The 55,499-nt window shown below is 66.9% G+C and carries 48 protein-coding genes and 1 pseudogene (1 of these 49 only partly in view); 24 read left to right on the top strand and 25 right to left on the bottom strand.

Annotation, left to right across the window (positions count from 1 at the left end; all coding sequences use genetic code 11):
• Positions 1-47, bottom strand: partial view of a hypothetical protein gene (locus KF707C_RS28480; protein WP_003457960.1) — the beginning only. The gene continues 307 nt to the left of window position 1, outside the view; the window shows 47 of its 354 coding nt (coding positions 1-47); its start codon is at positions 45-47; its stop codon lies beyond the left edge, outside the window.
• A gap of 79 nt (positions 48-126) precedes the next feature.
• Between KF707C_RS28480 and KF707C_RS28475 the strand changes: the two genes are divergently transcribed.
• Complete coding sequence (locus tag KF707C_RS28475; RefSeq protein ID WP_003457958.1) at positions 127-1,101, top strand: CobW family GTP-binding protein; 975 nt, start codon at positions 127-129, stop codon at positions 1,099-1,101.
• A 204-nt stretch (positions 1,102-1,305) separates the two neighbouring features.
• On the opposite strand, the gene KF707C_RS28470 is transcribed toward KF707C_RS28475, so the two are convergent.
• The 3 genes from KF707C_RS28470 to KF707C_RS28460 all read right to left on the bottom strand — a co-directional run bounded on the left by KF707C_RS28470 (position 1,306) and on the right by KF707C_RS28460 (position 5,932).
• A complete protein-coding gene (locus tag KF707C_RS28470; RefSeq protein ID WP_003457957.1) occupies positions 1,306-2,613 on the bottom strand; it encodes an MFS transporter in 1,308 nt (435 codons plus the stop codon).
• Between the two features lie 287 nt (positions 2,614-2,900).
• Positions 2,901-4,241, bottom strand: a complete 1,341-nt coding sequence (locus KF707C_RS28465; protein ID WP_003457955.1) for a sigma-54-dependent transcriptional regulator — start codon at positions 4,239-4,241, stop codon at positions 2,901-2,903.
• The gene (locus KF707C_RS28460) at positions 4,238-5,932 is read right to left on the bottom strand and encodes a sensor histidine kinase (RefSeq protein ID WP_231992365.1); all 1,695 of its coding nucleotides are present in this window, start codon (positions 5,930-5,932) and stop codon (positions 4,238-4,240) included. Before KF707C_RS28460 ends, KF707C_RS28465 begins: the two co-directional genes overlap by 4 nt.
• Positions 5,933-6,110: 178 nt before the next feature.
• On the opposite strand from KF707C_RS28460, the gene KF707C_RS28455 reads away from it, so the two are divergent.
• Complete coding sequence (locus KF707C_RS28455) at positions 6,111-6,989, top strand: alpha/beta fold hydrolase (protein WP_003457953.1); 879 nt, start codon at positions 6,111-6,113, stop codon at positions 6,987-6,989.
• A gap of 99 nt (positions 6,990-7,088) precedes the next feature.
• Here the strand turns inward: KF707C_RS28455 and KF707C_RS28450 are convergent, their stop codons facing one another.
• The gene (locus tag KF707C_RS28450; protein WP_003457952.1) at positions 7,089-7,493 is read right to left on the bottom strand and encodes a DUF3301 domain-containing protein; all 405 of its coding nucleotides are present in this window, start codon (positions 7,491-7,493) and stop codon (positions 7,089-7,091) included.
• 301 nt (positions 7,494-7,794) lie between these two features.
• Between KF707C_RS28450 and KF707C_RS28445 the strand changes: the two genes are divergently transcribed.
• The 3 genes from KF707C_RS28445 to KF707C_RS28435 all read left to right on the top strand — a co-directional run bounded on the left by KF707C_RS28445 (position 7,795) and on the right by KF707C_RS28435 (position 10,191).
• Positions 7,795-8,181, top strand: a complete 387-nt coding sequence (locus KF707C_RS28445; protein ID WP_003457951.1) for a DUF2946 domain-containing protein — start codon at positions 7,795-7,797, stop codon at positions 8,179-8,181.
• A gap of 95 nt (positions 8,182-8,276) precedes the next feature.
• A complete protein-coding gene (locus tag KF707C_RS28440) occupies positions 8,277-9,650 on the top strand; it encodes a PepSY-associated TM helix domain-containing protein (protein ID WP_003457950.1) in 1,374 nt (457 codons plus the stop codon).
• A gap of 61 nt (positions 9,651-9,711) precedes the next feature.
• Positions 9,712-10,191: a copper chaperone PCu(A)C gene (locus KF707C_RS28435; protein ID WP_003457949.1), complete on the top strand. Its 480-nt coding sequence runs from the start codon at positions 9,712-9,714 to the stop codon at positions 10,189-10,191.
• Between the two features lie 1,250 nt (positions 10,192-11,441).
• Here the strand turns inward: KF707C_RS28435 and KF707C_RS28430 are convergent.
• The 4 genes from KF707C_RS28430 to KF707C_RS28415 form a co-directional block, all read right to left on the bottom strand.
• A complete protein-coding gene (locus tag KF707C_RS28430) occupies positions 11,442-11,924 on the bottom strand; it encodes an acyl-CoA thioesterase (protein ID WP_003457948.1) in 483 nt (160 codons plus the stop codon).
• A 111-nt stretch (positions 11,925-12,035) separates the two neighbouring features.
• Entirely contained in the window at positions 12,036-12,830 is a 795-nt protein-coding gene (locus KF707C_RS28425) for a substrate-binding periplasmic protein (protein WP_003457944.1), read from the bottom strand.
• A 90-nt stretch (positions 12,831-12,920) separates the two neighbouring features.
• A complete protein-coding gene (locus tag KF707C_RS28420) occupies positions 12,921-14,288 on the bottom strand; it encodes a glutamine synthetase family protein (protein ID WP_003457942.1) in 1,368 nt (455 codons plus the stop codon).
• A gap of 74 nt (positions 14,289-14,362) precedes the next feature.
• Positions 14,363-15,754 carry an aspartate aminotransferase family protein gene (locus tag KF707C_RS28415; protein WP_036994613.1) on the bottom strand — a complete coding sequence of 464 codons (1,392 nt, stop codon included), beginning with the start codon at positions 15,752-15,754 and terminating at the stop codon, positions 14,363-14,365.
• A 319-nt stretch (positions 15,755-16,073) separates the two neighbouring features.
• On the opposite strand from KF707C_RS28415, the gene KF707C_RS28410 reads away from it, so the two are divergent.
• The gene (locus KF707C_RS28410; protein WP_003457939.1) at positions 16,074-16,736 is read left to right on the top strand and encodes a GntR family transcriptional regulator; all 663 of its coding nucleotides are present in this window, start codon (positions 16,074-16,076) and stop codon (positions 16,734-16,736) included.
• A gap of 220 nt (positions 16,737-16,956) precedes the next feature.
• Entirely contained in the window at positions 16,957-18,717 is a 1,761-nt protein-coding gene (locus KF707C_RS28405) for a cation:proton antiporter (protein ID WP_003457937.1), read from the top strand.
• 27 nt (positions 18,718-18,744) lie between these two features.
• Here KF707C_RS28405 and KF707C_RS28400 read toward each other — a convergent pair whose 3' ends face one another.
• Positions 18,745-19,155: an SMI1/KNR4 family protein gene (locus tag KF707C_RS28400; protein WP_003457935.1), complete on the bottom strand. Its 411-nt coding sequence runs from the start codon at positions 19,153-19,155 to the stop codon at positions 18,745-18,747.
• Positions 19,156-19,371: 216 nt separating this feature from the next.
• Here KF707C_RS28400 and KF707C_RS28395 point away from each other — a divergent pair, with 216 nt between their 5' ends.
• Positions 19,372-19,836, top strand: coding sequence for an aminoacyl-tRNA deacylase (locus tag KF707C_RS28395; RefSeq protein WP_003457934.1), 465 nt, complete (start codon positions 19,372-19,374; stop codon positions 19,834-19,836).
• A gap of 77 nt (positions 19,837-19,913) precedes the next feature.
• On the opposite strand, the gene KF707C_RS28390 is transcribed toward KF707C_RS28395, so the two are convergent.
• The 4 genes and pseudogenes from KF707C_RS28390 to uvrD all read right to left on the bottom strand — a co-directional run bounded on the left by KF707C_RS28390 (position 19,914) and on the right by uvrD (position 25,348).
• On the bottom strand, positions 19,914-20,774 hold the full coding sequence (locus KF707C_RS28390; protein WP_003457932.1) for a Tim44 domain-containing protein: 861 nt from the start codon (positions 20,772-20,774) through the stop codon (positions 19,914-19,916).
• A gap of 124 nt (positions 20,775-20,898) precedes the next feature.
• Positions 20,899-21,474, bottom strand: a complete 576-nt coding sequence (locus KF707C_RS28385) for a TetR/AcrR family transcriptional regulator (protein WP_003457930.1) — start codon at positions 21,472-21,474, stop codon at positions 20,899-20,901.
• Positions 21,475-21,572: 98 nt separating this feature from the next.
• Positions 21,573-22,498, bottom strand: a pseudogene (locus tag KF707C_RS28380) (universal stress protein).
• A 669-nt stretch (positions 22,499-23,167) separates the two neighbouring features.
• Entirely contained in the window at positions 23,168-25,348 is a 2,181-nt protein-coding gene (gene uvrD / locus KF707C_RS28375) for a DNA helicase II (RefSeq protein WP_003457923.1), read from the bottom strand.
• A 216-nt stretch (positions 25,349-25,564) separates the two neighbouring features.
• Between uvrD and KF707C_RS28370 the strand changes: the two genes are divergently transcribed.
• Positions 25,565-28,435, top strand: a complete 2,871-nt coding sequence (locus tag KF707C_RS28370) for an EAL domain-containing protein (RefSeq protein WP_100244232.1) — start codon at positions 25,565-25,567, stop codon at positions 28,433-28,435.
• A gap of 130 nt (positions 28,436-28,565) precedes the next feature.
• Here KF707C_RS28370 and trhP read toward each other — a convergent pair whose 3' ends face one another.
• Together trhP and zwf are read right to left on the bottom strand one after the other, a co-directional pair.
• Positions 28,566-29,909 carry a prephenate-dependent tRNA uridine(34) hydroxylase TrhP gene (gene trhP / locus KF707C_RS28365; RefSeq protein WP_003457919.1) on the bottom strand — a complete coding sequence of 448 codons (1,344 nt, stop codon included), beginning with the start codon at positions 29,907-29,909 and terminating at the stop codon, positions 28,566-28,568.
• A gap of 218 nt (positions 29,910-30,127) precedes the next feature.
• The gene (gene zwf / locus KF707C_RS28360; protein ID WP_218192201.1) at positions 30,128-31,552 is read right to left on the bottom strand and encodes a glucose-6-phosphate dehydrogenase; all 1,425 of its coding nucleotides are present in this window, start codon (positions 31,550-31,552) and stop codon (positions 30,128-30,130) included.
• 197 nt (positions 31,553-31,749) lie between these two features.
• Here zwf and hexR point away from each other — a divergent pair, with 197 nt between their 5' ends.
• Positions 31,750-32,616, top strand: a complete 867-nt coding sequence (gene hexR, locus KF707C_RS28355) for a transcriptional regulator HexR (protein ID WP_003457915.1) — start codon at positions 31,750-31,752, stop codon at positions 32,614-32,616.
• 283 nt (positions 32,617-32,899) lie between these two features.
• Here the strand turns inward: hexR and KF707C_RS28350 are convergent, their stop codons facing one another.
• The gene (locus KF707C_RS28350) at positions 32,900-33,676 is read right to left on the bottom strand and encodes an IclR family transcriptional regulator (RefSeq protein WP_003457911.1); all 777 of its coding nucleotides are present in this window, start codon (positions 33,674-33,676) and stop codon (positions 32,900-32,902) included.
• A 168-nt stretch (positions 33,677-33,844) separates the two neighbouring features.
• On the opposite strand from KF707C_RS28350, the gene KF707C_RS28345 reads away from it, so the two are divergent.
• Genes KF707C_RS28345 through KF707C_RS28330 form a run of 4 tightly spaced genes read left to right on the top strand, consistent with a single transcriptional unit; the run spans position 33,845 to position 37,340 of the window.
• Positions 33,845-34,603, top strand: coding sequence for an ABC transporter substrate-binding protein (locus tag KF707C_RS28345; protein WP_003457910.1), 759 nt, complete (start codon positions 33,845-33,847; stop codon positions 34,601-34,603).
• Between the two features lie 57 nt (positions 34,604-34,660).
• Complete coding sequence (locus KF707C_RS28340; RefSeq protein WP_003457909.1) at positions 34,661-35,317, top strand: amino acid ABC transporter permease; 657 nt, start codon at positions 34,661-34,663, stop codon at positions 35,315-35,317.
• Positions 35,314-36,057 (top strand): amino acid ABC transporter ATP-binding protein, encoded by a 744-nt coding sequence (locus KF707C_RS28335; RefSeq protein WP_003457907.1) that lies wholly within the window; start codon positions 35,314-35,316, stop codon positions 36,055-36,057. Before KF707C_RS28340 ends, KF707C_RS28335 begins: the two co-directional genes overlap by 4 nt.
• Positions 36,054-37,340 carry an NAD(P)/FAD-dependent oxidoreductase gene (locus KF707C_RS28330; protein ID WP_036994609.1) on the top strand — a complete coding sequence of 429 codons (1,287 nt, stop codon included), beginning with the start codon at positions 36,054-36,056 and terminating at the stop codon, positions 37,338-37,340. Before KF707C_RS28335 ends, KF707C_RS28330 begins: the two co-directional genes overlap by 4 nt.
• Before the next feature lie 7 nt (positions 37,341-37,347).
• Here the strand turns inward: KF707C_RS28330 and KF707C_RS28325 are convergent, their stop codons facing one another.
• Positions 37,348-37,722: a thioredoxin family protein gene (locus KF707C_RS28325; protein WP_003457901.1), complete on the bottom strand. Its 375-nt coding sequence runs from the start codon at positions 37,720-37,722 to the stop codon at positions 37,348-37,350.
• A gap of 179 nt (positions 37,723-37,901) precedes the next feature.
• On the opposite strand from KF707C_RS28325, the gene KF707C_RS28320 reads away from it, so the two are divergent.
• The gene (locus KF707C_RS28320; protein ID WP_003457899.1) at positions 37,902-38,108 is read left to right on the top strand and encodes a PA3496 family putative envelope integrity protein; all 207 of its coding nucleotides are present in this window, start codon (positions 37,902-37,904) and stop codon (positions 38,106-38,108) included.
• Here the strand turns inward: KF707C_RS28320 and KF707C_RS28315 are convergent.
• Positions 38,059-39,021: a LysR family transcriptional regulator gene (locus KF707C_RS28315; protein ID WP_003457894.1), complete on the bottom strand. Its 963-nt coding sequence runs from the start codon at positions 39,019-39,021 to the stop codon at positions 38,059-38,061. The two genes, KF707C_RS28320 and KF707C_RS28315, sit on opposite strands and share 50 nt — an antisense overlap.
• Before the next feature lie 187 nt (positions 39,022-39,208).
• Here KF707C_RS28315 and KF707C_RS28310 point away from each other — a divergent pair, with 187 nt between their 5' ends.
• The 3 genes from KF707C_RS28310 (at position 39,209) to KF707C_RS28300 (ending at position 43,055) form a co-directional block, all read left to right on the top strand.
• Positions 39,209-40,624 (top strand): acetyl-CoA carboxylase biotin carboxylase subunit, encoded by a 1,416-nt coding sequence (locus KF707C_RS28310; RefSeq protein WP_003457892.1) that lies wholly within the window; start codon positions 39,209-39,211, stop codon positions 40,622-40,624.
• A gap of 16 nt (positions 40,625-40,640) precedes the next feature.
• Entirely contained in the window at positions 40,641-42,449 is a 1,809-nt protein-coding gene (gene oadA, locus KF707C_RS28305) for a sodium-extruding oxaloacetate decarboxylase subunit alpha (RefSeq protein WP_003457890.1), read from the top strand.
• A 165-nt stretch (positions 42,450-42,614) separates the two neighbouring features.
• Positions 42,615-43,055 carry a CBS domain-containing protein gene (locus tag KF707C_RS28300; RefSeq protein WP_003457888.1) on the top strand — a complete coding sequence of 147 codons (441 nt, stop codon included), beginning with the start codon at positions 42,615-42,617 and terminating at the stop codon, positions 43,053-43,055.
• Positions 43,056-43,172: 117 nt separating this feature from the next.
• Here KF707C_RS28300 and KF707C_RS28295 read toward each other — a convergent pair whose 3' ends face one another.
• A complete protein-coding gene (locus KF707C_RS28295; protein ID WP_036994607.1) occupies positions 43,173-44,156 on the bottom strand; it encodes an asparaginase in 984 nt (327 codons plus the stop codon).
• A 95-nt stretch (positions 44,157-44,251) separates the two neighbouring features.
• Positions 44,252-45,697: an alanine/glycine:cation symporter family protein gene (locus KF707C_RS28290; RefSeq protein ID WP_003457884.1), complete on the bottom strand. Its 1,446-nt coding sequence runs from the start codon at positions 45,695-45,697 to the stop codon at positions 44,252-44,254.
• 188 nt (positions 45,698-45,885) lie between these two features.
• Between KF707C_RS28290 and KF707C_RS28285 the strand changes: the two genes are divergently transcribed.
• A complete protein-coding gene (locus KF707C_RS28285; RefSeq protein ID WP_003457881.1) occupies positions 45,886-46,704 on the top strand; it encodes a helix-turn-helix domain-containing protein in 819 nt (272 codons plus the stop codon).
• Positions 46,705-46,730: 26 nt separating this feature from the next.
• On the opposite strand, the gene KF707C_RS28280 is transcribed toward KF707C_RS28285, so the two are convergent.
• Genes KF707C_RS28280 through KF707C_RS28270 form a run of 3 tightly spaced genes read right to left on the bottom strand, consistent with a single transcriptional unit; the run spans position 46,731 to position 48,508 of the window.
• A complete protein-coding gene (locus KF707C_RS28280) occupies positions 46,731-47,405 on the bottom strand; it encodes a GNAT family N-acetyltransferase (RefSeq protein ID WP_003457879.1) in 675 nt (224 codons plus the stop codon).
• Positions 47,406-47,415: 10 nt separating this feature from the next.
• Entirely contained in the window at positions 47,416-47,859 is a 444-nt protein-coding gene (locus KF707C_RS28275) for a GNAT family N-acetyltransferase (protein ID WP_003457878.1), read from the bottom strand.
• 16 nt (positions 47,860-47,875) lie between these two features.
• Positions 47,876-48,508, bottom strand: coding sequence for an FMN-binding negative transcriptional regulator (locus KF707C_RS28270; protein WP_003457875.1), 633 nt, complete (start codon positions 48,506-48,508; stop codon positions 47,876-47,878).
• Positions 48,509-48,606: 98 nt separating this feature from the next.
• On the opposite strand from KF707C_RS28270, the gene pdxR reads away from it, so the two are divergent.
• A complete protein-coding gene (pdxR, locus tag KF707C_RS28265; protein ID WP_003457873.1) occupies positions 48,607-50,073 on the top strand; it encodes a MocR-like pyridoxine biosynthesis transcription factor PdxR in 1,467 nt (488 codons plus the stop codon).
• Between the two features lie 447 nt (positions 50,074-50,520).
• Positions 50,521-50,976 carry a BRO-N domain-containing protein gene (locus tag KF707C_RS28260; protein WP_003457871.1) on the top strand — a complete coding sequence of 152 codons (456 nt, stop codon included), beginning with the start codon at positions 50,521-50,523 and terminating at the stop codon, positions 50,974-50,976.
• A 137-nt stretch (positions 50,977-51,113) separates the two neighbouring features.
• Here KF707C_RS28260 and KF707C_RS28255 read toward each other — a convergent pair whose 3' ends face one another.
• Entirely contained in the window at positions 51,114-52,538 is a 1,425-nt protein-coding gene (locus tag KF707C_RS28255; RefSeq protein WP_003457869.1) for an aspartate ammonia-lyase, read from the bottom strand.
• 182 nt (positions 52,539-52,720) lie between these two features.
• On the opposite strand from KF707C_RS28255, the gene KF707C_RS28250 reads away from it, so the two are divergent.
• From KF707C_RS28250 to KF707C_RS28240, 3 genes are all read left to right on the top strand, one after another.
• On the top strand, positions 52,721-53,629 hold the full coding sequence (locus KF707C_RS28250) for a LysR substrate-binding domain-containing protein (RefSeq protein WP_003457868.1): 909 nt from the start codon (positions 52,721-52,723) through the stop codon (positions 53,627-53,629).
• A 266-nt stretch (positions 53,630-53,895) separates the two neighbouring features.
• Positions 53,896-54,387 (top strand): 5-(carboxyamino)imidazole ribonucleotide mutase, encoded by a 492-nt coding sequence (gene purE / locus KF707C_RS28245; RefSeq protein ID WP_003457865.1) that lies wholly within the window; start codon positions 53,896-53,898, stop codon positions 54,385-54,387.
• Positions 54,388-54,390: 3 nt separating this feature from the next.
• Positions 54,391-55,476, top strand: a complete 1,086-nt coding sequence (locus KF707C_RS28240; protein ID WP_036994605.1) for a 5-(carboxyamino)imidazole ribonucleotide synthase — start codon at positions 54,391-54,393, stop codon at positions 55,474-55,476.
• Positions 55,477-55,499 lie beyond the last annotated feature (23 nt).

Below are 55,499 nucleotides of genomic sequence, written 5' to 3'. Positions count from 1 at the left end.
ACATCCAGCGACAGCAGCATCAGCAGGGGCAGCAACCAGGAACGCATGGGAGGGTTTCCGAATCATGACGCGAGCGACTCTAGCACGGGACTTTGCAGGTCGGCTGCGAAGCCGCACCCTATTCCGATGCTGACTCATATACCGACCCATCTCATCGCCGGCCCGCTGGGTGCCGGCAAGACCAGCCTGATCCGCCATCTGCTGGCGCAGCGGCCCGCCCACGAGCGCTGGGCCGTGCTGATCAACGAATTCGGCCAGATCGGCCTGGACGCGGCACTGCTCACAGGCTCGGACGACGGCATCGCCCTCGCCGAGGTGGCGGGTGGTTGCGTCTGCTGTGTCAATGGCACGCCCTTCCAGGTCGGACTGGCCCGGTTGCTGCGCAAGGCGAGGCCGGACCGGCTACTGATCGAACCGTCCGGACTTGGACACCCTGCCGAACTGCTTCGCCAGCTACGGGAACCCCCTTGGGCGGACGTCCTGGCGTTACAGCCGAGCGTCATGGTGCTCGACGGGGCGGCCCTGGCGGCGGGCCAGCTACTGCCAGACAGCCAGCGGCAGGCCCTGGACAATGCTGGCCTGGTGCTACTAAACAAGGCCGAACAGCTCGATTCCGCCGACTGTGAACAACTTGTCGCCAAACTGCCCACTGTTCCGGTGCTGTGGACCAGCTACGGAAAGCTCGATATCACGCAACTCCCCGGCATTCATGCACAGCGTGGAAAAGCTGTTGGTAACGGAGGGTTACCAACAGGTGTGGATAAACCTCCCGTCCTGTGGAGGAATCCCACTGAACCTATCTGCCAGATCCAGTCCGCAGCCGAGGGTTGGAGCCTGGGCTGGCGCTGGCATCCAAGCCAGGAGTTCGAGTTGGAGCGTGTCCAGGCGTGGCTGGCGGGATTGCCCTGGCGGCGCGCCAAGCTGGTGTTGCGGACCGATGCCGGCTGGCTCGCGGGCAATGCGCTGGACGGCGCGCCCATCCATTGGCTGGCCAGCGAATGGCGCAAGGATTCGCGTCTGGAACTGATCTTCGCCGGGCCCCAGGACGAGGCGGCATTGAAGGCGGGATTGGCGGCGTGCCGCGTGGCGCGCGGGCGTTGATCAGGCGCGTTGTCGCTCGCAATCGGGAAGCCCGGATGCAATCCGGGGCGGGGTTGCGCCTTGCCCCCGTATTTCATTGGAGTTGCGGGCGCGGGAGTGATGACCACCAACCCGTTACCCATGCCTCCCGGCTGAATGTTCGCCTGAAACGAAAACGGGCCCCGAAGGGCCCGTCAGTGGAAGCGCGGGGCGGTGTGCCGGCGCTCAGTCCTCGTTCATGCGGGAATGGGTGCGGGTGTCCTTCATGAAGACATACACCAGCAGCGAGCAGGCGATGCAGGCGGTGACGTACCAGTAGAAGCCGCTTTCCATGCCGATGCTCTTGAACCACAACGCCACGTATTCGGCGGTGCCGCCGAAGATGGACACGGTCAGCGCGTAGGGCAGGCCCACGCCCAGGGCGCGGATCTCGGTCGGGAACAGCTCGGCCTTCACCACCGCGTTGATCGAGGTGTAGCCGCTGACGATGATCAGTGCCGCCATGATCAGGAAGAAGGCACCCCACCAGGTCTGGATGCTGTGCAGGGTGCTGAGGATCGGGTAGGTGAACAGGGTGCCGAGGACGCCGAAGGCGATCAGGATCGGGCGACGGCCGATCCTGTCGGAGAGCCCGCCGATGATGGGCTGCAGCAGCATGAAGAGGAACAGGGTGGCCGCCGAGATCATGGTCGAGTCGTTCTTGCTCATGCCCACGGTGTTCACCAGGTACTTCTGCATGTAGGTGGTGTAGGTGTAGAAGGCCAGGGTGCCGCCCATGGTCAGGCCGACCACGGTGAGCACTTCCTTGGGGTGGCGCAGGAGGGTGCGCAGCAGGCTTTCCTTCGGCTTGTCCTTCTTCTGGGTGAAGGATTCGGTCTCCTCCATGCCGCGACGCAGGAACATCGCTACTACCGCGCACAGGGCGCCGATGAAGAAGGGCACGCGCCAGCCCCAGCTTTCCAGCTGTTCGATGGTCAGGGTCTGCTGGAGGACGATCAGCACCGCCAGGGCGATGAGCTGGCCGGAGATCAGCGTCACGTACTGGAAGCTGGAGAAGAAGCCGCGTTGCTCCTTGGTCGCCATCTCCGACAGGTAGGTGGCCGAGGTGCCGTATTCGCCACCCACCGAGAGGCCCTGCAGCAGGCGTGCGACCACCAGCAGGATCGGCGCGGCGATGCCGATGGTCTCGTAGCTGGGGGTCAGGGCGATGATCAGCGATCCGAAGCACATCAGCAGGACCGAAGCCAGCAACGCGGCCTTGCGGCCCTTGCGGTCGGCGTAGATGCCCATCAGCCAGCCGCCGATGGGGCGCATGAGGAAGCCCACGGCGAAGATCGCGGCGGTGTTCAGGAGCTGGGCGGTCAGGTCGCCCTGGGGGAAGAAGGCCTTGGCGAAGTACAGCGAGAAGGCGGCATAGACGTACCAGTCGTACCACTCCACCAGGTTGCCGACCGAGCCGCTGAAAATGGATTTGATGCGTTGGGACGTTGTACGGGGTACTGCGGAGGCAGCCAGGGTGCTGGAGTTATCCATCATCTTTCCTCGACACGTAGTTGTTGTTGTGGGCGCTGGCCGGAGCCGCGCGGGATGCGAGGACCCCATAGCAGGAGCTGTGCCAGTGCGGGAAAGGCCCGGAATAGAGGGGTGACGGCGGATTCACGAGCGGGTTATGAGCGGAATCCTGCTCATGCATGGAGATCGATCAGCAGGATTCCGCCGATCGCAAAGGGTCCTCGCCTGGATGAGATCCGGGAGCGGCGGTGGGGACTTCAGCGGATTTCGTCCAGGCGACTGACCGCCCCTGGCGAATGAGTTCGCCCCTAGGGTTCTTCGCCCGGCAGGAACTCGCTGCGCGCCAGGCCGTGGCGGAGCATCTTCTCGTTGAGGGTGCGGCGGGGCAGTCGCAGCAGCTCCATCACCGCCTTGATATCGCCCTGGCATCGGGCCAGGGCCTGGCGCAGGCACTGGGCTTCATAGGCTTCCATCAGGTCGGCGAGGGAGGGTTCCTCATCGCTGTCGTCCGCCCGGCTTGTGGATAACCCCAGTACATGTCGCTCGGCGGCGTTGGCCAGTTCGCGAACGTTGCCGGGCCAGCGGTGGGCCAGCAGCTGCGCGAGCTCCGCCGGCGTCAGGGCCGGTTGCGGGCGGCCCAGGCGCTCACTGGCCTGACGGGCGAAATGCTCGAACAAGAGGGGAATGTCTTCACGTCGCTCCCGCAGCGGCGGCAGTTGCAGTTCGGCGACATTCAGGCGGTAGAGCAGGTCCTCGCGGAAACGGCCCGCCTGCACCTCGTCCCGCAGGTCCGGCTTGGTGGCGGCGACCACACGGATATCCACAGCGATGCCCTGATTCGAACCCAGTCGCTCCAGGCGCTGTTCCTGCAATACCCGCAGAAGCTTGACCTGCTGGGCCAGGGGCATGCTTTCGATCTCGTCGAGGAACAGGGTGCCGCCATGGGCGTGCTCGATCTTGCCGATACGCTTGCCCTGGGCGCCAGTGAAGGCGCCGCTTTCATGGCCGAAGAGCTCGCTCTCGAACAGCTGCTCCGGGATGGCCGCGCAGTTCAGGGCCACGAAGGGCTTGCTGGCGCGGGGCCCGAAGTCGTGCAGGCAGCGGGCGACCAGTTCCTTGCCGGCGCCGGTCTCGCCCCGCAGTAGGACGTTCACCGGGGTGGCGGCCAGATCCAGCACCTGGCGGCGCAGTTGCAGCAGGGGGCGGGACACGCCCAGCAGGCGGCCCTCGAGCTGGTCCTTGAAGGCTGCCTGCACACGCAGGCGACGGTTCTCCTGGACCAGCCGGCGCTTTTCCAGGGCACGGCGCAGGCTGTCCAGCAGGCGCTCGGCGGTGAAGGGCTTCTCGATGAAGTCGTAGGCGCCCAGGCGCATGGCTTCCACCGCCTGGGCCACGTCGCCGTGGCCGGTGACCATCAGCAGGGGCAGCTCCCGGTCCAGGGCCTGCACCGCCGCCAGCAGCCCCATGCCGTCCAGGCCGGGCATGCGCAGGTCGCTGATGACCACGCCGGGGAAGTCGGCATCGAGGTGCTTCAGGCAGTCCTCGGCGCTGGCCTCCACCCGCACTGCGTAGCCGGACAGCTCCAGCCACTCGCGGACGGCCTCGCGGATCGCCTCTTCATCGTCGACGAAGATCACCTGGACGTTCATGGGGTTTCCTCTCTGGTCTTATCCACAGGCAGGCAAAGGCTGAACACCGCGCCAGCCCCACGGTTGGCGGCTTTCAGGGTCCCGCCGAGTTCATGGACGATGGCGTAGGACACCGCCAGTCCGATGCCCAGGCCGGCACCGGCCGGTTTGGTGGTGAAGAAGGGGTCGAAGACCTGGGGAAGGTCGGCCTCGGCGATGCCGCCACCGTTATCGGCCACGTCCAGGTGCCAGGCGTCACCTTCGCGCCGCAGATTTATCCACAGCTGCGGGTCGGGCTGGTCGGCGAGGGCATCCAGGGCGTTGCGCAACAGGTTCACCAGCACCTGTTCCAGGCGTATGGCGTCGCCCGAGACCCAGGCCGGCACGCTGAGTGCCTGGCTGATGCGCACCCGGGCATCGCGCAGGTTCGGCGCCAGCAGTTGCAGCGACTTGTCCACAACCCCGCCAAGTTCGACGCATTCCCTCAGTCCGCCGGGGGTCTTGCGGGCATAGGTCTTGAGGTGCCCGGTCAGGGCGGCCATGCGCCGCAACAATTCGTCGTGGCGGCCCAGGGCCTTTCGGGCCTGCTCCAGTTGGCCGTTGTCGAGCATCAGGCGCAGGCTTGCCAGGTGCATCTGCAGGGCGGTCAGGGGTTGGTTGATCTCGTGGGCCAGGGCTGCGGACATCTGCCCCAGGGCCGCCAGCTTGGCGGCCTGGATCAGCCCGTCCTGGGCGGCGCGCAGGTCGGCGGTGCGCTGTTCCACCAAACGCTCCAGCTCCTCGCGGCTGCGTTGGCGGATACGCGCCAGGCGCCAGCGTTGATGCAGGAACAGCCCCAGGAAGAACAGCGCCAGCCAGGCGCCCCCGGCGGCGAGGCTGGCGGCCCGGGCGCTGCTGGCGGCGCCCTGGGGCGTGCGCAGCAGGTGCAGGGTCCAGCCCTCGCTGGGCAGCGGAAGGCTTTCCCACAGGTAGTCGGCCGTGCCGCCCGGGCCATCCACCCGCGCCAGCCGGCTGCCGTCGCCCAGCGTCGTCAGCGTTCTGTGGATAAGTGGTGCCAGGGGCTGCTTGTCGTACTGCCGCGTGGCGGCCATCTCGGCGCGGTGCTCGGCGCTGATGGGCTGCAGCTCCCGGTAGCGCCAGCCCGGCTGGTTGGCGATGAACACCACGCCCCGTGCATCGCTGACCAGGATCAGGTCCGAGCGCTGGGCCCACTCCTGTTCCAGTTCGGGGAACTCCAGCTTCACCACCATGGCGCCCAGGAATTCGCCGGCGTCCCCCTGCACCGCACTGGCGAGGAAATAACCAGGAATGCCGCTGACCACGCCGACGCCATAGAAGCGCCCGCTGCCCTTGGCGCGGGTTTCGCTGAAGTAGGGGCGGAAACCGTAATTGTGCCCGACGTAGCTGGTGGGCAGGCGCCAGTTGCTGGCGGCCACCGCCAGGCCGGTGCGGTCCAGCAGCTCCAGCGTGGTGGAGCCGGCGGCCCGGTTCATGCGCTCCAGCTTGAGGTTGAGCAGGTGCTGCTGCTGGTTATCCACAGCTGACCGGAGCAGGCTGCGGATTTCCGGGTCAAGCGCCAGCACGGCCGGCAGGGCACGGAAGCGGTCGATCAGCGCACGCAGGTTGCCGCTGTAGAGGCTGAGCTGTTCCCGGGCGTGGTCGCTTTCGTCCCGCAGGGCCTGGCGCTCGGCCCTCTGCCCGGCCAGGTGCATCGCCAGGAACAGGCCGGCGAGCAGCAGCAGGGTCAGCAGGGCGATGCGCAGGGAGCGTGTGATCAAGGCGGTCGGTCCGGGGAAGCGAGGTGGCGACGATAGCACGGCTGCCACCGGCCACTGCGCCAGGGCATCGGCAGCGGATACACTGCCGCGCAGTCAAATCGAGGCCCGTTCGATGCAATTGATCCCCTGGACCCATTCAACCTCTGCCGGTTTCACCCTGCGCGGCTGGCACAGTTCGCCCAGCGGCAAGCCGCTGCTGCACTTTCTCCACGGAAACGGCTTCTGCGGCCGGACCTACGCACCGTTGCTGGAGGCCCTGGCAGTGGATTTCGATCTCTGGCTCTGCGATATCCAGGGCCACGGGGACAGCGACCATGGCGGGCGTTTCCTGGGCTGGAACCGCAATGCCGAACTGGCGATCGAGGCGTTCGAGGCGGGACGGGGGATCTTCGGCGAGGTGCCGCGCGTGGCCGTGGGACACAGCTTCGGCGGTGTGCTCACCAGCCTGATCCTGGCCCATCATCCGCGGCTCTTCGCGCGTGCCGTGCTGTTGGACCCGGTGATCTTCACCCCCGCCATGATCGGCGTCATGGCCTTCTCCGAGGTGCTGGGCCTGCACCGCCGCACCACCATGGCCAGCCGCGCCAGGGCCCGCCGCAGTCACTGGCCCGATCGCGAGGCGGCCTGGAGGGGATTGCACGGACGGGGCATCTTCAAGGGCTGGACCGACGAGGCCCTGCGCGGCTATGTCGACCACGCCATCAGGGTTGTGGATAACGGTGCGGAGCTCAAATGCCGGCCCAGCCGGGAAGCGGAGATCTTCAGCTCCTTTCCCAAGCGCCTGTGGCCTTCGCTGCAACGTATCGCCACACCCACCCTGATTCTCCACGGTCAGGGCAGCTATCCCTTCGTGGCCAAATCGGTGGCGCGGCTCACGGCCCTCAATGGGCACGTCAGCGCCCAGGTGGTGGACGGGGGGCACTGTTTCATGCAGGAGTTCCCGGAGGCGAGCGCCGCGCGGTGCGCGGATTTCCTCCTGCGCCAGCCATGAGGGGGACGCCGGGAAGCGCACGGCGGGCGGCCATCGGCTGTGGCTTTATCGAGACGTGGAGGCGGGTTATCCACAGCTTGGCGGTGATGAGGATATGGATCAATCCACCCGGCGCTGCTCGTCGGGCTTGGGATGGCTGCGGCGCCATTCGTTCATGTGGATAACCTTGTCGTCGCGAGTCGACGGCGCCGCGAAGGGGTGGGCTTCCAGCTCGATACCGCCCAGGTGGTTGCCGAACATGCGGAGGGTCCCGGTGAGACGTTGTTCGCCGGTCACGGTGAACTCGAAGCCGTAGATTCGCGCCAGGCGACGGTGGCCCTTGGCGTCGCGGACGATGGCCAGGCGGCGGAAGGCCACATTGCCGTCCAGCAGTTCCACATCGAGCCGGGCGCAGTGCTGCTTGGCCAGGGCCAGCGCACGTTCGCGCACGCCATGGCCGCGCCACAGCCAGGCTGCACCGGCGGCGAACAACATCAGCAGGAAAACGTCAGCCAGGCTCAGCATGATGACTCCAGGAATACCGCTTGAAGCTTAACCCATTCGGGGTGGTTTTCAGCTGGCCAGTTCCGCGCGGTTGAGGCCGAGCGGCATGGGAGGAGGAAGACAGGGTTCCCATCGATGGGCCTCCCGGGCCCGTTTCAAGATGGCTGGATTCCGGCAGCGCCGCGCGTGGCGGTCGCGCCGAGCGGTCGGAAATACCCGGCGTGCGGGCTGCGGCCTCCTGTCCCAGGCTCTAGGCTTCTATCCAGGTGGGCGCTTGGCTAGCATAGGCGCCCCTTCGATCCCCGCGGCAGGGATTCCCCCGATGATCCATGGCAGAACACGGCAGCGCGGCGCCTGGCTTGGCCTTCTGGCCATGCTGCTGGTGTTCGTCGGGCCGTTGTTGTCCCAGGCGCGGGAAATGGGTGGTGCGACGGTGCCGGCCTGGGTGGGCGAGCTCGCCTGCGCCAGCGGGCACGACGCCGGTTCCCATGAGCCGGGCCCTTCCAGCCATCACGAGCTGTCCTGGGCCAAGTGCGGTTACTGCACCCTGCTGTTCAACTCGCCGGCCCTCAATCCATCGAGCTCGCCGGGCTTCCTGCCGGCTGACGCCGGCGCCGTCCGCCCCGGCGAAACACCCCTGGCCGGTTTCGCCTCGCGCTCGGTGTTCCCGGGCGCCCTGACCCGCGCGCCCCCCGTCGTTCCCGCCTGATCCACCCGAACACGATCTCCGCTCTTTCGCACGGTCCGGCCGCTGGCGCCGAAGGACCGTGCATGCGGCCACGGGCTTTATCCGGGAGCACGACAATGTCTGAAAACAGGGCCTCCTTCTACAACCTGGCGTGGCGCTGGCACTTCTATGCCGGGCTCTTCGTCATCCCCTTCATGATCATGCTGTCCGTCACCGGCAGCATCTACCTGTTCAAACCCCAGCTGGACGACCTGCTCTACAGCGACCTGATGCGGGTCGCACCCGAAGGGCGGATGCTCAGTGCCGACCAGCAGCTGGCCGGGCTGATGGCGGCTTATCCACAGGCCAGGGTGAGCCAGTACCTGCCGCCGGCGGACGCCAGCCGCAGCGCCCAGTTCGTCGCGAACCTGGACGGTCGCAAGCAGAACCTCTTCGTCGACCCCTACCGTGGCCGGGTGCTGGGTGTCCAGGACGCCGAATACAACCTGCAGGCGGTCGCCCGCTCGCTTCACGGCAGCCTGATGCTGGGCACCCTGGGGGATCGGCTGATCGAACTGGCCGCTGGTTGGGGCATCGTCCTGGTGGTCTCCGGCCTCTACCTCTGGTGGCCCCGTGGCCAAGCCATGCGCGGCGTGTTCTGGCCCCGGCTGGGCAATCGCGGGCGCCTGTTCTGGCGCGACCTGCACGCGGTCACCGGTTTCTGGGGCGCCTCGCTGCTGCTGTTCATGCTGCTCACCGGCATGACCTGGACCGGCTTCTGGGGCGAGCGCTTCGCCGATGTCTGGAACCGCTTCCCGGCGGCCATGTGGAACGAGGTGCCCACCTCGGACGTCCAGGCCCGCAGCCTCAACACCGCCACCGGCCAGACCCTGGCCTGGGCGGTGGAGAACACCCCCATGCCGGTGTCCGATCCCCATGCCGCCCACCGGGGACACGCCGCCGTCGAAATGGCCGGGAGCGCAGGGCGACTGAGCCTGCAGCAGGTGGTGGACACCGCCCGGGCACGGGGCGTGGTACCCGGCTACAGCATCACCCTGCCGGCGGAGGCCACGGGGGTCTTCACCATCGCCGTGTTCGCCGACGACCCGCGCAACGACGCCACCCTGCACCTCGACCAGTACAGCGGCAAGGTCCTGGCGGACGTGCGTTGGAAGGATTACGGCCTGGTGGCCAGGAGCGTCGAGACCGGCGTGATGCTGCACGAAGGCCGGATGTTCGGCCTGCCCAACCAGTTGCTGATGTTCGGCGTCTGCCTGCTGATTCTCCTCAGCGCCGTCAGCGGACTGGTGATGTGGTGGAAGCGCCGTCCCCAGGGGCGCCTCGGTGTTCCACCCCTGCCCCATGCACTGCCCTTGTGGAAAACCGCGGTGGGCATCATGGTGGCGCTGGGCGTGGCGTTCCCCCTGGTGGGGGCTTCGCTGCTGCTGATCTGGGCGCTGGACTGGCTGGTACTGTCGCGCCTGGGTGGCAGCCGTGCCGTAACGGGTTGATCCCCGATTCCCGCCCGCCGGGAGGCGGGCGCACCTTTTTTCGAAGAATGGAGTTCACACCATGCGCAAGACCCTGCTGACCCTCGGAGCCCTGCTGAGCTTTTCCGCTGGCCTGGCAGCCCACGAATACGACACGGGCAACCTGCACATCGAGCATCCCTGGGCCCTGGCCGTGCCCACCGTGTCCCCCAACGGCGCCGCCTACCTGGTTATCCACAACAAGGGCCAGGAAGAGGACCGCCTGGAAAGCGTGGATACCCCCCGCGCCGGCAAGACCGAGATTCACGAGCACGTCCATAAGGACGGCCTGATGAAGATGCAGGAAGTGCAGGGCGGCCTGGCGATTCCCGCAGGAGGAGAGGTTCGCCTGGAGCAGGGCGGCTACCACCTGATGATGTTCGACCTGAAGCAGCCGCTGAACGACGGCGACAAGTTTCCCATGACCCTGCATTTCCAGAAGGCGGGAGACCTGAACGTGGAGATCCATGTGCAGAAGAATCCCCCCGCCGACGCTGATGGCGGCCACTCCCACGCGCACTGAACCTGCCTGTCGGCGTCACCTGGTCGTTATTTGATCAGGTGACGCCGGGCCCCGCCTGACGGGGATTCCAGAGCCTTATCCACACGCTGTCCCCCGTTGTCCCCACAGAATATGTGCGTCTCTCCAGGCTAAGTTACTGATTCCGCTCGAAATTTGTACGAATGCCGGGAGGCCCCGTCCTGCCTGGCCCCTGGCGTTCCATGGACACCTTATCCACAAGAGCATCCACGGTAACTGGGCATAATCCACGCAACCTCCCGTCGAGCCTCCACCCGAAGCATCCGCCGGGCCTGTTCGAGGCGGGCGGCGAAGGCGACCGGATCGCGGGGACGCTGCGGCTGAGCGAATACTGATCAATGCCCTGGATGCCACGTCCAGCAAGGGGCAGAGCCAAGGACGCACAGATTATCCACAGTCGGCTGCACAGATAATGTGGGCAGCTAGCTCCCTGGACCATCCCTGGCGTGCAAAAAATGTACGCTTGGCTGAAAGCCCCGTGCAGAAAGGGGTCCATCCATTCGACTACAGCTTATGCACAGGTGAATCCACTGCTTTTGGGTAAAACCATGCCGCTGCGCCGCAGCGCCTGTGGATCAACCGATGGCGCAGGGTAATCCTGGCTGTTCGGCCGGGTGAAATTCTCCTTTCCGCCGGGTGTCCGGCGTCGGTGGCGAACCTTTATTCACAGCGACCCATAGGTGTGGCGAGAATTGATCAAACTTTGATCGAAGTGCGCAAAGCCACGTCACTCAAGGCCTGGAGCCTTTCCCGCACAGACTATCCACAGAGGGTTGCACAGAATCTGTGTGCAAGGATGAGGTTATCCCCTTGATTTAGCTCAAAAAATGCACGAACAGTGGAAAGCCGCGCACGGGTGGCCTTGCCGCCATCGATGGACAGCTTGTCCACAGCTTCATCCACCTGATCTGGGGGAAACCGCGCTTTCCGGGTGCGCCAGGCCCGATGAAGCGTACAGCGCCGACCCTGCGGGCACCGGACGGCCGACGCTTGCGCAGATTCTGATCGATTGTCTGGAAACCACGGCTGACGGGGGTTTCAGAGAAGATCGAACAGCTTGTCCACAGGCTGCTGCACAGCAATTGTGCATTGTGTACAAGCTGCTCGCAGTTGATTGTGCGGAAATTGATCAAGGTCCCCAAAGCAGCGCAGCTCGTGGGTCCCAGGCCGTGCTCTACACCTTATCCACAGAGCCTTCCACTGAAACTGGGGAATGCCGGGATAACTCGCACTCAGTGTTCCTCGCGCATCTCCTGATAGCGCTTCTCCAGCTCCTGGCGGATCTGGCGGCGCTGCTTGGCCTGGGCGAAGCGGCGCTTCTCGTCGGGGGTGGTCGGTTCCAGGGGCGGTACCTGGGCCGGCCGACGTTCGTCGTCCAGGGCCACCATGGTGAAGAAGCAGCTGTTGGTATGACGCACCGAGCGTTCGCGGATGTTCTCGGTCACCACCTTGATCCCCACTTCCATGGACGTGTTGCCGGTGTAGTTCACCGAGGCGAGGAAGGTCACCAGCTCACCGACGTGGATGGGCTCGCGGAAGATCACCTGGTCCACCGAGAGGGTGACCACGTAGCGCCCGGCATAGCGGCTGGCGCAGGCGTAGGCCACTTCGTCGAGGTACTTGAGCAGGGTGCCGCCGTGGACATTGCCGGAGAAGTTGGCCATGTCCGGGGTCATGAGGACGGTCATCGACAGCTGTGCGGTTCCGGGTTCCATGCTGGCCTCGTCGTGGTTGGTTGGGGCTGTCTGCTGTAGACGCGGGCGGACGCCGGGGCGCCACAGCGGCGCGGACCTGCCAGCAGGTGGCCGGCTTGTGGATAAGTCCCCTCAGGGAATGGCCTGGGGTTGTGCACAGGCGGGCCACTGTTCCTCGAGGTCGCTGGGACCGCAGGCCAGGCCATGCTGGCGCCGCAACTCCACCAGTTCGGCCCGCTGCTCCTCGAGGAAGCGGTCCAGGGCCTCCAGCAGCTCGGGATGCGCCAGGCTGCTGGCGTGGAAGGCGGTGCGGACCATGGGCAGCGACGGGTCGAGCTGCAGGCGATCGCCTCCCAGTTCGGTGCGGGTGGCCAGGTAGTAGTGCAGCACTTCCGGGTTGGCGTAGACCGCGTCGATCCGCAGGCGCAGCAGCATGCGCACCAGGCTGCCGATGTCGCTGGCTTCCACCAGCTGCACCGCCCCGGTGCCCAGGCGCTCCTCCCAGGCCTCGGGGGTGAAGCCGCGCACCGTGCCGAGGCGCCGAACCCCGTCGATCCCCCGGCCCAGGTGTTCACGGAGCACCAGGCTGCCGTCGATCACGCGGATCACCGGGCGGCTGTAGTGCAGTTGCACGTCATGCTTGAGTCGGCGCGACCAGGCGGGGTTGTCCGGGAACACCAGCATCAGCCGGTCGGTGGTCTGCAGGGTGCGGTGGAGCCGGTTGATGGGCAGGGTGTCGATTTCCAGGGTGAGGCCCTGGTGGACGGCGAAGCGCTGCAGCAGTGCGATGGCGTAGCCCTCTGCGGGCTTGCCGGGCAAGGCGCGGTAGTAGGGGAGGTAGTCCTGGCTTTCCAGGCCGACACGAAGCGGTTCGGCATGGCAGACGCCGGAGGCCAGGATCAGCAGCGCAAGGATCGCTCCCTTCATCGGCGACGGACCCGGAACGTGGGGGGACTTGCCAATGATCCTAGCAGGCCGTTGGCGGCGAGGTGGAGGGCCTCGCCGCCAACGCGGGGGTCAGGCGTGGGTGAGGTACCAACGCCAGTCCTGCTCGCCCACTTCGCTGACGAACTGGCGGAATTCCTCCCACTTGATGGCGAGGAAGATCTTCAGGAAGTCCTCGCCCAGGGCGTCCTTCGCCCAGGCGGACTGCTCCAGGTTGCGCAGGGCGGTGAGCCAGTCGGTGGGCAGGGTCTCGCGGGCCTGTTCATAGCCATTGCCGACGATGGCTTCGCCCGGGTCGATCTGCTCGCGGATGCCGGTGTGGATGCCGGCGAGGATGGCGGCGGCGGCCAGGTAGGGATTGGCGTCGGCACCACAGATGCGGTGCTCCACATGGCGGCTCCTGGCCGGCCCGCCGGGGACGCGGAAGGACACGGTGCGGTTGTTCACCCCCCAGCTCTTGGCCAGGGGCGCGTAGCTGTTGGCCTGGAAGCGCCGGTAGGAGTTGGCGTTGGGGCAGAAGATCGCCAGGGCGTCGTTGAGGGTGGCCATCATGCCGCCGATGGCGTGGCGCAGCAGCGGGGTGCCGTGGGGGTCTTCCGAGGCCATCAGGTTGTTGCCCTCGGCGTCGGCGAGGCTGACGTGCAGGTGCAGGCCGCTGCCGGCGAGGTCGCCGAAAGGCTTGGCCATGAAGCAGGCGATCAGCCCGTGCTTGTTGGCCACGCCCTTGACCAGACGCTTGTAGCGGATGCCCTCGTCCACCGCCTGCAGCGCGTCGAAGCGGTGCTCCAGGGTCAGCTCCAGCTGGCCGGGGGCGTATTCGGAGATGGCGGTGCGCACCGGCAGGCCCTGGGCCTCGCAGGCGGCGTAGAGGTCGTCGAGGAAGGGCTGCAGCTGTTCCAGCTCGTACACGCCGTAAACCTGGGGCGCTTGCGGGCGCACGCCGTTGGCCTGCAGGGCGGGCTGCGGACGGCCGTTGGCGTCGCGCTGCTTGTCCAGCAGGTAGAACTCCAGTTCCACCGCCATCACCGGGTGGTAGCCGTCGGCCTTGAGCCGGTCGATGGTCCGCGCCAGCACGTGGCGCGGATCGCCGGCGGCGGCCGGTTGGCCCTGGATCGGGTGCATGCTCACCTGCACCTGGCCGGTGGGCGTGGCGCGCCAGGGTTGCAGGGTGAGGGAGCCGGGTATCGGGTAGGTCCAGCAGTCGGCGTCGGCGACTTCCCAGACCAGGCCGCTGGCCTCCACGTCCTCGCCCTGGAGGGTGAGGGAGAGGATGGAACTGGGCAGGGGGCGGCCATGCTCGAAGATCGGCAGGAGTTCGTCGCGGTGCAGCAGCTTGCCGCGAGGGATGCCGTTGGCGTCGATCAGCATCAGCTCGATGCTGCGGACCTCGGGGTGGCGTTCGAGGAAGTCGCGGGCTTCCTGGGGGTTGGCGAATTGCATGATGGTGGACCTGTATGTGTCGGGCATCGATGGGTAGCGCTTCGCTCCACCCATCCTACGGAGAAAGCGGGGCCTCAGAGACGGGCGCCGGGAATGGCCAGAAGCTCGGCGATGGCCTGGTCCAGGGTGTCGATCAGCCTGTCCACGTCCGCCTCGGAGGTGTCCGGGCAGCACAGGGTCATGTTGTGGAACGGCGTGATGAGGATGCCGCGGTTGATCAGGTAGAGGTGCAGGGCCATCTGCAGCTCGTCGTGGAAGGCGGCCTCGGCCTCGGCGCCGGTGCGTGGCGACACGGGGCAGAACTGGAACTCGCTGCGGGCGCCCAGTTCGGTCACCGACCACTTCAGGCCGTGCCGGGCGATCAGCCGGCGGAAGCCGTCGGCCAGGCGCCTGGCCAGGGGCAGCATGTGGTCGTAGGCGGCCTGGGTCATCACCTCTTCGAGGTTGGCGCGCATGCAGTGCATGGCCAGGGCGTTGGCCGAGAGGGTGGTGCCCATGCCGCTGTGGCCGTGGCCATGGCTGTCTTCCTGGGCCTGCTTGCGCGAGGCGGCCATGCGCTCGGCCATCTCCGCACTGCAGCCGAAGATGCCGCAGGGCACGCCGCCGGCGATGGGCTTGCCGACCACGAAGAAGTCCGGGTCGAGGTTCCACAGGCGGGTGCAGCCGCCGATGTCGGTGGAAATGGTGTGGGTCTCGTCGATGATCAGCAGGCTGCCGTACTGGCGGGTCAGCTCGCGGCACTTCTGCATGAAGCCAGGGTCCGGCAGGACCATGCCGATATTGGTCATGGCCGGCTCGCAGAGCAGGGCACAGACGTCGCCCTGGGCCAGCGCGGCTTCCAGTGCCTCGACGTCGTTGAAGGGGATGGCGCGGCTGTACTGGGTCAGGTCGTAGGCCTGGCCCACCAGCCCGGAGCGATGCACCGTCTCGCCGTCGCGGCAGCGCACCATCACATCGTCCACGGTGCCGTGGTAGCAGCCGTCGAACACCAGCAGGGTCTTGCGCCCGGTGACGGCACGGGCCCAGCGCAGCACGTAGCGGTTGGAGTCGGTGGCGGTGGCGGTGACCTGCCAAAAGGGCAGGCCGAAGCGCGCGGCCAGCAGCTCGCCGCAGACCACGGCGTCCTCGCCGGGGAGCATGGTGGTCAGGCCGTTGCCGGCCTGCTCGGCGATGGCGCGGGCCACCGGGTCCGGCGAGTGGCCGAACATGGTGCCGGTGTCGCCCAGGCAGAAGTCGATGTACTCGTGGCCGTCGACGTCATAGAAGCGGGCGCCCTTGGCGCGTTCGACGAACAGCGGGCAGGGGGTGGACCAGTCGGCCATCCAGTGCATCGGCACGCCGGCATAGAGGGAATGGCGCGCGCGCTCGGCCAGGGCGACGGACTTCGGGTTGCGTTCGAGGAACCGGGTGCGCTCGCGGGCGGCAAAGGTTTCCACGGCGGCTTGGCTGATACCACTGGCAGTCATGTTGAACACCTCGTTCGAATTTCTGCACATCCTCTTTTGTGATCACAAATATGTCAATACTTGCGCGCATGGCCTGTAAAATTTACCGTTAAGCGGTATTTGTGATCACAGCTAGCGGTGAGATTGTCCGTCAGGCTTGCCCGACAATCCTGGCCTGCGAGGCTGTGAAGCCCACCTGGGTGTCGCGGTACACTCCTCCGCCACCGGCCAGACCGCCGGTGGCATTCCTCCCCTGAAGAAGGTGTTCCACACATGCGCAATTGCAGCCTGACCCTGAACCAACTGCCGGCGCCGCCGGCCCGCGCCTGGTAAGACGATCATGACCGAGAACCTGCAGGAACAGCTGTACCAACGATTACGCGAGGGCCTCCTGGAAGGCCGGTTCAAGCCCGGCGACCGCCTGAAGATCCGCGATCTCGCCGCCGCCTGGGGCACCAGTCCGATGCCGGTGCGCGCCGCCTTGCAGCGGCTGGTGGCCGAGGGTGCCCTGGAGGGCGAGCCCCAGCGCTCGGTGCGCGTGCCGCCCATGACCCGTGAACGCTTCAAGCAGATCTACCAGGTGCGCATGGCCCTGGAAGGCATGGCCGTGGAGGCCGCCGTGGGGAACCTCGACAGCGACGCGCTGGAGGTCCTCGAGGGCTGCATGGAGCGGATGGACCTGGCCATCGAGCGCCGCGACGTGCAGGCCTACCTGACGGAGAACAGCCAGTTCCATCGCGTCCTTTATGGCGCCTGCGGGAATCCGGTGCTGTTGCGTACCATCGAGACCCTGTGGCTGCAGGTCGGCCCCTTCTTCAATCGCCTGTTCACCGAGGCGGACCTGTCATTGCGCCTGAACGACTTCCACGAGGACGCGTTCAAGGCCCTTCGCGAGGGTGACGGCAAGGCCGCGCGGCAGGCCATCGAACAGGACCTGACCTACTTCGGCCAGGTGCTCCTCAACCTGCTGGACCTGGACTACGCCCAGGCCCGCAGCGGCTGATCGCAGCCTCCACGGGGGCGAGCCGGCCTCGCTCCCGTAGGACTTTTCAGGCAAGTGTTTCTGCATATTACTCCGTCATGGCGAGACAAGTCGCGGTGATAACCTGCGAACGTTCCTTGCGTGAATTTCCCTATTTCCTACATGGCTCCACAGGAGTCGAGCGAGATGCCCGCGCGCGGGCCCGCTGTGCCGCGCATTGCAGAAGAAGGAGTCCGTCGCCATGCATGCCATTGCTTTCATCCAGGATCTGGCCGTGATCATGCTGGTCGCGGGCATGGTGACCATCCTTTTCCACCGCTTCAAACAGCCGGTGGTGCTGGGCTACATAGTCGCCGGCTTCATCATCGGCCCCCACACCCCGCCCTTCGGGCTGATCCATGACGAGGAGACCATCAAGACCCTCGCCGAGCTCGGGGTGATCTTCCTGATGTTCTGCCTGGGCCTGGAGTTCAGTCTGGCCAAGCTGTTCCGGGTCGGGGCCACGGCCTTCATCGCCGCCTTCCTGGAAATCGTGCTGATGATCTGGATCGGCTACGAGATCGGCAGCTACTTCGGCTGGAAGACCATGGACTCGCTGTTCCTCGGCGCGATCCTGGCGATCTCGTCCACCACCATCATCGTCAAGGCCCTCGGCGACCTGAAGATGAAGAACGAGCGCTTCGCGCAGCTGATCTTCGGCGTGCTGATAGTCGAAGACATCCTCGGCATCGGCATCATTGCGCTGCTGTCGGGCATCGCGGTGAGCGGCTCGGTGGAGACAGGCGAGGTCTTCGCCACGGTGGGCAAGCTCAGCCTGTTCATGATCGTCGCCCTGGTCATCGGCATCCTGCTGGTGCCGCGCCTGCTGGCCTACGTGGCCAAGTTCGAGAGCAACGAGATGCTGCTGGTGACGGTGCTGGGCCTGTGCTTCGGTTTCTGCCTGCTGGTGGTGAAGCTGGAATACAGCATGGTGCTGGGCGCCTTCCTGATCGGCGCGATCATGGCAGAATCCCGCCAACTGGTGCAGATAGAGCGCCTGATCGAGCCTGTTCGCGACATGTTCAGCGCAATCTTTTTCGTCGCCATCGGCCTGTTGATCGACCCTGGCGTGCTGGTGGAGTACGCCTGGCCCATCGTGGTCATCACCATCGCCGTGGTGCTGGGCAAGATGGTGTCCTGTGGCCTCGGTGCCTTCATCGCCGGCAATGACGGGCGCACCTCGCTACGGGTCGGCATGGGCCTGTCGCAGATCGGCGAATTCTCTTTCATCATCGCCGCGCTGGGCATCACCCTGCAGGTCACCAGCGACTTCCTCTACCCGGTGGCGGTGGCCGTGTCGGCCATCACCACCCTGCTGACGCCTTACCTGATCCGCGCCGCCGACCCGCTGTCGATCCGGCTGGCGCGACTGATGCCACGACCGCTGGCGCGCGTGTTCGGTTATTACGGCGAGTGGCTGCGCAGCATCCAGCCCCAGGGCCAGGGCGCTGTGCTGGCGAAGATGATCCGCAAGATCCTGCTGCAGGTGATGGTGAACCTGGCGCTGGTGGTGGCGATCTTCCTCGGCAGTGCCTGGTTCGCCGGCACCCTGGCCGAGTACCTGAGCGACTGGGTGAGCTCGCCCAACCAGCAGAAGGCGCTGATCTGGGGCGGCGCGCTGCTGCTCTCGCTGCCCTTCCTGATCGCCGCCTACCGCAAGCTCAAGGCGCTCTCGATGCTGCTGGCGGAGATGGGCGTGAGCCCGGACAAGGCCGGGCGCCATACCGAGCGGGTGCGCAAGGTGATCGCCGAGCTGATCCCGCTGCTCTCGCTGCTGGGCATCATGCTGCTGCTGATGGCGCTATCGGCGAGCATCCTGCCGACGCTGGAGCTGCTGGTGCTGATCGCCCTGCTGGCGGCGGGGGTCAGCGCGCTGCTCTGGCGCTGGCTGATCCGTGTGCATTCACGGATGCAGATCGCGCTGATGGAGACGCTGGAACAGAGCCAGGATCACCATCGCTGAGCGCCGGCGGGTGGGTGGCGGTCGATTTCAGTCAGCCGCCAGCCACACGTCTCGCGCCCAGTGCCACACCGAGTCCCAGCTCTCGTCGGTGAGCTCGCCCTCGTCGCCATCCCAGAGCAGCACTTCGCCCTCGCCATCCACCACGTAGTAGTTGCGGCCGTCCTGGCAGAGCGGTACGAGATCGCGGGGCACGCCCAGGTCCCAGGCCACGGCGGCCACTTCCGGCAGGTAGGTGTGGGATTGCGGGTCGGTGGCGGTCACCGGCTCCAGGCGGCCGTAGACCACATCGCTCACCTTGAGGAGGAACTCCCGCAACTCGAAGGGCAGGTTGATCAGGAGCTGCTCCTCGATTTCCACCAGCAGCTCCTCGTCCGGCAGCTCCAGGGGCACAGGCACCGGTTCGTTGAGTTCTCGCAGCTGTTCGATGACTTCTTCCATGGCGGGGACCCTCATGCATTGGGATGCGCTTTATACAGTAGACGGGGCGGCTTGTGATTCCAGGCGATGATCGAGCCGGGCGCGGTGGGCCGGCTTAGAACGGCGGCTGCTATCCATGGGCGCGTTCAGTACCAAGCGCTCCTGTACCGCTGGGCTGGCTGGCTAGACTTGGAGCACCGATGTCGTCCAACCCTGGAAATCGACAGGAGGTGCAACATGCGAATGGCCGCTACCCTGCAGCACAGCCTGGAGCGTGCCCATGCCCGGTTCGACCTGGTGCCGCATCCGCACTCGTCCAGCAGCCTGGAAACCGCCCGGGTCGCCCATGTACCCGCCGAACGCCTGGCCAAACCGGTGATCCTCGACGATCGCCACGGGCATTTCCTCATGGCGGTGCTGCCCGCCAGCCGTCACCTGGACATGGGCAAGGTGCGCAAGGACGCACGGATCTGGCAACTCACCCATGAAGCCGACCTGGCCCGGTTGTTCCGCGACTGCGAGCCGGGCGCCCTGCCGGCCCTGGGCGAGGCCTACGGCATGACCATGCTGGTGGACCCGCAACTGACCCGGCAACGGGACATCTACCTGGAAGCCGGTGACCACGAGAGCCTGGTGCACATGCCCATGGATGAGTACCTGCGCCTGGTGCCCAATGCCGAGGTGTGCGAGATCAGCCATTAGCGGGTGTCGGGCGCTCGCCTGGCCCCGCCCATGAAAAACCCCGGGACAGGCCCGGGGTTCGTTCATCGCGCTGGCGATCAGTTCTGGCGGATGCCCGCCACCAGCCAGGGCTGGTCCTCGCCGTTGGCGCGCTCCATGCGCCAGCTTTCGCTGAAGGCCTCGCCCTGGTCGAAGCGGGAGGTCTTGGAGACGCCGGTGAAGGTGAGGGTGGCGACGGTCTTGTCGGCCAGCTCGTCGATGCCGTCCAGCTGCACCTGGAGGTTGTCGATGTAGGTGGACTGGTAGGCGTCACCCAGGCTGGCGCGCTCTTCCTTGAGGAAGTTGACCATCTGCGGGGTGAAGAACTCGGCGATCTTGTCCATCTCGCCTGCGTCCCAGTGCTGCTGCAGGGCCAGGAAGTGCTCGCGGCCGGCGTCCAGGAAGCGCTGCTCGTTGAACCAGCTGGGGGCGTTGAAGGCCGGCTGGGTCGCGGCGGCGGAGGCGCCACCGAAGATGGACGGCTGCTGCGGCATCTGCGGCATTTCGCGCTGGAAGGGCGCGTGACCGGCCACGGCCGGCTGGCCCTGCTGCTGGGCCCGCTTGCGGGCGGCCAGGAAGCGGAAGATCAGGAAGGCGATCAGGCCGATGATCAGGAAGTCGAAGATCTGCATCCCATCGAAGCCGTCACCCATGAACATGGAAGCGAGCAGGCCACCGGCGGCGATGCCGGCCAGCGGGCCGAGCCAGCGGGAGGCACCGCTGGCGGCAGCGGCCTTGCCGGCAGCCGGAGCGGCGGCAGTGGCGTTGGGGGCTTGTTGGGCAGGCTGTGCCTGGCGGGTCTGGTGGGTCGGTGCGTTGCCAAAGGACTTGCCGCCGCCCAGTCGCTTGGCGGCGTTGACATCCAGGCTCAGCGACAGGCCGACGCAAAGGGCCAGGGCAATACTGAGAAATCGGCGCATCAGGGGCTTCTCTTGGTTATGAATCCACGCGCGCCATGCTGCACAGTCCCCGGCGCGCTGGCTAGGGGCAGAGTGTTTCGGGATTTTGTCGGACAGCGACAAAGGACCTTTCCACCCTTGCTAGTCACTTGCGCAGTAGGACCGTCAGTGGCCCGCAGCGCAATTGCCGGCGCAGCAGCGCGCGCAGGTCGGCGTCATCGTCCAGGGGGTGGCGCAGCCAGTGGACGAAGGTGCGCAGGTAGGCGCCGGTGAGCAGGCTCTCCTCGACGATGCGGCAGAGGTGCAGGGTTTCCCGTTGCGCCGCCTCGCGCCACCACTGCACGGTGCGGCTGACCCGCAGCAGGCCCTGCACCTGCAGGTGGACATGGCCGGGCTCGAGTTTGTAGAGGAGCATCTGCCCGGTCACCGAGCGATGGTGGGCAAGGGCGCCGAGCCAGGCCATCAGGAGTTCCTCCAGGCGCTTCTCCGGGGTGAGGGCGGGCAGGTCGGCGGCCTTGCCACGGACGAGCATGGCCTGGTCGGCGCGGTCGAACCAGGCTTCCACCAGGTCGTCCTTCTGCCGGTAGTGCCGGGCGATGGCGTCCAGGCCCACGTCCAGTTCCCGGGCCACGTCGAACAGGTGCAGGCGCTCCCAGCCGCTGGTGTCGGCGAGGGTCAGGGCGCAATCGAGAATCTGCTGGGCACTGGGTGAACGGGCCATGGGCGTACCTCCGCCAGTCATTATGGCCAAGGCGATCGCCGTGGACGGGGCTTCGGACGGGCGGAGGATGTGGGGGCGGCTCCGCCCGCCGCCCGGCGCTAGAACCGATGGTGATGGTGGTTGTAGGGCCAGGTGGTCAGCGTGGCCTGCTCCTCGGGGCCTTGCGACGGGGCGGCCAGTTCCTCCAGGTGGGTGATGATGTCGTCCGGCTTGAGCACCAGGACGTCGCTTTCCAGGGCGTCGAGCACCATCTCGGCGGTGTTGCCGACCAGGGCGCCGGTCAGCCCGGTACGGGCCACGCTGCCGATCACCGTCAGCGCGGCATTGAGCTTGTGGGCCGTCTGCGGAATCAGGATATCGGCGCACCTTCTTCGATATGCAGGTGGTCGTCGTCGATGCCGAACTCCTTTTGCAGGTTCCGGCATTGCTCGCTGTAGAAACCCTGGATGCTCTCCTTGCGCTGGAACACCGGGTCCGGCGCCGAGTACATGGGGTAGGGATGGGCGCTCATCATATGCAGCGTGCCGCCGGTCAGCTTGGCGATGTCGTAGCCGTGGCTGACGATGCCGGCCTGCAGGACGCGGTGTTCGATATCACTGTTGCCCACGTCCACGGCGGCGAGAATGGTGCCACTGCTCCATGGCGCGGCGGTTTTCACCATCAGCACCGGGCTCGGGCAGTAGCGCAGCAGTTTCCAATCCTCCGGGGTGAGGATCGACTTCATGATGGGGTTATCGGGCCGGTGCTGCTTGATCACCAGGCCGCAGTCCTTCGCCTGCTGCACCGCGATGATGGTCTGGTGTGGGCTGTGGTGCCAGGCCTGTTGGGCGCTGACACTGAAGCCCTCCTTTTCCAGGGCACCTCCCAGTTCCTCGAGGTGGGAGTGAAGGTCGGGGCGCTTGTCGCAAACCAGCAGGTGCAGGTGCGACTGGGTCGCGTTGGCGATCATTCGGGCCCGGTTCAGGACCAGGGTTTCAGGCTGTCGAGGATCCACTACCACCAGGATGCTGCGGATGGTATGCATGGCTGTCTTCCTGAGCGCGTGTTCGGTTGTCATGTGGACGGAGGCACAATTCTTCTTGGGTGTGTCCCTGCGAGGGCAGGGAGGGCGGCGGTTGCCTGACCTTGCCGCTCTGTCCGTCGGATGGGAGCCGATTCACCGATACCCTGAACGCGACAGCCGAAATCAAGCTTCGTCGAGTCACTCCGATGTCAAATGCCTGCATCGAACCGGCGTGGATGATCACGGAACGTCTTCTGCTCGTTCATGCAACTGCGGAAATGGCTTCCACAGCGCAAGCGCTGCTACTGCACTGCATCTACATCGAGAAGCCGGTGCCTTACCCGGTACATCAGGCCCGGCAAGGATGAAGCGACTGCGCCCTCGGATCGCCCGTCCCCATGGGCTGATGGCTGTACGACAGGCACACCAGATCGTTCCCGCCAGCACCGGCTGACGGGTTGTTTCATGGGGAGCATTACTGCCAGGGAAGACCGGGAGCGCAGGCCCTGCTCGCTCAGCGCGAAGTATGGTCGCTGGGCAATATCACAGCGAGGCAACTGGTCGCCCGGATTAGGCGGTTTGGTGAGCACCGGGCGCAGGCTTATTTCCTTGGGAAATTTGCGCGCCCGCAGGACCGCCCGCCCGGATCACGTCAGGCCTGCGAGCCGGATCGCGCGCGCGGAAACCCGTTCAGAGCGGCTGCAGCTTGGCGTAGGCCAGCATCAGCCACTTGCTGCCTTCGCTCTCGAACTTCACCTGCACCCGGGCCTGGGCGCCGGCGCCTTCGAAGTTGAGGATGGTGCCTTCGCCGAACAGCGCATGCTGCACCCGCTGGCCGAGGCTGAAGGGAGTTTCCGGCACGCCGGCGCCGTCGAAGATGGAGCCGTGGCGGCTACCGGCGCCCATGGGGCGGCTGATGCTGTTGTTCAGCCTGACTTCGCGGATCAGTTGCGGCGGCACTTCGCGAACGAAGCGCGAGACCTTGTTGTAGGTCTCGCTGCCATAGAGGCGACGGGTTTCCGCGTAGGTCAGCACCAGGCGCTGCATGGCGCGGGTCACGCCCACGTAGGCCAGCCGGCGCTCTTCCTCCAGGCGTCCGGGCTCCTCCATGCTCATCTTGTGGGGGAACAGGCCTTCTTCCATGCCCACCAGGAATACCAGGGGGAACTCCAGGCCCTTGGCGCTGTGCAGGGTCATCAGCTGCACGCTGTCCTCGAAGACATCGGCCTGGGTTTCGCCGGCCTCCAGGGAGGCGTGGCTGAGGAAGGCCTGCAGGGGCGTGAGGTCGTCCTCGGGCTCCTCGTTCTCGAAGGCGCGTGCGGCGCTGACCAGTTCTTCCAGGTTTTCCACCCGGGCCTGGCCTTTCTCGCCCTTCTCGTCCTTGTGGTAGGCCACCAGGCCGCTTTGCTCGACGACGGTCTGGGTCATCAGGTGCAGGGGCATGTCCAGCACCTTGGCGGCGAGGTTCTCGATCAGCTCCATGAAGGCCGCCAGGGCGCTGGAGGCGCGGCCAGCCAGGGCCTTGTTGGCGATCATCAGGGCCATGGCTTCCCACATGGAAACCTGATGGACACGGGCGAACTCGCGGATGCTCTCGACGGTCTTCTCGCCGATGCCCCGGGGCGGCACATTGATCACCCGCTCCAGGGCGGCGTCGTTGCCGCGGCCCTCCAGCAGGCGCAGGTAGGCCATGGCGTTCTTGATCTCGGCGCGCTCGAAGAAGCGCTGGCCGCCATAGATGCGGTAGGGAATCTTCTCCCGCAGGAGCGCCTCTTCCAGCACCCGTGACTGGGCGTTGGAACGGTAGAGGATGGCGATCTCGCTGCGGGTCATGCCGTCCTTCAGCGCGCTCTCGATGCTTTCCACCACGTAGCGGGCTTCATCGTGCTCGTTGTAGGCGGCATAGAGGCCGATGGGCTCGCCGTCGTCGCCGTCGGTCCAGAGCTCCTTGCCGAGGCGACCCTGGTTATTGGCGATCAGGGCGTTGGCGGCCTTGAGGATGCTGGCGGTGGAGCGGTAGTTCTGCTCCAGGCGGATGGTCTCGGCATTGGCGAAGTCGCTGGAGAACTGCTGGATGTTCTCGATCCGCGCTCCGCGCCAGCCATAGATGGACTGGTCGTCGTCACCCACCACCATCAGGCTCTCGCCGCCCCGCGCCAGCAGGCGCAGCCAGGCGTACTGCACGGCGTTGGTGTCCTGGAACTCGTCCACCAGCACATGGCGGAAACGCCGCTGGTAGTGCTCCAGCAGGCTCGGGCGGTCGCGCCAGAGGTCCAGGGCGCGCAGCAGCAGTTCGGAGAAGTCGATCACCCCGGTGCGCGCACAGGCCGCTTCGTAGGCCTCGTAGATCTTCAGCATGGTGCCGAGGAAGAGGTCGCCGCCGGCCTGGATGTGTTGCGGGCGGATGCCCTCGTCCTTCTGCCCGTTGATGAACCACTGGGCCTGGCGCGCCGGCCAGCGCTGCTCGTCGAGGCCGAGGTCGCGGATCACCCGCTTGACCAGCCGCTGCTGGTCGTCGCTGTCGAGGATCTGGAAATTCTCGGCCAGCCCCGCTTCCTGCCAGTGGGCGCGAAGCAGGCGGTGGGCCAGGCCGTGGAAGGTGCCGACCCACATGCCCGCCGGGTTGATGCCCAGCAGTTGCTCGATGCGCTGGCGCATCTCGGCGGCGGCCTTGTTGGTGAAGGTCACCGAGAGGATCGAGTGGGGCGAGGCCTGCTCCACCTGGATCAGCCAGGCGATACGGTGCACCAGTACGCGGGTTTTGCCCGAGCCGGCGCCGGCGAGGACCAGTTGACGGCCCAGCGGCGCGGCCACGGCCTGGCGCTGGGCATCGTTCAGGGAGTTCAGGAGAAGGGAGAGATCGTCATGCATCGCGGCATTCTAGGGGCGCCGCCTGAGCAGGGCAAACCGACGATCGGGCAGTCGGTCGGACGGTCGCCGGGCCCCGCGCCAGAGGCGCTTCCAAAGTAGGGGGGCGCTCGTCCGGAACCTCGCACATAAAGCTATTGCAGCCGCCGTCCGCTCGGGTAAGCTCCCGGCTCGCCTAGGCAGACCACTACAAGAAAAGCGCCTATGACCGTTACCCCGATGCCCGCCGGCCGAACGCTGTCCCTGGCCGACAGCCGCGAGATCCACCAGCAGTTCGCGACCGACATTGCGGCCGAGCGCACGCGCCTGCTGTACCAGGGATCCCAGGTCCCGACCCTGTTCATGCTGCTCAATGGCCCGGCCTGCGCCTACCTGCTCTGGGGCACGGGCAACAAGCTGCTGCTGGGCGGCTGGCTGATCTGGCTGGTGCTGCTGGCCGTGCTGCGGCTGACCCAGGTGGCCGCCTTCAAGCGCGCCGAGCCGGCCCGGCAGGCCTGCCCGCGCTGGCGCCGCGCCTTTCTCCTCGGCGCCGCCGCCTCCGGCCTCACCCTGGCCTTCGCGGTCGTGCTGCTGGTGCCGCCGGATGCTTTCCTCCAGCAGGCGCTGGTCTATGGCCTGATCGCTGCCGCCATCCTCTCCGCCAGTGTCGCCTACGCCGTCAGCCTGTCGGCCTTCCTCACCTTCGCCTTGCCCTGCCTGCTGCCTTCCATCACCTGGCTGCTGCTGGGTGATACCCCGCAGTTGCGGGGCTGGGGCGTGCTCGGCGTGATCCTCTCCATCTCGCTCATGGTGGTGGCCTGGCAGGTCAACCGGCTGGTCCGGCGCAGCCTGCTGCAGCGCTTCCAGAACCAGGCCCTGATCAGTCACCTGGAGCAGGCCAAGAGCCGCGCCGAGGGCCTCAACGAGGAGCTGGAGCGCGAGGTGGAGCAGCGTCGCCGCGCCGAGCGCGAACTGCGCCGGGCCCATGACGAGCTGGAGATGCGGGTGGCCCAGCGCACCCTGGAGCTGGCCGACGCCACCCACGCCCTGGCCAAGAGCGAGGCACGCCTGGCCCTGGCCCTGGAGGCCAGCGAGCTGGGCCTGTGGGACTGGAACCTGGAGACCGACGAAGTCCACCACTCCCAGCTCAAGGCCATCTTCGGCATCGAGGAAGAGGAGGTGACCCGCGTCCTCAGCGACCTCAAGCCACGCCTGCACCCGGACGACCTGCCCCTGCTGCGCCGGGCCCTGGTGGAGCACCTCAAGGGCCGCACCGACGGTTACGCCATCGACTACCGGGTGCGCCACAAGGACGGCCACTGGGTCTGGGTCGAGGACCGTGGCCGGGTGGTGGAACGCAACGCCGAAGGCAAGGTGCTGCGGATGATCGGCACCCGCAGCGACATCACCGCGCGCAAGCTGCGGGAAGAGGAGCAGCGCCTGTCCGCCACCGTGTTCGAGGCCGCCAGCGAGGGCATCGTCATCCTCGACCCGGATTACCGGATCATCCAGGCCAACGCCGCGTTCAGCCAGGTCACCGGCTATCGCCAGGACGAAGTGCTGGACCGTAACCTGTCCACCCTGATCGGCAGCCGCGAGACCCGTCGCCGCCTGCATATGATCCGCGCCGAACTGGAGCTCAGCGGCAGCTGGCAGGGCGAGCTGACCGACATTCGCAAGAACGGCGAGCTCTATCCCCAGTGGCTGCAACTCAATGTGGTGCGGGATTCCCGGGGCAACGTCAGCCACATCGTCGGCTTCTTCGCCGACCTGTCAGCCCGTCGCGAGGCCGAGGAACGCCTGCGCTACCTGTCCCACTACGACGAGCTCACGGGCCTGGCCAACCGTACCCTGTTCAAGGATCGCCTCCACGAGGCCTGCGAGCGGGCGCGCCACGGCGGCCGCTCGCTGGCCCTGCTGCACATCGACCTGGACCGTTTCAAGGTGCTCAACGACAGCCTGGGCCACGAAGTGGCGGACCAGCTGCTGCGCCAGGTGAGCCGGAGACTGACCCAGGCGATGCCGGAAGCCGACACCATCGCCCGGCTCTCCGGTGACGAGTTCGCGGTGATCCTCGATGCCTACGGCAACGTCGCCAGCCTCGCGCGCCAGGCCAGCCGGCTGCTGGGCAAGCTGCGCATGCCCATGGACGTCGGCGGTCACGAACTGGTGATCAGCGGCTCCCTCGGCATCAGCCTGCTGCCGGATAACGCCCGGGACATCTCGGCCCTGCTCAGTCAGGCCAACATGGCCATGCAGCACGCCAAGCACCTGGGCGGCAACAGCTTCCAGTTCTTCACCGACAACCTCCAGGCCTGCACCCTGGAGCGCCTGCAGATGGAAACCCAGCTGCGCAAGGGCATCGAAGAGGGCCAGCTGGAGGTCTTCTACCAGCCCAAGCTGTGCCTGGCCGACAACAGCCTGAACGCCGCCGAGGCCCTGGTGCGCTGGCGCCATCCGCAGCTGGGCCTGGTGCCGCCGGGGGATTTCATCGGCCTGGCGGAAGAGACCGGCCTGATCGCCCCCATCGGCGAGTTCGTGCTGCGCCAGGCCTGCCTCCAGGCCCGTGACTGGCAGCGCCAGGGCCTGGCGGATATCCGTGTCTCGGTGAACCTGTCGATGCACCAGCTGCGCCAGGGCAAGCTGGTCTGCCTGGTGCGCCAGGTGCTGGAGGAAACCGGTCTGCCGGCGCGCCTGCTGGAGCTTGAACTGACCGAAAGCCACCTGCTGGAGAATGTCGAGAACGTCATCGCCACCTTCCACCAGTTGCGCCAGATCGGCGTGAAGCTGGCCATCGACGACTTCGGCACCGGCTACTCGTCCCTGAGCTACCTGAAGCGCTTCCCGGTGGACTACGTGAAGATCGACCAGACCTTCATCCGCGACCTCTCCGCCGGCAGCGAGGATGCCGCCATCACCCGCGCCATCATCGCCATGGCCCACAGCCTGGAGCTGAAGGTGGTGGCCGAGGGCGTGGAGAACCAGGAGCAGCTGAACTTCCTGCGCAGCCAGCGTTGCGACGAGATCCAGGGCTACCTCATCAGCCCGCCGGTGGAGGTGCCCTGTTTCGTCCGGCTGCTCCAGGAGCAGGCCACGGCGCTCTGGCGCTGAAATGGACTGGCCTGGACAAGGGTGAAGCCCGTAGCTCCGGTCCCGGATTGCATCCGGGCTACCGATCAGGCTCGCGCCTCGCCGTCCCGCAGGCGCGAGCGCTGCTCGCGAATGGCCTTTTGCACAGGGGCTACAGGGCCTGTGCCCGAGGTTGGCGGCTGTTCTGGCCGGTGCTGAACCAGCGCAGCAGCAGGGCGTTTTCCAGGTCGGCGTCCGCCGGTAGCGGCAGGTAGAGGAGGTGGCCATCCCCCGGCGCCACCGCATGGCGCTCGCCGAAGCGGTTTTCCAGGGCCTCCAGGCGGAAATCCAGGTTGCCCCCGGGCGTCATCAGCTGCAGGCGATCGCCCACGGCGAAGTGATTCTTCACCCGCACTTCCGCCAAGCCGTGGCGCACCACCCCGGTGAACTCCCCGACGAACTGGTGGCGCTCGGCCAGGGAGTAGCCATGCTCGTAGTTCTGGTACTCGTCATGCACGTGGCGGCGCAGGAAACCCTCGGTGTAGCCCCGGTTGGCGAGGGACTCCAGGTCATCCATCAGCGCCCGGTCGAAGGGTCGGCCGGCGACGGCGTCGTCGATGGCCCGGCGGTAGGCCTGGGCGGTCCGCGCCACGTAGAAGTGGGACTTGGTGCGGCCCTCGATCTTCAGCGAATGCACGCCCGCGCGGGCCAGGCGCTCGACGTGGTGGATGGCCCGCAGGTCCTTGGAGTTCATGATGTAGGTGCCGTGCTCGTCTTCCCAGGCGGACATTGCCTCGCCGGGGCGGTTGGCCTCCTCCAGCAGGAACAGTCGCTCGCTCGGGCTGCCGCAGCCCAGGGCGGGCATCAGCTGGCCCAGTTCGTCCTCGGCGGCCGGCGTGGCGCCGTACTGCCAGCGGCAGGCGTTGGTGCAGGTGCCCTGGTTGGGGTCGCGGTGGTTCAGGTAGCCCGACAGCAGGCAGCGGCCGGAGTAGGCCATGCACAGGGCGCCGTGGACGAAGACCTCCAGTTCCATCTCCGGCACTTCCCGGCGAATCTCCTCGATCTCGTCCAGCGACAGCTCCCGGGACAGGATCACCCGGCTCAGGCCCTGCTGCTGCCAGAACTTCACGCTGGCCCAGTTGACGGCATTGGCCTGCACCGACAGATGCACCGGAATATGGGGGAAATGCTGGCGAACCAGCATGATCAGGCCGGGATCGGACATGATCAGTGCGTCCGGTCCCATGGCCACCACCGGCTCCAGGTCCTTGAGGAAGGTGCGCAACTTGGCGTTATGCGGCGCGATGTTCACCACCACGTAGAAACGCTTGCCGGCGGCCTGGGCCTCGGCGATGCCCTGGGCGAGGCGGGCGTGGTCGAACTCGTTGTTGCGTACCCGCAGGCTGTAGCGCGGCTGGCCGGCGTAGACGGCGTCGGCGCCATAGGCGAAGGCGTGGCGCATGGCCTTGAGGGTGCCGGCGGGGGAGAGCAGTTCGGGGGCGGGGACGCGGGACATGGACAGTGCTCGTGACGCGAAAAGCCGGGGATTCTAGGCACGTCGTCCGGCCCGGATATTGCGCTGGAGCAATGACGGCGCGGGGCGCAGGCATTCCTGGGGGGCTCGCAGGGTGGACCAGGCTTCACCGGTCCACCATCGGAGCGGGACGGGGGCTTCGTCGGTGGACGTGAACAGCGACGTCCACCCCACGCGGCGGGCCGGCTTTCTCGTGGCGCTCAGTCGTGCCAGGCCCGGCCGTGCAGTTCCAGCAGGGCGTGGGCCTGTTCCGGTCCGGTGGAGCCGGCGGGGTAGGGACGCGGGCTCAGGTAGTACTCGTGCCAGCCTTCCAGGATCGGGTCCACCCAGCGCCAGGCGGCCTCCACCTCGTCGCGGCGCATGAACAGCGTCGAATCGCCCTCGATCACGTCCAGCAGCAGGCGCTCGTAGGCATCCCAGCGGCGTTGCTGGCTGAAGGCGGTGGCCAGGTTCAGGTCCAGTTCCACCGGCTCCAGGTTCATGCCCTTGCCCGGGCTCTTGGCCATCAATTGCAGGCTGATGCGCTCCTCCGGCTGCAGGCGGATCAGCAGCCGGTTGGCCTCGCCGTCGGCGAACAGGCGGTGGGGCACCGGCTTGAACTGGATGACGATTTCCGAGTATTTGCGCGCCAGGCGCTTGCCGGTGCGCAGGTAGAAGGGCACCCCGGCCCAGCGCCAGTTGTCGATCTCCGCCTGCACGGCGACGAAGGTTTCGGTATCGCTGTCGTTGTCGACGTTCTTCTCGAAGTAGTAGGCCGGCACGTCATGGCCGCCGATCTTGCCGGCGCTGTACTGGCCGCGCACCGTCTTGTCCCGCACGTCCTGTCCGGAGATGGGCTTGAGGGCCTCGAGTATCTTCACCTTCTCGTTGCGCACCGCCTCGGCGTCGAAGCGTACCGGCGCCTCCATGGCCACCAGGCAGAGCAGTTGCAACAGGTGGTTCTGCACCATGTCGCGCATGGCCCCGGAGCGGTCGTAGTAGGCGCCGCGGTTTTCCACCCCCAGGGTCTCGCACACGCTGATCTGCACGTGGTCGATGTGCCCGGCGCGCCAGATGGGTTCGAACAGGCCGTTGGCGAAGCGCAGCGCCATCAGGTTCTGCACCGTCTCCTTGCCCAGGTAGTGGTCGATGCGGAACACCTGGGACTCGTCGAATACCCGGCCGATGGCGGCGTTGATCGCCCGGGCCGAGTCCAGCGAGTGGCCGATGGGCTTCTCCAGCACGATGCGTGACTGCGGCGTGGCCAGGCCGGCGATGGCCAGGTGCGCGGCGATGTCCTCGAACAGGTCCGGCGCGGTGGCCAGGTAGTAGACCCGGCCACAGTCCGGGGCGGGTCCGATGTGGCGCGCCAGGCGGCCGAAGTCGGCGCTCTGGGAAACGTCCATGGCGAAGTAGTCCAGGCGCTCGGCGAAGGTCCGCCAGGTCTCGATGGTGAAGTCCGTACGGGCCACCTGGGCGCGGCAGCGACGCTCCGCCAGGGCGAGGTAGCCCTCGCGGTCGAGGGTATTGCGCGCCAGGGCGAGGATGCGCATCCGCGGATGCAGGCGTCCTTCGCGATGGAGGTGGTAGAGGGCCGGAAGCAGCTTGTGCAGCGCGAGATCGCCGGTACCGCCGAAGACGAACATGTCGCAGGAGCTGGTCAAGGATGCGCTCTCCCTACCTTGGATTTGGGTAAATGGGTGGTTCAACTGGGCGGAAAAGCGACTTATGTAGTATAACTACAAGCTCGCTACAGCCAGGTTTCTCCGATCATAACCGAGTCGCGGCCCGTCGCATGACCGAAGAAACTGGCCCAATGCCCATTCCAGACAGAGCCTGCCCTGTGAATCTGCTGCAACATATCGCCCAGTCGCGGCATCTGCTGCGCAAGTCGGAACTGAAAGTCGCCGACCACGTCCTGCTCGATCCCGCTGCGGTCATGCACAGCTCCATGGCCGACCTGGCCCAGGGCGTCGGGGTCAGCGAACCCACCATCGTCCGCTTCTGCCGGGCCATCGGCTGCGGCGGCTTCCAGGATCTCAAGCTGAAACTGGCCCAGAGCCTGGCCGCCGGCGCCAGCTTCGGCCAGTTCGCCATCCACGAGGACGACTCGGTGGCGGATTTCAGCCTGAAGATCTTCGACACCACCCTGCACACCCTGATGGAAGTGCGCGAGAAGCTCGACCCCGAGGCCCTGCAGCGCGCCATCAACGCCTGCGCCCATGCCCAGCGGGTGGAGTTCTACGGCTTCGGCGCCTCCGGTGCGGTGGCTGCCGACGCCCAGCACAAGTTCTTCCGTCTGCTGCTGACCGCCGCCGCCTATTCCGACCCGCACATGCAGGCCATGTCGGCGGTGACCCTCAAGCCCTCGGACGTGGCCATCTGCATCTCCCAGTCGGGCCGTTCGAAGGACCTGCTGATCACCGCCAACCTGGTGCGTGAGGCCGGCGCCACCCTGATCACCCTGTGCCCGAGCCAGACCCCCCTGGCGGACCTGGCCACGGTGAACCTGGCCATCGACGTGCAGGAAGACACCGAGATCTACACCCCGCTCACCTCCCGCATCGCCCACCTGGTGGTGATCGACGTGCTGGCCATGGGCGTCGCCATGGCCCGTGGCCCGACCCTGGTCAACCACCTCAAGAGCGTGAAGCGCAGCCTGCGGAGCCTGCGGCTGTCGCCCAAGTCCATCAAGAACGCCGAGGACTGAGCCGCTAGCAGCCTGTTGAAATTCGTCCACGCCCGGCCTGGCGTTGAGGTGTGAGGTCTACGGTATCGGCGCCAATCCGCCGGAGACCTCGATTTCCATGCGTGGAGCCGATATCGCTCAGGAGTCCCTGTTCACTGTCGCCAAGCTCGATTTCTGAGTGCCGGCGAGTCTCGAGCCCTCTCAGTCCTTCGAGCATCGGCGTCAGGTCGTCAAAGTGCAGGCTTTGGTCGCTCAGCGGGTCCTGGATGCGGCCGCAGTCATGGCGGTGAATATCAACAGGCTGCTAGAGCGTCCGGATCGACGTCCGGATCGCCCGCGCGCACTCGATCACCGCCGGCGCTAGGCGGCGCTCCGCCTCCGCCTGGGTCCAGCGGCTGGTGGGAGCCACCACGTGCACCGACGCCACCGGGCGGCCTTGGCTGCCGAGGATCGGCGCGGCGATGGTCATGTCGCCCAGAAACAGCTCCTCGTTGTTGATCGCGTAGCCCTTGGCCCGGGTCATCGACACCTGCGCGAGGATCGCCTCCGGGTCCACCAGGGTCTGCTGGGTGTGCCGCTGCAATTCGCTGGCGGCCAGCAGTTCACGCACCTCCCCGTCCTCCAGTGCGCTCAGGTAGGCACGGCCGGAGCCCGTGCAGTACATCGGGATGCGGCTGCCGATGGGCATGTGGATGGGGATGAATTTGGGCGCCACGAAGCGCGCCACGTAGACCATTTCCACACCATCGGGCTCGGTGAGGTTGGTGGTTTCCCCGGTGATCTGCGCCAGTTCGGCAAGGAAGGGGTTGGCCACGTCCACCAGGGTGTCGGCGGCGAGGTAGTTGTAACCGATCTCCATGACCCGGGGAGTGAGCTGGAAGCGCTTGGTCTGCGGGTGCTTGCGCACGTATCCGAGCGCTTCCAGGGTATGGATCATGCGCTGCGCGGAGCTCTTGTTGATGCCGGCCGCCTCGGCCACTTCCGCCAGGTTCATGGTGCGCCGTTGGGCGTCGAAGGCCCGCAACACGGCCAGGCCTTTCTCCAGTGACTGGTTGAACAGGGCGTTGTCGTTGTCGTTCACGGCTGCACTCTCTTGTTTTTTATGTTCTGAATATCGATATTCGATATTTATAAATCTATTTACGATTTTTGTAAATCGCTTATAGTCGGTTCAACGCCTCCTGCCGAATCAGCCGAGGCCATCCATAACGCACAACGACAACAATCAGCGTCCAATGGGAGAACCGCCATGCACCCTCGCTTCCGCCTTCTCAGATGCGCCCTGGCCCTGGTGGCCGGGCTCGGCCTGTCCTCCGGCGCCGTCGCCGAGACCTTCAAGGTCGGCGCCACCGCCACCGGCGTGCCTTTCACCTTCCTCGACGTCAAGAGCCAGAGCATTCAGGGGATGATGGTCGACGCCGCCCAGGCGGTCGCCAAGGCTGGTGGCTTCGAGGTTGAGGTCCAGCAGACCACCTTCGCCGCGCTGATCCCCTCGCTGACCGCGAAGAAGATCGACCTCATCTCCGCCGCCATGCTGCGCACCCCGGCGCGGGAGAAGGTGGTGCAGTACTCCGACCCGGTGTTCAGCTATGGCGAGGGCCTGATCGTCCGCGCCGACGACAGCGGTACCTACACCCGCATGGACGATCTGGCCGGCGAAGTGGTCGGCGCCCAGGTGGGCACGGTGTTCATCGACGAACTGAACAAGCGCGGCCTGTTCAAGGAAGTGCGCGGCTACGACTCCATCGCCGACCTGATGCGCGACCTGGCCCTGGGACGGATCAAGGCCGGCTTCGCCGACCATCCGATCCTTGCCTACCAGATGGCCCAGGGCACCCAGGACAAGGTTCGCCTGGTGCAGGGCTACCAGCCGGTGATCATGGGCGATGTCTGCCTGATCGTGCGCAAGGGCGAGCCGGAGACCCTGGAGCGGGTCAACCGGGGCATCGCCGCCATCAAGGCCGACGGCACCCTCGCCGGCATCATCGAAAAGTGGAAGCTCAATTGAGCATGCCCCGCCCGCCCCTCGGGGCGGGCCTTCCTGAACCTTCCCTCGGGTAGCGCCATGTTTCTCCAGAACGCCCTGGACTTCCTCCCCATTCTGCTGAAAGGGGCGGTGGTCACCCTGCAGGTCACGGCCGGGTCCTTCCTGCTCAGCTCCGTCATCGGCCTCATCCTGGCCCTGATGATGGTGTCCAAGGTTCGCGCCGTGTCGCTCTTCGCCATCGGCCTGGTCAATGTCATCCGCGGCCTGCCGATCATCGTGCAACTGTTCTACATCTACTTCGTGCTGCCGGACTTCGGCATCCAGCTCACCGCCTTCCAGGCCGGTGTCATCGGCCTCGGCATCGCCTACTCGGCGTACCAGGCGGAGAACTTCCGCGCCGGCATCCAGGCCATCCACCAGGGGCAGATCGAAGCGGCCGAATCCCTCGGCATGCGCGGTGCCATGGTGATGCGGCGGGTGGTGCTGCCCCAGGCCTTCCGCATCGCCCTGCCGCCCTATGGCAACACCCTGGTGATGATGCTCAAGGACTCCTCCCTGGTGTCCACCATCACGGTGGCGGAGATGACCCGGGCCGGACAGCTGATCGCCTCCTCCACCTTCGAGAACATGACCGTCTACACCCTGGTGGCGTTGCTCTACCTCGCGCTGAGCCTCCCGCTGTCCTTTGCATTGCGCCGCCTGGAAGCGCGGATCGGAACGAGGAGAAAGGCATGATCGAGATCAAGGGCGTCCACAAGCGCTTCGGCAGCGTCAGTGTGCTGGAGGGCATCGACCTCGAGGTCCGCAGTGGCGAGGTGGTGTGCCTGATCGGCCCATCGGGCTCCGGCAAATCCACCCTGCTGCGCTGCATCAACGGACTGGAATCCTACGAACAGGGGGAGATCCTGGTTTCGTCGCAACGGGTCGATCGCCATGGCAAGGGCATCCACGACATCCGTACCCAGGTGGCCATGGTGTTCCAGCGCTTCAACCTGTTCCCCCATCGCACCGCCCTGGAGAACGTGATGGAAGGGCCGGTTTACGTGAAGAAGGAGAACCCCCGGGAAGCTCGTGAACATGCCCGGGCGCTGCTGGAGAAAGTGGGCCTGGCCCACCGCATGGACGCTTACCCGGATGAGCTTTCCGGCGGCCAGCAACAGCGGGTGGCCATCGCCCGCGCGTTGGCCATGCGCCCCAGGGCGATTCTCTTCGACGAGCCCACCTCGGCCCTCGATCCGGAACTGGTAGGCGAGGTCCTGGCGGTGATGCGCAAGCTCGTGGACGAAGGCATGACCATGGTGGTGGTGACCCACGAAATGGGTTTCGCCCGGGAAGTCGCCGACAAGGTCTGCTTCCTCTACGGCGGGCGCATCCTCGAAGAGGGCGCTTCCCGGCAGGTACTTGGAGCGCCTCGCGAGGTCCGCACCCAGGAGTTCCTCAGGCGTCTGCTGAACAACGGCGAGGTGCCGGCATGAGTGCGCCGCAGTCCGTGCTGCCGAACTCCCTCTGGGCCGCGACGGCGACGGCGGGACCCGAGACGCCGGCCCTTGCCGGGGACATGCAGGTTGACGTGGCCGTGGTAGGCGCGGGCTATACCGGCCTGGTCACAGCCCTGCACCTGGCCGCCGCCGGCACGCGCGTCTGCGTGCTGGATGCCGGTGAGCCCGGCTGGGGCGCCTCGGGTCGCAATGGTGGGCAGGTCATTCCCGGGCTCAAGTACGACCCCGACACCTTGCGCAAGCGGTTTGGCGGCGAACGCGCCGAGCGGTTGATCGAGGTGGCGGGTGGTGCGGCGGACGAGGTGTTCGCGCTGATCGAGCGTTACGCCATCGACTGCGATGCGACCCGCAAGGGTTGGATCCAGCCCGCCGCATCACAGGCGGCGATGCGCATCATCGAAGGCCGTGCCGGGCAGTGGCGCCGGCAGGGCGTGCCGGTGGAGGTGCTGGACCGGGCGGAGGTCGCCGGGCGTATCGGCAGTTCCCATTACCTCGGCGCCTGGGTCGATCCCCGTGCCGGCAGCCTGCAGCCCCTGAGTTACGCGCGTGGCCTGGCCCGCGCGGCCCTTGCCGAAGGTGCGGCGATCCACGGACACAGCCGGGTGACGTCACTGGAGCGGGACCGCGACGCCTGGTGCCTGACCACGGCCCAGGGCTTCCGGGTGCGCGCCGAGCGGGTCGTGCTGGCCACCAACGGTTACACGGACGATCTCTGGCCCGGCCTGCGGCAGACGGTGATCGCCGCCAATAGCTTCATCGTCGCTACCCGGCCGTTGCCCGACGCCCTGCGCCGATCGGTACTGCCGGGCGGGGAAGTCTGCTCGGATGCCCGGAGGCTTCTGCTCTACTTCAAGCAGGATGCCCATGGGCGGTTGCTGCTCGGCGGACGCGGCCCCTTCGCCGAGCCGTCTCGCACTGGCGATTGGGGGCATCTGGAGCAGTCCCTGGCCAGCCTGTTCCCGCAGCTGGCGGGGGTGCCTTTCGAGTACCGCTGGAGCGGACGCGTGGCCCTGACCCAGGATTTCCTGCCTCACCTGCACGAACCGGCTCCAGGTCTCAGCATGCTGTTGGGCTACAACGGGCGCGGCGTGGCTCTGGCGACCGCGCTGGGCCGCCACTTGGCGCGGCGGCTCCTGGGGACGGCGGATGACTTCCCGTTTCCCCTGACCGGTATCCGGCCCATCCCCTTCCATGGCCTGCAGCGCCTCTACCTGGGCGCGGGCATCGCCTGGTATCGGCTGCTGGACGCCCTCTGCTGACCCGCCCTCACGCCAGCCCCTGCCTCACCAGCAAGCGTTCGATGGCCTCGATGAAGGGGCCGCTGCCCGGCCAGCTGGTGATGCGGCCGAGCGGCCGGCCCTGGTAGAGCGCGACGAAGGTGGGCACGCCGTGCAGGCCGAAGCGCAGGGCCAGGGCCGGGTCTTCCGCCACTTCGTCGTGCAGCCAGCGCACCTGGGGCCACTGGCAGCGTTCCTGGGTGCGCAGCAGGTCGTGCTTGGCCACGTCGCAGAGGGGGCAGTCGTCCTGCCAGAGGTAGAGCAGCACCAACCGCTGGCGCTCGCTGGCGAGCACGTCGTCGAGGATGCTGGCGCGCACCCGCTGGATGGGAAAGCGTGCGAAGAATTCGGCGGCATTGCTCATGGCGTCCTCCCGCTGCCTGTGCGCCTATCGCTGAGCAAAGTCGCCGGGGGCCGGTCTGTCCAGCTACCGGCTCGATAGCCTGAAACCCGCCGTTCACCACAGGTTCACCGGGCCTTCGCCAAAGCGTCATGGAGCGGCGCCATGCTGCGCCTACCAGACCCGACCCAGGGAGAGATGCCATGCAGCGCTTCGACCGAGAGCCCATCCATCTGGACAGAAAGACCCGGCGCAAGCTCGAGGACCAGCGGCGGATGAAATTCCGCCGCGCCATCGAGGACCGCGTCGAGCAGCGCCGGCTGCTGATGGAATGCGCCGACTACCCCGACCTGATCGCCGCTAACTACCTTTTGTCGTCAAAGGCAGTGCGCCGGAAAAGCGGTGGGTAAGTGCGCTGATCTGCTGGCGTTCTTCGCGGATAAAGGCGAGAAAGGCCTGGGCCACCGGCGATAGCCGCTTGCCCTTGGCGTGCACCGCGCACCAGCTGCGGTAGAGGGGCAGCTCCTCCACCGGCAGTTCCCTCAGGAGCCCGGTGGCCAGCTCCAGGCTCACCGCGTGGCGGGGGATCAGGGCGATGCCCAGGTCCGCCACCACGCATTCCTTCTGCGCATCCAGCGAGGCCACTTCCATGGTCTGGGCGAAGTGCGCGCGTTTCTGCTGGAAGTACTCCTCGCAGGCCTTGCGGGTGCCGGAACCGGCCTCGCGCACCAGCAGCGTGTAGGGCTCCAGGTCCTTCAGCACCAGCTTCGCGGCGTTGCACAGCGGATGACCGGGGGGCGCCACCGCGACGATGGGGTTGTTGAGGAAGGGCAGGAATTCCAGGGCCATGTCCTGGGGCACCAGGGACATGATCACCAGGTCGTCGCGGTTGTCCGACAGGCGCTTGATCACCTGGGCGCGGTTGGTCACCACCAGGTGCAGGCTCACGTCCGGATGCTGGTCGCGGAAGGCGGCGAACAGGTGCGGCACGAAGTACTTGGCGCTGGATTCCACCGCCAGGTTGAGCTGGCCCTGCAGCGAGCCCTGGAGGTCGGACAGCTGCATGTCCAGGCTTTCCAGGCGCTGGAAGATATCGCTGCTGGCGCGCATCAGCGCCTCCGCCGCGTCGGTCACGTAGAGCTTCTTGCCGACGTACTCGAACAGGGGCTGGCCCACCAGCTCTTCCAGCTGGCGGATCTGCAGACTGACGGCCGGCTGGGTCAGCGCCATTTCCTCTGCCGCGCGGCTGTAGGAACGGCTTTCGAAGACGGCACGGAATACCTGGAGCTGGCGCAGGGTCATGCGCAGCAGGGTCTTGCGCATCGGTGGGAGGCCTCGTGGGGTGGGCGGGGTGGCTGACTATAAGATGATCCTAATGGATACCCCAATAATTATTGATTGGGGTTATTCACGTCGAGCGCGTAGGGTTTGTACGCGACCGCTTCACGATCAGCGGTCACCCAACGACCGGCCCAGCCGATCGCCTGCCCACTTGGTCGAGGGAAAACTCGTGATCAAGAAAATCCTGATCGCCAACCGTGGCGAGATTGCCGTCCGCATCGTGCGCGCTTGCGCCGAGATGGGCATTCGCTCGGTGGCCATCTACTCCGACGCCGATCGGCACGCCCTGCACGTCAAGCGTGCGGACGAAGCCCACAGCATCGGTGACGACCCGCTGGCCGGGTACCTGAACCCGCGCAAACTGGTGAACCTCGCCGTTGAAACCGGCTGCGATGCCCTCCACCCCGGCTACGGCTTCCTCTCGGAGAACGCCGAGCTGGCGGAAATCTGCGCCGAGCGCGGCATCAAGTTCATCGGACCTTCCGCCGAAGTCATCCGCCGCATGGGCGACAAGACCGAGGCCCGCCGCAGCATGATCAAGGCCGGCGTGCCGGTCACCCCGGGCACCGAAGGCAACGTCGCCGACCTCGACGAAGCCCTGCGGGAAGGCGAACGCATCGGCTACCCGGTGATGCTCAAGGCCACCTCCGGTGGTGGCGGCCGGGGCATCCGTCGCTGCAACAGCCGCGAGGAGCTGGAGCAGGCCTACCCGCGCGTGATCTCCGAGGCCACCAAGGCCTTCGGCTCGGCGGAAGTCTTCCTCGAGAAGTGCATCGTCAACCCGAAGCACATCGAAGCCCAGGTGCTGGCCGACTCCTTCGGCAACACCGTGCACCTGTTCGAGCGCGACTGCTCGATCCAGCGCCGCAACCAGAAACTCATCGAGATCGCCCCCAGCCCGCAGCTCACCCCCGAGCAGCGCGCCTACATCGGCGACCTCTCCGTGCGCGCGGCCAAGGCCGTGGGCTACGAGAACGCCGGCACCGTGGAGTTCCTGCTCGCCGATGGCGAGGTGTACTTCATGGAGATGAACACCCGGGTGCAGGTGGAGCACACCATCACCGAGGAAATCACCGGCATCGACATCGTCCGCGAGCAGATCCGCATCGCCTCGGGCCAGGAGCTGTCGATCAAGCAGGACGACATCATCCACCGCGGCTTCGCCCTGCAGTTCCGCATCAACGCCGAGGACCCGAAGAACAACTTCCTCCCGTCCTTCGGCAAGATCACCCGCTACTACGCCCCCGGCGGCCCCGGCGTGCGTACCGACACCGCGATCTACACCGGCTACACCATTCCGCCCTACTACGACTCGATGTGCCTGAAGCTCATCGTCTGGGCGCTGACCTGGGAAGAGGCCCTGGACCGTGGCCTGCGCGCCCTCGACGACATGCGCGTGCAGGGCGTGCGGACCACCGCTCCCTACTACCAGGAGATCCTGCGCAACGAGGAGTTCCGCAGCGGCCAGTTCAACACCAGCTTCGTCGAAGCCCACCCGGAACTGACCCAGTACTCCATCAAACGCAACCCGTCGCACCTGGCCATCGCCATCGCCACCGCCATCGCCGCCCACGCCGGCCTGTAGGGGAAGGATTCAGAACATGAGCAAGAAAATCAGCATCACCGATACCATCCTGCGCGACGCCCACCAGTCCCTGCTGGCCACCCGCATGCGCACCGAGGACATGCTCCCGATCTGCGACAAGCTGGACAAGGTCGGCTACTGGTCCCTGGAAGTCTGGGGCGGCGCCACCTTCGACGCCTGCGTGCGCTTCCTCAAGGAAGACCCCTGGGAGCGCCTGCGCAAACTCAAGGCCGCCCTGCCCAACACCCGCCTGCAGATGCTGCTGCGCGGCCAGAACCTGCTGGGCTACCGCCACTACAGCGACGACGTGGTCCGCGCCTTCGTGGCCAAGGCCGCGGTCAACGGCATCGACGTGTTCCGCATCTTCGACGCCATGAACGACGTGCGTAACCTGCGCGTCTCCATCGAGGCGGTGAAGGCTGCCGGCAAGCATGCCCAGGGCACCATCTGCTACACCACCAGCCCGGTGCACACCATCGACGCCTTCGTCGAGCAGGCCAAGCAGATGGCCGCCATGGGCGTGGACTCCATCGCCATCAAGGACATGGCCGGCCTGCTGACCCCCTTCGCCACCGGCGACCTGGTCAAGGCCCTGAAGGAGGCCCTGCCCCTGGAAGTGGTGGTGCACTCCCACGACACCGCCGGCGTGGCCAGCATGTGCCAGCTGAAGGCCGTGGAAAATGGCGCCGACCGCATCGACACCGCCATCTCCAGCATGGCCTGGGGCACCAGCCACCCGGGCACCGAGTCCATGGTCGCGGCCCTGCGCAACACCCCCTATGACACCGGCCTGGACCTGGAGCTGATCCAGGAGATCGGCATGTACTTCCACGCCGTGCGCAAGAAGTACCACCAGTTCGAGAGCGAATTCACCGGCGTCGACACCCGCGTGCAGGTCAACCAGGTGCCGGGCGGCATGATCTCCAACCTGGCCAACCAGCTGAAGGAACAGGGCGCCCTGAACCGCATGGCCGAAGTGCTGGAAGAGATCCCGCGCGTGCGTGCCGACCTGGGCTACCCGCCCCTGGTCACCCCCACCTCGCAGATCGTCGGCACCCAGGCCTTCTTCAACGTCCTGGCCGGCGAGCGCTACAAGACCATCACCAACGAGGTGAAGCTCTACCTGCAGGGCCGCTACGGCCGTGCCGCCGGCACCATCAACGAAGAACTGCGCCGCCAGGCCATCGGCAACGAGGAAGTGATCGACGTGCGCCCGGCCGACCTGCTCAAGCCCGAGCTGGACAAGCTGCGCGCCGAGATCGGCAGCCTGGCCAAGTGCGAGGAGGACGTACTGACCTTCGCCATGTTCCCGGACATCGGCCGCAAGTTCCTCGAAGAGCGCGCCGCCGGCACCCTCAAGCCCGAGGAGCTGCTGCCCATCCCCAACGGCCAGGGCCCGGCTCCGGTCGGTGGCGAAGGCGTGCCCACCGAGTTCGTGGTGGACGTGCACGGCGAGAGCTACCGCGTCGACATCACCGGCGTGGGCGTGAAGAGCGACGGCAAGCGCCACTTCTACCTGTCCATCGACGGCATGCCGGAAGAAGTGGTGTTCGAGCCGCTGAACGCGTTCATCGGCGGTGCCAGCAACAAGCGCAAGAGCGCCAGCGCCCCGGGCGATGTCAGCACCACCATGCCGGGCAACATCGTCGATGTGCTGGTGAAGGAAGGCGATGTGGTCAAGGCCGGCCAGGCCGTGCTGATCACCGAAGCCATGAAGATGGAAACCGAGGTCCAGGCTCCCATCGCAGGCACCGTCAAGGCCATCCACGTCGCCAAGGGCGACCGGGTGAACCCGGACGAGGTGCTGGTCGAAATCGTCGCCTGATGCTTTTCTAGCAAGTCCCCGTGGGGAGCCGCGAGGCTCCCCTTTTTTATCCGTGGGACGCCAGTGAATTTCTCAATGGGCGCCATGCAAATCGTCTTGTGGCGTCTGCAAGGCCCGGTTGCGCATCCTGCGCCTCCGGCCACCGTGAACCCAGGGAGGAACCCCATGAAAACCGTTGCCCAGATGCTGCGCGCCAAACCCCGCCAGCAGGTCCACACCATCGAAGCCGACGTGCCCATGCTGGACGCCCTGCGGCTGCTGGCCGAACAGAACATCGGCGCATTGCCGGTGACCGAAGGGGGGCGCCTGGTGGGCATCGTCAGCGAGCGCGACTACGCCCGTCGCGGCGTGCTCCAGGGCCGCTCCTCGGTGGCCACCCCGGTGCGCGAGTTCATGACCGAGCCGGTGTTCACCGTCAACGCGGGCCAGAGCATCCGTGAATGCATGTCCCTGATGACCGACCGCCACATGCGCCACCTGCCGGTGGTCGAGGACGGCCAGCTGATCGGCCTGCTGTCCATCGGCGACCTGGTGAAGGAAGCCATGGCCGAACAGGACGAACTGATCAAGCACCTGGAGCAGTACATCCGCGGCGAATCGGCCTGATCGCCGCGCGCACCGGGGCCTGGGGGGCAAGAAGTGGGGCACCGGGCCGCAGCCGGCATCCCTCTCCCCAGTCCTCTCCCGAAGGGAGAGGGGGCTGTCCGTAAGGCCATGGTCGACTCAGTCGGCCATTTCCCCGCACAGGTCCAGGGCGAACCAGTGCTCCACCTCTTCCTGGGCGAGGCCCGCGCCCAGCAGGGCGAAGAGCTTGCCCAGGGCCGCCTCGCGGGTCATGCCGCCGGCGGGTACCAGGCCGGTGGCCATGAGCTGGCTGCCGGCGGCGTACACGCCCGCCTGGACATGGCCGGCCGGGCACTGGCTGGTGGCGACCAGCACCACGCCGCGCCCGTGGGCTTCACGCAGGGCCTCCAGCAGCGCCAGGTCATCGGCGGGGCCGGTGCCGCTGCCGTAGCATTCCAGGATCAGCCCCTTCACGCCGCTGCCGAGCAGGCCGCGCACATGGCCGGCCTCGATGCCGGGAAACAGCGGCAGCACCGCCAGGTTCACCGGCTGGCGCGGTGTGCGGTAGTCCAGCCCGGCCGGAAGGTTGCCGGCTCGTTTCGCTTCCCGGGGGCGGGGCAGTTCGGCGAAGGCGTCGAAGGCCTCCGAGCGCAGCTTGCTGGCGCGGGCGCCATGCAGCAGCTGGCCGTTGAAGTAGAGATGAACCCCGGGCGCCACGCCCTGGCGCAGGGCCTCGACGGCGCCCAGCAGGTTCGGCCAGGCATCGCCGCCTTCGCTGCCGGCGGGCAGCATGGCCCCGGTCAATACCACCGGCACCGGCAGGCCCAGCAGCAGGAAGCCCAGGGCGGCGGCGCTGTAGGCCAGGGTGTCGGTGCCGTGCAGCAGCAGCACGCCGTCGCAGCCGGCCTCCACCGCCGTGACTATGGCGTCGCGCATGGCCAGCCAGTTGACCTGGCGCATGTTGGCGCTGTCGATCAGCGGCAGCAGTTCCTCGAAACGCCAGTCGAGGGCGACGCCCCGGGCGTCCAGCTGCTCGCGCATGCGTGCCTCGAAACCGCCCGCCGGCGCCAGGCCTTCGGCGGTCTGCAGCATGCCGATGGTGCCGCCGGTATAGAGCACGAAGAGATTCTTCACAGCCTTCATCCTGTGGGTAACTCGGGAAATCATGGGCCGAAAACGACAGTGCCGCTCTCCGTATCAACGGTAGAGCGGCACCGGCGTCTCACCAGGAGGCGCGATCAGCGGTGGCTCTGCGCCAGGCCGTCGGCCGCTTCTTCAGCCTTGGCGTCGCCCGCTTGGGCGCCGTGCCAGGCTTTCGGATCCAGGTCCAGGTCGGAGAACTTGCTGGCGTCGAACACCGGCTCCTGCACACCCGCCTTGATCTGGCCATCGTAGTCGCGCATCAGGCGCATGCCCACCTTGAACAGCAGGGAGATGGCCACCAGGTTCACCAGCGCCAGCAGGCCCATGGTCACGTCGGCGAAGCCGAACACGGTGGACAGGTCCTGCATCGAACCCCAGAGCACCAGGGCCATCACCAGCACGCGGTAGCCCTGTACCAGGATGCGCTTGGTGCTGAAGAAGCTCAGGGCGTTCTCACCCAGGTAGTAGTTGTACACCAGGGTGGTGAAGACGAAGAGCAGCAGCGCCATGCTCACGAACACGCGGCCCCACTCGCCGACTTCGGCCGCCAGGGCGGTCTGGGTCAGGACCACGCCGGCCATCTCGCTGCCCGGCTGGTAGACGCCGGAGAGCAGGATGATCAGGGCGGTGCTGGTGCACACCAGCAGGGTGTCGATGAACACGCTGAGGGACTGCACGATGCCCTGGGCGGCCGGGTGCTTGACCTCGGCGACGGCGGCCACGTTGGGCGCGCTGCCCAGGCCCGCTTCGTTGGAGAACAGGCCGCGTTTCACGCCCATGATGATGGCCGCGCCGACGCCGCCGGCGAAGGCCGGTTCCAGGCCCAGGGCGCTCTTCACGATCAGCGCCAGGGTGGCCGGCACTTCGGTGATGTTCATGCCGATGACCACCAGGGCCATCAGGATGTAGGTGCCGGCCATGATGGGCACCAGCACGTCGGCCATGGCGGCGATGCGCTTGATGCCGCCGAACACGATCAGGCCGATCACACCCACCAGGAGGACGCCGCTGACCCAGGTCGGCAGGCCGAAGGTGTCATGCATCGAAGTGGCCACGGTGAAGGACTGCACGGCGTTGAAGCCGAAGCCGAAGGTCACCAGCAGCAGGATCGAGAAGATCACCGCCAGCCAGCGCTGGCCGAGACCATGCAGGATGTAGAAGGCCGGGCCGCCACGGTAGGTGCCGTCGGCTTCGCGACGCTTGTAGAGCTGGGCCAGGGAGCACTCGAAGTAGCTGGTGGCCATGCCGAGCAGCGCCACGATCCACATCCAGAACACGGCGCCCGGGCCACCGAGCATGATGGCCACCGCGACACCGGCGATGTTGCCCGCGCCCACGCGGCCGGCAACCGACAGCATCAGCGCCTGGAACGAGCTGAGCTGGCCTTCCTTGCGCTGCAGGGCCTGGCCGAAGATGCGGAACATGTCGCTGAAGTAGCGAAACTGGACGAAACGGGAGCTGATGGAGAAGAAAAGACCGAGGCCCACGAGGACGACGATCAGCAATTTGCTCCAGAGGAGGTCATTGAGGAAATCGAGCATGGCGATTCACCTGATCCAGTTGTTGTTTTTGGGAAGATCAGCGTCGCGGCAACGGCATGCAGCACCGCTTCACTGGGAAGGTTGCGCATGGTTGTGCAGGAAAAGTCCTGTAGCAATTTCGCGGAGCGCATCGAGTTGACGCGACTTGGCGCTATAATCGCGCCGCTCGCATCAGGCAGGAGGGCGCAATGGCGGATTATCTGGGCAACAATCTGAAGCTGCTGTGCGGCCACTACCGCTCTATCGCGGAGGTTTGCCGCAAGCTGGGCATCAACCGCGCCCAGTTCAACAAGTACCTCGGCGGCCAGAGCCGACCGACCCCCTACAACCTCAAGCGCATCTGCGATTTCTTCGGTGTCGAGGACTATGAACTGGCCCTGCCCCCCGAACAGTTCGCCCGGCTCCTGGGTACCCGGCCCGCCGGCCAGGGAGGGGAGACCCGCAGCGACCCGCTGATGGAACTGCTGGCGCCCCTGCGGGAGCAGTCCGGCAACCTGTCGCGCTACTGCGGTTACTACTTCGAGTACTCCAACTGCATGTCGGTGCCCGGCACCGTCCTGCTGTCCCTGGTGCGCCTGTGGGAGGACGACGGCAACTTCCTCTTCGAGCGCCAGGAGCGCCAGGAACGCTCCACCAGCACCAACGTGGAGGCCGAAGACTGGGTGCGCTGCCGCTACCTGGGCGCCGCCTTCCAGCTGCAGGACCGCCTGTTCCTGGTGGACTACGAGTCCCTCACCCTCAACGAGATGAGCCAGACCATTCTCATCCCCAGCTACAAGAGCCGCATCACCCGCCTCAATGGCCTCAAGACCGGCGTCTCCAGCGGCGACCGGCGCAATCCGGCCTGCACCCGGGTGGTCTGGGAATACCTCGGCCCCGACATCAACCGCGTCGCCGCCTACCGCCAGGTGAAGCTCTACCGCCCCGACGACCCGCGTATCGACGACGACGTGCGCGAACGCCTGGACGTGGCGCCGCTGAAGAACGGCCTGTTCGAGATCGAGTGAGGAGCGGCACCGGGGCTCCCGGTGCATCAACCCCGCAGCGCTTCCAGGCTCTGCCTCTGGCGTCCCTCGCCATCGAAGTTATCCACAGCCAGCCAGCGCTCGAAACCGGCACGAACCCCGGGCCATTCGCCATCGATGATGGAGAACCAGGCGGTGTCGCGGTTCTCGCCCTTGACGATCATGTGCTGGCGGAACAGCCCTTCGCACCGGAAACCCAGGCGCTCGGCGGCGCGCATGGAGCGGGTGTTGGCCGCGTTGCACTTCCATTCCAGGCGGCGGTAGCCCAGGTCGTCGAAGGCGTGCCGGGCCAGCAGCCAGACCGCCTCGGTGGAGCCGGGGGTGCGCTGCATGGGCTGGCCGAAGGCGATGTGGCCGATTTCGATGACGCCGTCCTTCGGCGTGATGCGCAGGTAGCTGAGCAGCCCGGTGGCGCGGCCGCTGGCCAGGTCCACCACCGCGTAGAACAGCGGGTCGCGGCTCGCGGCATTGGCGGCGAGCCAGGCCTCGAAGGGCGTGCGCTCGGCGAAGGGACCGTAGGGCAGGTAGTCCCAGAGGCGCGCATCGTGGCCGGGGCCCTGCAGGGCCTGCCAGAGGTCGTCGCCATGGCGGGCGGGGTCGAGGGCTTCCAGGCGCACGAAGCGGCCGGGCAGCGGGCTGTGGTCCGGCGTGGGGCGGGGTTGCCAGTGGCTGAGGTCGGTCATGGGGAGGCCTTCAGAGCAGTTTGCGGTACTGGAGGAAGCCGGAACGGTCGGCGATGCGGTCATAGAGCTGCATGGCGTCGGTGTTGGTCTCGTGGGTCAGCCAGTGCACCCGCGAGGCGCCATCGGCGCGGGCCCGGGCGTAGACATGTTCGATCAGGCCACGGCCGATGCCGCCCCCGCGCTGGCCTTCCTGCACATAGAGGTCCTGCAGGTAACAGTAGTCGCCGAGGGTCCAGCAGCTGCGGTGGTAGATGAAATGCACCAGGCCCACGGCGCGGTCGCCGTCCCAGGCCAGGGCGGCGTGCATGGGTTCGGCCGGGTCGAGGAAGCGTCGCCAGGTGATGGCGCTGGTGGCCTCGGCGATCTCGGTCTTGTAGAAGCGCTGGTAGCCCTGCCACAGCGGCAGCCAGGCGGCATGGTCGGCGGCGGAAACGGGGCGGATCTCGAGGCTCATGGGGCGTCCTTGTGGGTCAGGTGGTCGGGGTCAGGCGCGCGGCCAGTTCGCGGTCGCGGGGTTCGGCGGAGGTGGAAAGGCCTTCGCGCACCCCGGCCTGGTCGGCTGCGGAGCGGTTCTGGCCGAGCTTCCACTTGCCTTCCAGGCGGCGGATCGGCAAGGCGAAGCCGACGATGGCGCGGAGCATGCCGGCCAGGTAGTCGGCCGGCGCCTCGTCCACCGACCAGGGGCGGGCCTGGCGCGCTTCATGGCGATCGCTGAGGCGGCGCACCAGGGCCAGCAGGCGCTCGGGATCGTCGAACACCTCGGCCTGGCCCCAGGCGTGTACCGCGATGTAGTTCCAGGTGGGCACCACCTTGCCGTGCTCAGCCTTGGCCGGGTACCAGCCGGGGTGGATGTAGGCGTCCGGTCCGGAAAACACCACCAGCGCCTCGCTGCCCTCGGCCAGGTCGCGCCAGTGGGGGTTGGCCCGGGCGAAGTGGCCGTAGAGGGTGCCGAACTCCCCCTCCCCGGGGACCAGCAGCAGGGGCAGGTGGCTGGCCATCAAACCCTGGGCGCCGGCGCTGGTGAGCAGGGCGAGGCCGCTGGCGTCGATCTGGGCGTGGAGCTGGGCCAGGTCGTCCTGGCGGAAGGCGGCGGGGCAGTACATCGTCGATTCTCCTGGCGGAATGGCTTCATGCTAGGCAGGCTATTGGACTTGCGTAAGATCCATTTCCCGCCAGTTCAATGGAGCCAATCGAGGCCGACATGACCCCCACGCCGCCGTTGCCCGTCGACCTGTCCGGAATCCGCCTGGACCCGGCCCAGGGCCTTTCCCGCCAGCTCTACGAGGCCCTGCGCGAGCGCATCCTCGATGGCCGCCTGGCCAGCCGCACACGCCTGCCCGCCAGCCGCGACCTGGCGGCGCTGCTCGGCCTCTCGCGCAATACCGTGACCCGCGCCTTCGACCAGCTCTATGCCGAGGGCTACGTGGAAGGCCGGGTAGGCGATGGCACCTACGTGGCGGAGTTATCCACAAGCCCGCCAACCCCGCAGCCGGTGCCCTTGGGGCCCAAGCCGGGGCCGGCTCTGGCGCGGCTGGATCGGCACCACCTGCCGCTGCCGCCGGAGGGCGCGCCCCGGGCCTTTCGTATCGGGGTGCCGGCCTTCGACCTGTTTCCCTTCGAGACCTGGGCGCGGCTGTCGGCACGCTTCTGGCGCAAGCCGTCCCTGGCGCGCCTGGGCTATGGCGACCCGGCGGGGGATCGTGGCCTGCGGGAGCTGGTGGCCGCCTACCTGCGCAGCAGCCGGGGCCTGACCTGCGACGCGGAGCAGGTGGTGATCACCTGCGGCGCCCAGCAGGCCATCAGCCTCTGCGCCCAGTTGCTGGTGCAGCCGGGGGATCGCGTGGCTGTGGAAAACCCCGGCTATCGCGCCGCCGGCCATGCCTTCGCGGTGGCGGGCGCGCGGGTGAGCGGCGTGCCTGTGGATAACGAGGGGCTGGATTGCGCCGCCCTCTCGCGCCTGGAAGATTGCCGGCTGGCGTACCTGACGCCGTCCCACCAGTACCCCACCGGCGTGACCCTGTCCCTGGCGCGTCGGCTGGAGTTGCTGGAGTGGGCCGAGCGCCAGGACGGCTGGATCATCGAGGACGACTACGACGGCGAGTACCGTTACAGCGGTGTGCCCCTGGCGCCCCTGGCGTCCCTGGACCGGCAGGGGCGGGTGCTCTATGTCGGCACCTTCTGCAAGATCGCCTTTCCCGCGCTGCGCCTGGGCTACCTGGTCTTGCCGGCGGGCCTGGCGGAGGCCTTCGCCCGGCGCCGCGCCCTGGATATCCGCCATTCCGAGGTGGGCACCCAGGCGGTGATGGCGGAGTTCATCGCCGCCGGGCACTTCCAGCGGCACGTCCGCCGCATGCGCCAGGCGGCCCGCGCCCGGCGTGATGCCTTGCTGGCCCACTGGCCCGAGACGATACCCGGCTGCGCGCCGATGCCGGCGGTGGAGGCCGGGTTGCACCTGTGCATAAGTGTCGACGGCCTGGCGCGGGAACAGGCGCTGGTGAGCGCCGCCCGCGCTGCCGGTGTGGAAATGAACGGGCTCAGCGGCTATTGGCTGGAGGACAGCGCCGAGCCTGTGGATAACCGCGCGGGACTGGTGCTGGGCTTCGCCGCCGTGCCCGAGGCGGAGATCGCCGAGGCGGTGCGGGTGTTGCGGCGGGCCTGGCGTTTGTAGCGCGGTGCGCGGGGCGCACCCTACTGAGAGATTTCGCTAGTGCTGTGGCCGTCTTTCCGAATGCGGGCTTCCGTTGCTTACGCCAATTCCTACAGAAAAGGATGAGGATCGATTGAGATACGCGCCGGTTCGGCGACGTATTATCCGATTTCGCTGTGATCACGTTGTTGGCGTTCAGCTCCCGACTTACTGTCGCCGCCGGTGCTCAACACACCTCTCACAGCGGTATGCCGTCCCCGTAAACCTGGCGGTGTTCTGATTCGGCCGGGTAGCGCGCAGCCATACAAGACTCCGTTCACGGAGGAAAACTGCGGGCCGTCTGTGAGCGGTGTTGAAGTGCCTGGCCACCCTCTCAACAGGGGTGTCACTCAACGAACTCACAGGACTTATCCATGAACTCGTTACTTCCGGCTTCCGTCGCTTCGCACTTCAACTGGGGGGCTCGCCATGAATGAGCCGATCCTCCATCCCCGCATCTTTATCCGTCATCGCCGCCAGTTAAGGGCCTTCCTGCTGGACGATCAGGCCTGGTTCTGCGCGCGCGACCTGGGCCGGCTGATGAACCAGGTGCTGGAAGGGCGGGTGTGCAGCAACCTGGACCCCGACCAGTACCAGCAGGCCTGGTTTCGCGATGCCAAGGGCGAACTGGAGCAGGGGCTGCTGATCAGCGAGTCCGGGCTCTACGCCGCGCTGATCTACTACTTCCACCCCGAACACCGCAGCCTGCGTCGCTGGCTCACCCACGAGGTGGTGCTGGCACTGCGCAGTGAGTTCCGCGGCGACTCGGCCCAACCCAGGCGGCGTTCGCTGTGCGGCGACGGAACCCAGGTCAGCGTGCTGGAGTGGCAGGGGAGGCTCTGGGTGCCCTATGCCGAGCTGCCGAAGGTGGCGAACCTGCGCTAGCGAGGGTTATCCACAGTCGGACGAGACCGGCGGCCCGCTGCGGTGGTCCGTCGGTTATCCACAAGCAAAAAAAAGGATGGTCTGGCGACCATCCTTTGGAATGAGGGGCTGCGCCCCTCCTGGTGAGACTGTGCGGATCAGGCCTTCAGCGGCACGAGGCGCGGGGCGATCATGTTTTCCGGACGGAGGATGTCGGCCAGCATGGACTCGTCCAGCAGCTTCTCCTCGCGAACCAGTTCCAGCACGCCACGGCCACTTTCCAGGGCTTCCTTGGCGATACGGGTCGCGTTCTCGTAACCGATGTAGGGGTTCAGCGCGGTGATCAGGCCGATGGAGTTCTCCATCAGGCGGCGGCAGTGCTCTTCGTTGGCGGTGATGCCGTTGATGCAGTGCTCGCGCAGCATGTCCATGGCGCGCTGCAGCAGGCGGATCGAGTCGAAGATCTTGTAGGCGATCAGCGGCTCCATCACGTTCAGCTGCAACTGGCCGCCTTCGGCGGCGAGGGTCAGGGCCAGGTCGTTGCCGATGACTTCGAAGGCCACCTGGTTGACCGCTTCCGGGATCACCGGGTTGACCTTGCCCGGCATGATGGAGCTGCCCGGCTGGCGCGGCGGCAGGTTGATCTCGTTGATGCCGGTGCGCGGGCCGCTGGAGAGCAGGCGCAGGTCGTTGCAGATCTTCGACAGCTTGACCGCGGTGCGCTTGAGCATGCCGGAGAACAGCACGAAGGCGCCCATGTCGGAGGTGGCTTCGATCAGGTCGGCGGCGGGCGTGAGCGGCTGGCCGCTGATGGCGGCGAGGCGGTCCACGGCCAGTTGCTGGTAGCGCGGGTCGGCGTTGATGCCGGTGCCGATGGCGGTGCCGCCGAGGTTCACTTCGGTCAGCAGCTCGGGGGCCAGGCGGCGCAGGCGGTCGAGGTCTTCGCCCAGGGTGGTGGCGAAGGCCTTGAATTCCTGGCCCAGGGTCATGGGCACCGCGTCCTGCAGCTGGGTGCGGCCCATCTTGAGGACGCCGGCGAACTGCTCGCCCTTGGCGGCGAAGGACTGGATCAGGCTTTCGAGGCTGGCCAGCAGGGCGTCGTGGCCCAGCAGCAGGCCCAGGCGGATCGCGGTGGGGTAGGCGTCGTTGGTGGACTGCGCCATGTTCACGTCGTTGTTCGGGTGCAGGTACTTGTACTCACCCTTCGCCTTGCCCATGGCTTCGAGGGCGACGTTGGCGATCACCTCGTTGGCGTTCATGTTGGTGGAGGTGCCGGCACCGCCCTGGATCATGTCCACCACGAACTGGTCGTGGAATTCGCCACGGATCAGGCGGGCGCAGGCTTCGCTGATGGCGGCATGCTTCTCGGCGCTGAGGTGGCCCAGCTGCTGGTTGGCATCGGCGGCGGCCTGCTTGACCATGGCCAGGGCGATCACCAGCTTCGGGTAGTGCGACAGCGGTACGCCGGACAGGCGGAAGTTGTGCACGGCGCGCAGGGTCTGGATGCCGTAGTAGGCGTCGGCGGGGACTTCGAGGGTGCCGAGCAGGTCTTTTTCGATGCGGAAGGATGCAGCGGAGGACATGATGCGATTCATCTCTGGGAGAACACGGCCAGTGCCGCGATGCCCAATAATCTAGGCCTGGGGCCGTTTTTGGGCCAATGCTGTTATTCGCTGGGTCATGCACAATCGGCATAATGTCCGTGTGACGCGGGTTGCGTCGCAAGCGTGTGCACCAAAATCGAGCATTCTTTCGGACCTGTCTGATGAACCTGGAAACCAAATGGCTGGAGGACTTCGTCGCCCTGGCCAATACCCGCAGTTTTTCCCAGGCCGCCGAGCGGCGTTTCGTCACCCAGCCGGCCTTCAGCCGGCGCATCCGCAGCCTGGAGGCGGCCCTGGGGCTGACGCTGGTGAACCGCTCCCGCACGCCGATCGAGCTCACCGAGTCCGGCCAGCTGTTCCTGGTGACCGCGCGCAGCATGGTGGACCAGCTGGGGGAGGTGGTGCGCCACCTGCACCACCTGGAGGGGCAGCAGGGCGAGGTGCTGCAGTTCGCCGCCGCCCACTCCCTGGCGCTGGGCTACTTCCCGCAGTGGATCGCGCGGTTGCGCGCCGATGGCCTGAACATCGCCAGCCGCCTGATCGCCACCAACGTGGGGGAGGCGGTGCACTCCCTGCGGGAGGGCGCGTGCGACCTGATCCTGGCCTTCTACGACCCGGACGCGGCGCTGCAGATGGACCCGGAGATCTTCCCGTCCATGAGCCTGGGCCGTACCGAGATGCTGCCGGTGTGCGCGGTGGACGCGGAGGGAAAGCCGCTGTACGAGCTCGATAGCGGGCAGAGCGTGCCGCTGCTGGCCTACAGCGCGGGCGCCTTCCTCGGGCGCTCGGTGAACCTCCTGATCCGCCAGCGCGCCCTGCGGGCCACCACGGTGTACGAGACGGCCATGGCCGACAGCCTGAAGAACATGGCGCTGCAGGGCTTGGGGGTGGCCTGGGTGCCGCACTTCAGTGCCCAGTCGGAGCTGGCCCGGGGCGACCTGGTGGTCTGCGGCGGCAGCCACTGGCATGTGCCGCTGGAGATTCGCCTGTACCGCTGCGCGCTGGTGCGCAAGGCGGCGGTCCGCCTGCTCTGGCGCAAGCTGGAGGCGGGGGTCGGCGGGGAGGGTTGAGGGTGAGGGCGGCGCCGGTCGCTCGAAGGATTCTGCCCGCCCCGACACAAGGGCTCTCGCCCTGGAGCAGCGTTTCACCGCACCGTCCCGGGCGTTGGACGAGCGGTCATGGCAAATGCACGCCCCGCGCGGCTTTGCGTTATACTGCGCGGCCTTCGGCCGGCAGCGCGCCCCGCAGCTCGGCCCACATCGCAGACAAGCCACGCCATTGCGTGGCTTGTTGGTTTTTGGTCGCGCCACCCGGCGCACTTTGACGAGGCACAACGATGAGCGCACTGGTAGGCGTGATCATGGGCTCCAAGTCCGACTGGAGCACCCTCAGCCACACCGCCGAGATGCTGGACAAGCTGGGCATCCCCCATGAAGTGAAGGTGGTGTCGGCCCACCGCACTCCGGACCTGTTGTTCCAGTACGCCGAAGAGGCCGAAGGCCGCGGCATCGAGGTGATCATCGCCGGAGCCGGTGGGGCCGCCCACCTGCCGGGCATGTGCGCCGCCAAGACCCACCTGCCGGTGCTGGGCGTGCCGGTGCAGTCCTCCATGCTGTCGGGCGTGGACTCGCTGCTGTCCATCGTGCAGATGCCCGCCGGCATCCCGGTCGCGACCCTGGCCATCGGCAAGGCCGGCGCGGTGAACGCCGCCCTGCTGGCCGCCAGCATCCTCGGCGGCAAGTACCCGAAGTACCACGAGGCACTGAAGGACTTCCGCCGCACCCAGACCGAAACCGTTCTGGACAACCCGGACCCCCGTGAGGCCTGAGTGATGAAGATCGGCGTAATCGGCGGCGGCCAGCTGGGCCGCATGATGGCCCTGGCGGGCACTCCCCTGGGCATGAACTTCGCCTTCCTCGACCCCGCGCCGGACGCCTGCGCCCAGGCGCTCGGCGAGCACATCCGCGCCGACTACGGCGACCAGGACCACCTGCGCCAGCTGGCCGATGAAGTGGACCTGGTGACCTTCGAGTTCGAGAGCGTGCCGGCCGAGACCGTGGCCTTCCTCTCCCAGTTCGTGCCGGTCTATCCGAGCGCCGAGGCGCTGCGCATCGCCCGTGACCGCTGGTTCGAGAAGTCGATGTTCAAGGCGCTGGGCATCCCCACCCCCGAGTTCGCCGACATCCAGTCCCAGGCCGACCTGGATGCCGCCGTGGCCGCCATCGGCCTGCCGGCGGTGATGAAGACCCGCACCCTGGGCTACGACGGCAAGGGCCAGAAGGTCCTGCGCAAGCCCGAGGACGTGGCCGGCGCCTTCGCCGAGCTGGGCAGCGTGCCCTGCATCCTGGAAGGCTTCGTGCCCTTCACCGGCGAAGTCTCCCTGGTGGCGGTGCGCGCCCGCGACGGCGAGACCCGCTTCTACCCGCTGGTCCACAACACCCACGAGAACGGCATCCTGCGCCTGTCCGTCGCCAGCACCGATCACCCGCTGCAGGCCCTGGCCGAGGACTATGTCGGCCGCGTGCTGCGTGAGCTCGACTACGTCGGCGTGCTGGCCTTCGAATTCTTCGAGGTGGACGGTGGCCTGAAGGCCAACGAGATCGCCCCGCGCGTGCACAACTCCGGGCACTGGACCATCGAAGGCGCCGAGTGCAGCCAGTTCGAGAACCACCTGCGCGCCGTGGCCGGCCTGCCCCTGGGCCCCACCGCCAAGGTGGGCGAGAGCGCCATGCTGAACTTCATCGGCGAGGTTCCGCCCGTGGACAAGGTGATCGCCGTCGCCGATTGCCACCTGCACCACTACGGCAAGGCCTTCAAGGCCGGCCGCAAGGTGGGCCACGCCACCCTGCGCTGCGCCGACCGCGCCACCCTCGATCGCCAGATCGCCGCGGTGGAAGCGCTGATCGCCAAGCCCTGACCGGCAAACGGCCGCCCCGCAAC

It is taken from the genome of Pseudomonas furukawaii, from assembly GCF_002355475.1.
Taxonomy (GTDB): domain Bacteria; phylum Pseudomonadota; class Gammaproteobacteria; order Pseudomonadales; family Pseudomonadaceae; genus Metapseudomonas; species Metapseudomonas furukawaii.
Note: the sequence above shows the minus strand (reverse complement) of the source record. Positions and strands in the feature narration are given on the sequence as shown.

Excerpts from the sequence above, each read along its gene's own strand:
- KF707C_RS28475 (WP_003457958.1), top strand. The coding sequence starts at position 127 with ATGCTGACTCATATACCGACCCATCTCATCGCCGGCCCGCTGGGTGCC.
- KF707C_RS28470 (WP_003457957.1), bottom strand. The coding sequence starts at position 2,613 with ATGGATAACTCCAGCACCCTGGCTGCCTCCGCAGTACCCCGTACAACG.
- KF707C_RS28465 (WP_003457955.1), bottom strand. The coding sequence starts at position 4,241 with ATGAACGTCCAGGTGATCTTCGTCGACGATGAAGAGGCGATCCGCGAG.
- KF707C_RS28460 (WP_231992365.1), bottom strand. The coding sequence starts at position 5,932 with ATGCACCTGGCCGGGCAGAGGGCCGAGCGCCAGGCCCTGCGGGACGAA.
- KF707C_RS28455 (WP_003457953.1), top strand. The coding sequence starts at position 6,111 with ATGCAATTGATCCCCTGGACCCATTCAACCTCTGCCGGTTTCACCCTG.
- KF707C_RS28450 (WP_003457952.1), bottom strand. The coding sequence starts at position 7,493 with ATGCTGAGCCTGGCTGACGTTTTCCTGCTGATGTTGTTCGCCGCCGGT.
- KF707C_RS28445 (WP_003457951.1), top strand. The coding sequence starts at position 7,795 with ATGATCCATGGCAGAACACGGCAGCGCGGCGCCTGGCTTGGCCTTCTG.
- KF707C_RS28440 (WP_003457950.1), top strand. The coding sequence starts at position 8,277 with ATGTCTGAAAACAGGGCCTCCTTCTACAACCTGGCGTGGCGCTGGCAC.
- KF707C_RS28435 (WP_003457949.1), top strand. The coding sequence starts at position 9,712 with ATGCGCAAGACCCTGCTGACCCTCGGAGCCCTGCTGAGCTTTTCCGCT.
- KF707C_RS28430 (WP_003457948.1), bottom strand. The coding sequence starts at position 11,924 with ATGGAACCCGGAACCGCACAGCTGTCGATGACCGTCCTCATGACCCCG.
- KF707C_RS28425 (WP_003457944.1), bottom strand. The coding sequence starts at position 12,830 with ATGAAGGGAGCGATCCTTGCGCTGCTGATCCTGGCCTCCGGCGTCTGC.
- KF707C_RS28420 (WP_003457942.1), bottom strand. The coding sequence starts at position 14,288 with ATGCAATTCGCCAACCCCCAGGAAGCCCGCGACTTCCTCGAACGCCAC.
- KF707C_RS28415 (WP_036994613.1), bottom strand. The coding sequence starts at position 15,754 with ATGACTGCCAGTGGTATCAGCCAAGCCGCCGTGGAAACCTTTGCCGCC.
- KF707C_RS28410 (WP_003457939.1), top strand. The coding sequence starts at position 16,074 with ATGACCGAGAACCTGCAGGAACAGCTGTACCAACGATTACGCGAGGGC.
- KF707C_RS28405 (WP_003457937.1), top strand. The coding sequence starts at position 16,957 with ATGCATGCCATTGCTTTCATCCAGGATCTGGCCGTGATCATGCTGGTC.
- KF707C_RS28400 (WP_003457935.1), bottom strand. The coding sequence starts at position 19,155 with ATGGAAGAAGTCATCGAACAGCTGCGAGAACTCAACGAACCGGTGCCT.
- KF707C_RS28395 (WP_003457934.1), top strand. The coding sequence starts at position 19,372 with ATGCGAATGGCCGCTACCCTGCAGCACAGCCTGGAGCGTGCCCATGCC.
- KF707C_RS28390 (WP_003457932.1), bottom strand. The coding sequence starts at position 20,774 with ATGCGCCGATTTCTCAGTATTGCCCTGGCCCTTTGCGTCGGCCTGTCG.
- KF707C_RS28385 (WP_003457930.1), bottom strand. The coding sequence starts at position 21,474 with ATGGCCCGTTCACCCAGTGCCCAGCAGATTCTCGATTGCGCCCTGACC.
- uvrD (WP_003457923.1), bottom strand. The coding sequence starts at position 25,348 with ATGCATGACGATCTCTCCCTTCTCCTGAACTCCCTGAACGATGCCCAG.
- KF707C_RS28370 (WP_100244232.1), top strand. The coding sequence starts at position 25,565 with ATGCCCGCCGGCCGAACGCTGTCCCTGGCCGACAGCCGCGAGATCCAC.
- trhP (WP_003457919.1), bottom strand. The coding sequence starts at position 29,909 with ATGTCCCGCGTCCCCGCCCCCGAACTGCTCTCCCCCGCCGGCACCCTC.
- zwf (WP_218192201.1), bottom strand. The coding sequence starts at position 31,552 with ATGTTCGTCTTCGGCGGTACCGGCGATCTCGCGCTGCACAAGCTGCTT.
- KF707C_RS28345 (WP_003457910.1), top strand. The coding sequence starts at position 33,845 with ATGCACCCTCGCTTCCGCCTTCTCAGATGCGCCCTGGCCCTGGTGGCC.
- KF707C_RS28340 (WP_003457909.1), top strand. The coding sequence starts at position 34,661 with ATGTTTCTCCAGAACGCCCTGGACTTCCTCCCCATTCTGCTGAAAGGG.
- KF707C_RS28335 (WP_003457907.1), top strand. The coding sequence starts at position 35,314 with ATGATCGAGATCAAGGGCGTCCACAAGCGCTTCGGCAGCGTCAGTGTG.
- KF707C_RS28330 (WP_036994609.1), top strand. The coding sequence starts at position 36,054 with ATGAGTGCGCCGCAGTCCGTGCTGCCGAACTCCCTCTGGGCCGCGACG.
- KF707C_RS28325 (WP_003457901.1), bottom strand. The coding sequence starts at position 37,722 with ATGAGCAATGCCGCCGAATTCTTCGCACGCTTTCCCATCCAGCGGGTG.
- KF707C_RS28320 (WP_003457899.1), top strand. The coding sequence starts at position 37,902 with ATGCAGCGCTTCGACCGAGAGCCCATCCATCTGGACAGAAAGACCCGG.
- KF707C_RS28315 (WP_003457894.1), bottom strand. The coding sequence starts at position 39,021 with ATGCGCAAGACCCTGCTGCGCATGACCCTGCGCCAGCTCCAGGTATTC.
- oadA (WP_003457890.1), top strand. The coding sequence starts at position 40,641 with ATGAGCAAGAAAATCAGCATCACCGATACCATCCTGCGCGACGCCCAC.
- KF707C_RS28300 (WP_003457888.1), top strand. The coding sequence starts at position 42,615 with ATGAAAACCGTTGCCCAGATGCTGCGCGCCAAACCCCGCCAGCAGGTC.
- KF707C_RS28295 (WP_036994607.1), bottom strand. The coding sequence starts at position 44,156 with ATGAAGGCTGTGAAGAATCTCTTCGTGCTCTATACCGGCGGCACCATC.
- KF707C_RS28290 (WP_003457884.1), bottom strand. The coding sequence starts at position 45,697 with ATGCTCGATTTCCTCAATGACCTCCTCTGGAGCAAATTGCTGATCGTC.
- KF707C_RS28285 (WP_003457881.1), top strand. The coding sequence starts at position 45,886 with ATGGCGGATTATCTGGGCAACAATCTGAAGCTGCTGTGCGGCCACTAC.
- KF707C_RS28280 (WP_003457879.1), bottom strand. The coding sequence starts at position 47,405 with ATGACCGACCTCAGCCACTGGCAACCCCGCCCCACGCCGGACCACAGC.
- KF707C_RS28275 (WP_003457878.1), bottom strand. The coding sequence starts at position 47,859 with ATGAGCCTCGAGATCCGCCCCGTTTCCGCCGCCGACCATGCCGCCTGG.
- KF707C_RS28270 (WP_003457875.1), bottom strand. The coding sequence starts at position 48,508 with ATGTACTGCCCCGCCGCCTTCCGCCAGGACGACCTGGCCCAGCTCCAC.
- pdxR (WP_003457873.1), top strand. The coding sequence starts at position 48,607 with ATGACCCCCACGCCGCCGTTGCCCGTCGACCTGTCCGGAATCCGCCTG.
- KF707C_RS28260 (WP_003457871.1), top strand. The coding sequence starts at position 50,521 with ATGAATGAGCCGATCCTCCATCCCCGCATCTTTATCCGTCATCGCCGC.
- KF707C_RS28255 (WP_003457869.1), bottom strand. The coding sequence starts at position 52,538 with ATGTCCTCCGCTGCATCCTTCCGCATCGAAAAAGACCTGCTCGGCACC.
- KF707C_RS28250 (WP_003457868.1), top strand. The coding sequence starts at position 52,721 with ATGAACCTGGAAACCAAATGGCTGGAGGACTTCGTCGCCCTGGCCAAT.
- purE (WP_003457865.1), top strand. The coding sequence starts at position 53,896 with ATGAGCGCACTGGTAGGCGTGATCATGGGCTCCAAGTCCGACTGGAGC.
- KF707C_RS28240 (WP_036994605.1), top strand. The coding sequence starts at position 54,391 with ATGAAGATCGGCGTAATCGGCGGCGGCCAGCTGGGCCGCATGATGGCC.